This is a genomic window from Streptomyces sp. NPDC088252 (genome assembly GCF_044740965.1).
Lineage (GTDB): Bacteria > Actinomycetota > Actinomycetes > Streptomycetales > Streptomycetaceae > Streptomyces.
Genome location: NZ_JBIURS010000041.1, coordinates 1 through 41,685, shown reverse-complemented (window position 1 = coordinate 41,685; position 41,685 = coordinate 1). Strand labels below are relative to the sequence as shown.

Here is a 41,685-nt window from a genome sequence, read left to right as displayed (position 1 = left end):
TACTGCAGGGGGGACCCTGTGGGAGAGTAGGACGCCGCCGAACTCCTTTTACGGGAAGCCCCGTGTCCTTGTGGCACGGGGCTTTTCCGCGTTCACGAGATGCCTGCGTTACCCCCGTGTGTCTGCTGGCGGCGGCTGACGGTAGGGTCAGGGGGCATCATTGGCACGTTCTTCACACAGGAGGCCCCCGGGTGGAGGTCCAGGAGACTCGGGTTCAGACGGACCGGGTACTCACCATCCCCAACATCCTCAGCATGGCGCGCCTTGTCGGGGTTCCGCTCTTCCTGTGGTTGATTCTTCGCCCCGAGTTCGGCGGGCCGAAAAGCGATGGCTGGGCCCTGTTGGTGCTGATGCTGAGCGGTATCAGCGACTACCTCGACGGTAAGCTCGCCCGCCGGTGGAACCAGATCAGCAGCCTCGGCCGGCTTCTGGACCCTGCTGCGGACCGCCTCTACATCCTTTCCACCCTCGTCGGGCTGACCTGGCGGGAGATTCTGCCGCTGTGGCTCACCGCAGCCCTTCTGGCACGCGAACTCATGCTCCTCGTGATGGTGGGAATTCTCCGACGGCACGGCTATCCGCCCCCCCAGGTGAACTTCCTGGGGAAGGCTGCCACGTTCAACCTGATGTACGCGTTCCCCTTGTTGCTGCTCAGTGACGGAAGTGGTTGGCTGGCTTCGCTGGCCGCCATTTTCGGATGGGCGTTCGCAGGTTGGGGTACAACGCTCTATTGGTGGGCAGGGATCCTCTACGTGGTTCAGGTCCGCCGACTCGTCAAGGCGGATGCAGTAGCCGATTGAGCTCGTTGACGCGGTGTCGCGCAGTGTGGCCGACCCGCCGCTGATGACCCGGATGGCGCCCCGGCGGGCGAAGTCGGCTTGACCGTCGTCTCTTCAAGGAGGACGTTTCCGACATGAAGGCCGTCGTGATGGCTGGCGGCGAAGGCACTCGTCTTCGCCCCATGACCTCAAGCATGCCCAAGCCGCTTCTGCCCGTCGCCAATCGGCCGATCATGGAGCATGTGCTTCGGCTGCTCAAGCGGCACGGGCTCAACGAGACCGTCGTGACGGTCCAATTTCTCGCCTCGCTGGTCAAGAACTACTTCGGGGACGGCGAAGAGCTCGGGATGGAGCTCAGTTACGCCAACGAGGAGAAGCCGCTCGGCACCGCGGGGAGCGTGAAGAATGCCGAAGAAGCACTGAAGGACGACACCTTCCTCGTTATTTCGGGCGACGCGCTCACCGACTTCGATCTCACCGACCTCATCGCCTTCCACAAGGAAAAAGGCGGTCTGGTGACGGTGTGCCTGACCCGCGTGCCGAATCCTCTCGAATTCGGCATCACCATCGTGGACGAGGCGGGCCAGGTCGAGCGCTTCCTGGAGAAGCCCACCTGGGGTCAGGTCTTCTCGGACACGGTCAACACGGGCATCTATGTGATGGAACCCGAGGTGTTCGACTACGTCGAAGCCGATGTCTCGGTGGACTGGTCCGGTGATGTCTTCCCGCAGCTCATGAAGGAAGGCAAGCCGATCTACGGCTATGTCGCCGAGGGTTACTGGGAGGATGTCGGCACCCACGAGAGCTATGTGAAGGCCCAGGCCGACGTCCTTGAGCGGAAGGTCGACGTCGAGATCGACGGCTTCGAGATCTCGCCGGGTGTGTGGGTCGCAGAAGGGGCGGAGGTACATCCCGACGCGGTACTGCGGGGTCCCCTGTACATCGGGGACTACGCGAAAGTCGAAGCCGGGGTGGAGATTCGTGAGCACACGGTCATCGGGTCGAATGTGGTCGTCAAGAGCGGCGCCTTCCTGCACAAAGCCGTGGTGCACGACAACGTCTATATCGGCCAGCACAGCAATCTGCGCGGATGCGTGATCGGTAAGAACACCGACGTGATGCGGGCCGCCCGCATCGAGGACGGCGCGGTCATCGGGGACGAGTGTCTGATCGGTGAGGAATCGATCATTCAGGGAAATGTTCGCGTGTACCCGTTCAAGACCATCGAGGCCGGAGCTTTCGTCAACACCTCGGTGATCTGGGAATCGCGTGGACAGGCCCATCTCTTCGGAGCCCGCGGGGTGTCCGGGATTCTGAACGTCGAGATCACGCCGGAGCTGGCGGTCCGGCTTGCGGGAGCGTATGCCACGACCCTGAAGAAGGGTTCGACGGTCACCACCGCGCGTGACCACTCCCGTGGTGCGCGTGCGCTGAAGAGAGCGGTGATCTCTGCGCTTCAGGCCAGTGCCATCGACGTACGGGACCTGGAGAACGTACCGATGCCCGTCGCGCGCCAGCAGACGGCACGGGGCAGCGCCGGCGGCATCATGATCCGTACGTCTCCCGGTGTGCCCGATTCGGTCGACATCATGTTCTTCGACGAGCGGGGCGCCGATCTCTCCCAGGCACGGCAGCGGAAGCTGGACCGGGTATACGCACGTCAGGAGTACCGCAGGGCCTTCCCCGGAGAGATCGGGGATCTGCACTTCCCGTCCAGCGTCTTCGACTCGTACACGGGGTCGCTGCTGCGCAACGTGGACACCGCCGGGATCGCCGACGCGGGTCTCAAGGTGGTCGTCGACGCCTCCAACGGCAGTGCGGGCCTTGTTCTGCCCAGCCTGCTGGGACGGCTCGGTGTGGACTCGTTGACGATCAACCCAGGGCTCGACGAGTCGCGGCCCACCGAGTCCGCCGAAACCCGGCGGTCGGGGCTGGTGCGGCTGGGCGAGATCGTTTCCTCGGCGCGAGCCGCGTTCGGTGTGCGCTTCGATCCGGTCGGCGAGCGGCTCTCCCTGGTCGACGAACGGGGCAGGATCGTGGAGGACGACCGGGCGCTCCTGGTGATGCTGGACCTCGTGGCGGCCGAGCGACGCAGCGGGCGGGTGGCGCTGCCGGTGACCACGACCCGGGTCGCCGAGCAGGTCGCGGCGTACCACGGCACGCAGGTCGAGTGGACGACGACGTCGCCCGACGATCTGACGCGCGTGGGACGTGAGGAGGGCATCATCTTCGGTGGAGACGGCCGCGGCGGCTTCATCGTTCCGGAATTCAGCAGTGTCTTCGACGGATCCGCCGCCTTCGTGAGGCTTCTCGGGCTCGTCGCCAGGACCCAGCTCACTCTGAGCCAGATCGATGCCCGTATTCCCCGTGCCCACGTACTACGCCGTGATCTGGCCACACCCTGGGCGGTGAAGGGCATGGTCATGCGGCGGGTCGTCGAGGCTGCCGGGGACCGCAGCGTCGATACGACCGACGGTGTGCGGGTCGTCGAGGCCGACGGGCGATGGGTGATGGTGCTGCCGGACCCGGCCGAGGCTGTCACCCATTTGTGGGCCGAGGGCCCGGATGACGCCTCCGCGCAGGCATTGCTGGACGAATGGGCTGGAGTCGTGGACAGCGCAGGTCAGTGAAGGTTTCATCGGTGAGCCCGGTGGCGCTCCATGGCGTCTCCGGGCGCACCGGTGGGGCCATTCGGCGGTAGCGGTGGCGACGTGCGACGATGTGCGGCATGTCGCAGCAGACCCCCGATCGGAGTACCGCCCCGCCACGAGCGCGCCCCGACGCGTCCATGTCGCTGCTGACCAACGTGATGGACCACAGCCTGGACGACGGATACGCCGAGGCGTCGGCACGTCGCAAGGCCGACGGAAGCGCGGGTTTGCCCCGCACGCTCAAGTCGAAACTCGGTCTCGCGGCATGTCTGGTTCTCGCTGCCCTCGTCGTCACGCTCGGGGCTGCGCAGGCACGCGTCTCCGCGCCGGTCCTCGCCAAGGAACGCGAGGAACTGATCGACCGTATCGACGGAGAGACGTCGGCGGCCGACACCCTTGAGGCGCAGGTCGACAAGCTCCGCGACGATGTGGGCAGACGTCAGCGCAAGGCCCTGGAGAAGCACGGCGGGGACCAGGGAGAGCTGGTGGCGCTGCTCGCCGGGGCGACGCCGGTGGTAGGGCCCGGCGTGAAACTCGTGGTCGACGATGCCGAGGGCACCGATCAAGGTGGTGGCGGGCCCAGAGAGACCAGCGGATTCACCGACACCGGTCGGGTTCGCGACCGGGACCTGCAGCGGGTCGTCAACGGCCTGTGGCAGTCCGGCGCGGAAGCGATTTCGATCAATGGGCAGCGGCTGACGGCACTGTCGGCGATCCGCGCGGCCGGCGACGCCATACTGGTCGACAACAGACCGCTCGTGCCGCCGTACACGGTGCTGGCGGCGGGGGACGGAAAGCCGCTCAGCAGCGCATTCCAGGCCAGTGCCGACGGCCAGTACCTGCAGGCGCTCAAGGACACCTTCGACATCCGGACGAGCATGTCCGTGCAGCAGAAGGTGAGCCTCCCGGTCGCGCCGAGCCTGATCGTACGAACAGCAGAGCCTCATAAGGCCGCAGACACCGGCAGTGGTGCGGCAGACACAAGGAAGGGCACATCGTGATCGCCGTACTGGGCCTCGTCGTGGGAGTCGTGGTCGGACTGTTGGTCCGACCCGAGGTGCCGGCTGTGGTCGAGCCCTATCTCCCGATCGCCGTCGTGGCTGCCCTGGACGCAGTCTTCGGCGGTCTGCGGGCCATGCTCGACGGAATCTTTGTCGACAAGGTCTTCGTCGTGTCGTTCCTGTCGAACGTCGTGGTGGCCGCGCTGATCGTCTTCCTGGGCGACAAGCTGGGCGTCGGAGCGCAGCTCTCGACCGGTGTGGTGGTCGTGCTCGGGATCCGGATCTTCTCCAACGCCGCGGCCATCCGACGGCACGTCTTCCGGGCTTGAGGCCGATGAGCAACGAAGAACTTCCCAGCGCCAAGGAGCGCACCGGCGAGCAGTCGGCCGGTGCCGCCAAGGAGCTCACCGGGCGTCAGAGGCTGATCGCCGGGCTGTGGCCGCCACGGGTGACACGGGCCCAACTCATCGTCGCGCTACTGCTGTTCGTCCTCGGTCTCGGGCTGGCCATTCAGGTGCGCTCGAACAGCGACAACAGCGCTCTGCGTGGTGCCCGTCAGGAGGACCTGGTCCGCATCCTCGACGAGCTGGACGACCGTACGCAGCGTCTGGAGGACGAGAAGCAGCGCCTCGACGCCCAGCGCACGGAGTTGGAGAACAGCTCCGACCAGGCCGAGGAGGCGCGCAAGCAGACGGTCGAGAAGGAGCGGCAACTCGGTATCCTCGCGGGCACCGTCGCAGCGCACGGTCCCGGGATCACGCTCACGGTCAATGACCCCGGGGAGGGGGTCAAGGCGGACATGCTGCTCGATGCGCTCCAGGAGTTGCGCGCGGCGGGCGCCGAGGCGATCGAGGTCAACGGGGTGAGGGTGGTGGCCAATACCTACTTTTCTGGTGACGGCGGCCATGTCAAGGTTGACGATCGTAAGATCACCGCGCCGTATGTGTTCAAGGTGATCGGCAAGCCCCAGGATCTGGAGCCGGCTCTGAACATCCCCGGGGGTGTGGTGCAGACACTGGAGAAGGAGCAGGCCACCGTGCATGTGGAGCAGGCCGACGACATCGTCGTGGATGTCTTGCGACCGGCGAAGCGGCCTGACTACGCTCGGTCGTCGACACGGTGAGGCGGCGACGCGGAGGGGTCGAAGGACACGGGCGGGAGGTTGCGGGGGGTCGGCGCATCGTAAAGGTGGTGCGTGGTGGAAACTGTCGAGTGGATACGGACGTTGTGAAGATGTCCGGGTCGGCAGGTGTGTTCATTCAGGGTTCGTCCTGCCCCACGGGCGGGTCTATTTCGGTCAAGGGGAATCGCCCGTGAAGTTGTTTGGGAAGTTGTTCGGCAAGAGCGCTCGCGATGAGGCTGCCCGCCATCGCGCACCGCGCCATGGACAGGCGGATGAGCAGGGCTCGCAGCGCCCGCTCTACCGCGATCAGGTATCCGGTTCGAGCGGTGACAATTCGGGAGTTTCCGGCGCGTCGTCCGTTGACCCTGCCGGTGCCGGCCGCATAGGTTTCGGGGAACCGTCAACCTCAAGTACGGGTGGAGGGTTCAGCCCGGGGCAGGAGGGTTCGTCCATGCCGGTCTGTACGAGGTGCGGACATCGCAACGCCGAGGCCAGTCGTTTCTGCTCCAACTGCGGTGCGCCGCTGAGGGGCGGAATTCCCGAGCGTGCCTCGGAGACGACCTCGACCATCTCCATCTCCGGTCTGGAGGCGTACGAGGCGGAGGCCACCGGGCAGACGCCTGTACCTTCCCTCTCGCCCGAGGCGCAGGCAGCTGTCGACGCTCTTCCGCTCGGCTCGGCGCTCCTGGTGGTGCGACGTGGTCCGAACTCGGGCAGCCGTTTCCTGCTCGACGGGGAGCTGACCACGGCCGGCCGCCACCCGCAGAGCGACATCTTCCTCGACGACGTGACGGTGTCGCGGCGGCATGTGGAGTTCCACAGGATGCCTGACGGCAGCTTCACGGTCGGGGACGTCGGCAGCCTGAACGGCACCTATGTCAACCGCGAGCGCATCGACTCCGTCGCACTGTCGAACGGCGACGAAGTGCAGATCGGCAAGTACCGGCTGGTCTTCTACGCGAGCCAGCGGGGCATCTGACCCGTCAGGGAAGGTCCATGCTGAGAACACCGACGGGCGGTGCCGGTAACGGCACCGCCACCGCCGACGACCGCCCGATGAGCATCGGCACGGTGCTCCTGCAGCTGCGGGACGAGTTTCCCGAGGTGACGATCTCCAAGATCCGCTTTCTGGAGGCCGAAGGGCTCGTCGAGCCGCAGCGGACCCCCTCCGGCTACCGCAAGTTCCGTGGGGCCGACGTGGAGCGGCTGGCTCAGGTGCTGCGTATGCAGCGGGACCACTATCTGCCGCTGAAGGTCATCCGGGAACATCTGGAGGCCCTTGCCCGCGGTGAGAAGTCCGCCCTGCCGTCCGGAGGCGGTCCCCGGGATCTGACCGACGGCGGCTGGGAGGCGGAGCCCGGACGGGCTACCGCAGCCCGGATCGGCAGAACCGAACTGCTCGCAGCCGCCGAGGTCACCGAGAGTGACCTCGCCGAGTGGGAGTCGTACGGTCTGGTCGTTCCGACCTCCGAAGGTGGGTACGACGCCGAGATGGTCACGGTGGCCAAGCTTGTGGCGGATCTGGGCCGATTCGGTCTGGAACCGCGTCACCTGCGCGCCATGCGAGCGGCCGCGGACCGTGAGGCCGGACTCGTCGAGCAGGTGGTCGCGCCCCTGCGCCGACACCGGAATCCGCAGACCAGGGCACACGCGGAGGCCACCGCGCGGGAGCTCGGAGAGCTGTCAGTACGGCTTCATTCGGCCTTGGTGCAGGCGGCTCTGCGGGTCCGGTTCCACTGATCACGTCGGTGCCCGACTACCCAAACCTGCCGAGCACGTCCTAGGGTTGCTGTGTGAACGAGCTCGACGTTGTGGGTGTCCGGGTGGAAATGCCCTCCAATCAACCGATCGTGCTCCTGCGTGAAGTGGGAGGCGACCGGTACCTCCCCATTTGGATCGGTCCTGGTGAGGCGACCGCGATCGCCTTTGCCCAGCAGGGCATGGCACCGGCCAGGCCGCTGACCCATGACCTCTTCAAGGATGTGCTCGAGGCCGTCGGCCAGGAGCTCACCGAGGTCCGTATCACGGACCTGCGGGAAGGGGTCTTCTACGCGGAGCTGGTCTTCGCCAGCGGGGTCGAGGTGAGCGCGCGGCCGTCCGACGCCATAGCGCTCGCCCTGCGCACCGGAACGCCCATCTACGGCAGTGACGGGGTGCTGGACGACGCGGGTATCGCCATCCCGGACGAGCAGGAGGACGAAGTGGAGAAGTTCCGCGAGTTCCTCGACCAGATCTCACCGGAGGACTTCGGTACCAACAGTCAGTGACCGTTCTGCGGGGCTGCCGTCAGCGCATCCGACAAGCCTTTCCCGCTCGCACGTCACGTGAAACCACCCTCAGGGTGATTATCACTCGGCGTGCCGAGTGTGGCGATCGTTGACGCACCCCGAGTGACTGCCTACCTTCGAGATGGCAGGACAAGGACGGAGGTCGGCGTGAGAAGCAGCGGCGACGGTACGGCAGCGGGTGGGCCGTATCCGCAGCAGGGGAGTACAGCCGGCCACACCATCAGGCAACCGGTTCAACCGGCGGCGGTGGCGGGGGGCGGCGTGGCATCGGCCGACGACATCGGATATCGCGGGCCGACGGCTTGCGCAGCTGCGGGGATCACCTATCGGCAGCTCGACTACTGGGCCCGTACGGGGCTGGTCGAGCCGAGTGTGCGCCCGGCATACGGCTCGGGCACGCAGCGGCTCTACAGCTTCAGGGACGTCGTCCTGCTGAAGATCGTGAAGCGTTTCCTGGACACGGGCGTCGCCCTGCAGAACATCCGCACCACGGTTCAACACCTGCGGGCCCGCGGATTCCAGGATCTTGAGCGGATGACGCTGATGAGCGACGGCGCGACGGTCTACGAGTGCTCTTCGCCGGACGAGGTCGTCAGTCTGCTCCAGGGTGGCCAGGGGGTCTTCGGTATCGCTGTGGGCGTGGTGTGGCAGGACGTGGATGCGGCGCTGTCACAGCTGCACGGTGAGCGGGTGGACACCGGCGAGACACTGATCGGGAACAATCCCACCGATGAACTCGCGCGGCGACGCAACCGCGCCGGCTGACCCCGTACCGGAATCGGGCGCGGCGATTGTCAGTGCCGTAGGGCAGCATCGATTGATGTGAGAGCCGCGCCCACCATCCTGCATCTCGACATGGATGCCTTCTACGCCTCCGCCGAGCAGGCATCGAAGCCCAGCCTGCGCGGCAAACCGGTCGTGGTGGGTGGGCTGGGGCCCCGCGGAGTCGTCGCCACCGCCTCGTACGAGGCGCGGCGCTTCGGGGTGCACTCGGCGATGCCCATGGCGCAGGCGCGGAGGCTGGCCCCCAACGCGGCCTATCTGGTGCCGCGCTTCCTCCTGTACCGGACGGTCAGCGACCAGGTGATGGAGCTGCTGGGGCGGCTCTCCCCGCTGGTGGAGCCGCTCAGTCTCGACGAGGCCTTCGTGGACCTGGAGGCAGGCGGGGCGGCCGACGACTCGGCCTCCGCGCGGGAGGTCGGCGAGCAGCTGCGTACGGCCATCAAAGCGGTCACCGGGCTCACCGGTTCGGTCGGGCTCGCCGGTTCCAAGATGCTTGCCAAGATCGCTTCGGAGGAGGCGAAGCCGAACGGGCTGCTGCTCATCGAACCGGGCACGGAGCGGGAGCTGCTCGCACCCATGCCGGTACGGATCCTCCCCGGCGTCGGACCCGCGACGGCGGACCATCTGCGCCGCGCCGGGATGACGACGGTGGACGACCTCGTCGAGGCGGGTGAGGCGGAGCTCGTACGCCTGTTGGGGAGGGCGCACGGAGGCTCGCTCCATCGCATGGCGCTCGGGTACGACGACCGGCCCGTGGTCGCGGAGCGGGACGCCAAATCGGTGTCGGTGGAGGACACCTTCGACGCGGACCTGCACGACCGGGTGCGGGTCAGGACGGAGGTGGAGCGGTTGGCCGACCGATGTGTCCAGCGGCTGCGGGGGGCGGGGCGGTCCGGTCGGACGGTGGTGCTGAAGGTGCGCCGGTACGACTTCTCCACGCTCACACGGTCGGAGACGCTGCGTGGGCCCACGGACGACCCCACGGTGGTCCGGGAGGCCGCCGCACGGCTTCTGGAGGCTGTGGACACCACCGGAGGCGTGCGGCTCCTCGGTGTGGGCGTCACGGGGCTCGCCGACTACACCCAGGAGGATCTCTTCGCACAGGCCGCCGGTGAGCGGGCCGCGACCGGGGAAGCGGCCGAGAAGGAGACGGCAGCAGGAGGCCGTGGGCAGGAGCCGGGGAGCGGTGCGCCGGAGGAGCCCCCAGGGAGCGCAGAGCAGCCGGCCGCACGGCGCTGGACCGCCGGACACGACGTACGCCATGACACATACGGCCATGGCTGGGTGCAGGGCAGCGGCATCGGCCGGGTGACGGTGCGGTTCGAGGAACCGGAGTCGGCACCCGGCCGGGTGCGGACGTTCCGGATCGACGATCCGGCCCTGCAGCCGGCCGAGCCGTTGCCGTTGGTCCGGAACCCGGTGGACTACTCGTCCTGGCCGGCCAGTCTGCCGAAGTCCCTGTCCGGGCCGGTCTCCTCGAACGGGGAGTCCAGGCCGTAGTGCCGGTAGAGCTGGAGCTCCTGTTCGGGCGAGAGATGGCGGCCGACGCCGAAGTCCGGTGCGTCCTTGATCAGCGCACGGTCGAAGGGGACGCGGAGCGAGTCCTCCACGAATTCGCTGGGTTCCAGCGGGACGAACGCGTCCCGGCTGAAGAGTCCGGTGCGTACGGCCGCCCACTCGGGGACACCGGTCGCGTCGTCGAGGTACACCTCGTCCACGGTTCCGATCTTGGTGCCCTTGCGGTCGAACGCCTTGCGGCCGATCAGGCTGCGCGGATCGATGTCGGTCTGCACGGTCCCTCCCATTGGTCGCGGCTACTCCACAAGCACTACAAAAGTGCAGATCCGGGGGGTTGGCCACTCGAGAATGGCGCCACTGACCCCGCTGGTAGGCTGGCATTGGCCGCTGACCCCGTGCGGGAGAGTCCTCCGGAGCTGATCCGAAGGCGCCGAAGGAGCAAATCCTCCCCGGAATCTCTCAGGCCCCCGTACCGCACGGACGAGGTCACTCTGGAAAGCAGGGCGGGTTCCGTGCGGCCGAGTGCCGATGCGGCTCCTTCCCTCACCGACGGTGAAAGCCGGTGCGCCGCAGGGTGCGCCGGTGAAGCTCTCAGGTTGAGATGACAGAGGGGGAGGCCGTTCGGGCACCCGCGCCGTGGTGCCCCTCGCAGGTCGTGACAGACCAGGAGGCCTCCACCATGACCCCCCGCCGCACTCCGCTCTGCCAGCTGGAGCAGGGCATTCCGTTCGAGCAGCGCCACATCGGTCCCGATGCCGAGGCACAGTCGAAGATGCTCGCCCAGGTCGGCTACGGCTCGCTGGACGAGCTCACCGCGGCAGCCGTGCCCGATGTCATCAAGAGCGCGGAGGCACTCCGGCTGCCGACCGCTCGCACCGAGGCCGAGGTCCTCGCGGAGCTGCGCGCCCTCGCCGACCGCAACCAGGTGCTGGCCCCGATGATCGGGCTCGGCTACTACGGCACCTTCACCCCGCCGGTGATCCTCCGCAACGTCATGGAGAACCCCGCCTGGTACACGGCCTACACGCCGTACCAGCCGGAGATCTCGCAGGGCCGCCTGGAGGCGCTCCTCAACTTCCAGACGATGGTCGCCGAGCTGACCGGGCTGCCCACCTCCGGCGCCTCCCTGCTCGACGAGGGCACCGCGGCCGCCGAGGCCATGGCGCTCTCGCGGCGGGTCGGCAAGGTCAAGAACGGCGTCTTCCTGGTCGACGCCGACGCCCTGCCGCAGACGATCGCCGTCATCGAGACCCGCGCCGAGCCGACCGGCGTCGAGGTCCTCGTCGCCGACCTCGCCGAGGGCATTCCGGCGGAGATCGCCGAGCGCGGTGTCTTCGGTGTCCTGGTGCAGTACCCCGGTGCCTCCGGCGCGGTGCGCGACATCCAGCCCGTCATCGAGCAGGCCCACGACCTCGGTGCGATCGTCACGGTCGCCGCCGACCTGCTGGCCCTGACCCTGCTCACCTCACCGGGGGACCTGGGCGCGGACATCGCGGTCGGCACCACGCAGCGTTTCGGTGTGCCGATGGGCTTCGGCGGACCGCACGCCGGGTTCATGGCCGTACGCGAGCAGTTCGCACGCAGCCTGCCCGGCCGCCTCGTCGGTGTCTCCGTCGACGCTGACGGCACCAAGGCCTACCGGCTGGCCCTGCAGACCCGCGAGCAGCACATCCGCCGTGAGAAGGCCACCAGCAACATCTGTACGGCTCAGGTGCTGCTCGCCGTCATGGCCGGGATGTACGCCGTCTACCACGGCCCGGACGGGCTGCGGACGATCGCTCAGCGCACCCACCGCTACGCAACGATCCTGGCCGAGGGGCTGCGCGCCTCGGGTGTCGAGGTGGTGACGGGCGCCTACTTCGACACCCTCACCGTTCGTGTTCCGGGGAAGGCCGCGGACATCGTGGCCGCGGCTCGCGAACGAGGCGTCAACCTCCGGCTCGTCGACGCCGACCTGGTCTCCCTCGCGTGCGACGAGACGACCACCCGTACGCAGATCGCCGCAGTCTGGGCCGCCTTCGGCGCCGACGGGGACATCGAGGCGCTGGACGCGGCCGCCGCGGACGCGCTGCCCGCGGCCCTGCTGCGCACCGACGAGATCCTCACCCACCCGGTCTTCCACCAGCACCGTTCCGAGACGGCGATGCTGCGCTACCTGCGCAAGCTCGCCGACCGGGACTACGCCCTGGACCGGGGCATGATCCCGCTCGGCTCCTGCACCATGAAGCTGAACGCGACCACCGAGATGGAGTCGATCACCTGGCCCGAGTTCGGCGCGCTGCATCCCTTCGCGCCGGCCGAGCAGGCACAGGGCTTCCTCACCCTCATCCGTGAGCTGGAGGAGCGCCTCGCCGAGGTCACCGGGTACGACGCGGTCTCGATCCAGCCGAACGCCGGATCGCAGGGCGAGTTCGCAGGCCTCCTGGCGGTGCGCGCGTACCACCGGGCCAACGGCGACGACCAGCGGACCGTCTGCCTCATCCCGTCCTCCGCGCACGGCACCAACGCGGCCAGCGCCGTGATGGCCGGCATGAAGGTCGTGGTGGTGAAGACCGCCGACGACGGCGAGGTCGACATCGAGGACCTCCGCGCCAAGATCGAGAAGCACCGCGACGAGCTCGCGGTGCTCATGATCACGTACCCGTCGACGCACGGTGTGTTCGAGGAGCACGTCGCGGACATCTGCGCCGAGGTGCACGACGCCGGCGGACAGGTCTACGTCGACGGCGCCAACCTCAACGCCCTGGTCGGCCTCGCGAAGCCGGGCCGCTTCGGCGGCGACGTCTCGCACCTGAACCTGCACAAGACCTTCTGCATCCCGCACGGCGGCGGTGGCCCCGGCGTCGGCCCGGTCGGCGTGCGTGCGCACCTCGCGCCGTACCTTCCGAACCACCCGCTGCAGCCCGCGGCGGGTCCCGAGACCGGCGTCGGGCCGATCTCGGCGGCTCCGTGGGGCTCGGCCGGCATTCTTCCCATCTCCTGGGCGTACGTGCGCCTGATGGGCGGGGAGGGGCTGAAGCGCGCGACGCAGGTCGCCGTACTCGCCGCCAACTACATCGCCAAGCGTCTCGAACCGCACTACCCGATCCTGTACAACGGCCCGGCCGGGCTGGTCGCACACGAATGCATCGTGGACCTGCGGCCGATCTCCAAGTCCACCGGCGTCAGCGTCGACGACATCGCCAAGCGTCTGATCGACTACGGTTTCCACTCCCCGACCATGTCGTTCCCGGTCGCCGGAACGCTGATGATCGAGCCGACGGAGAGCGAGAACCTCGCGGAGCTCGACCGCTTCTGCGACACGATGATCGCCATACGCGGCGAGGTCGAGAAGGTGGCGTCGGGCGAATGGGGTGCGGACGACAACCCGCTGAGCAACGCTCCGCACACCGCGGCGATGCTGGGTGGGGAGTGGAAGCACGACTACAGCCGTGAGGTGGCGGTCTTCCCGGCCGGAGTCTCGGCCGCCGACAAGTACTGGCCGCCGGTGCGCCGGATCGACGGTGCTTTCGGTGACCGCAACCTCGTCTGCTCCTGCCCGCCGCTGGACGAGTACGACAACTGAGGCATGAGCGACACGATGTGACGCGGACATGCGTCGGGGCCGGTGCGGAGCATTCTCCGGGCCGGCCCCCGTTCGTACCGGCCGGGGTCAGGCGGCCTTCACGGCCCGGCCCGTTCCCAGGGGCCGGTGCGGGGCGATGATCTGCCCGTCCGGGAGCAGCTCACCGGTGTCCTCGAAGAGCAGGACGCCGTTGCACAGCAGGCTCCAGCCCTGTTCCGGATGGTGTGCCGTAAGGCGGGCGGCCTCCCGGTCGGCTGAGTCGGCGGTCGGGCATGGTGGCTGGTGCTGGCACATGGAAGGGTTCTTTCGCTGCGTTGTAGTGAGTGTCCTGCGGCTTGACGAGGTGTTCATGGCCGCCCCCCGTATCGATCGGTCCGGTCCCAGTGTTGCCCTACGGGCGTCAATCCGCAGGGATTTCGCAGCAGCACTTCTCCTTACTCCGATGACGCGTCACCCGGCCGGACGGTTCACCGCAACTGCACTGTCCCTTCGGGTGGTTCGGGGTGGTCGGACCGGGCTAGTCCGGATGGGCACCGAGTGTGCCCCGCGGCACTGTGCCCCGCCACCCGGAGCGGTGGCGGGGCACAGTGCGGTGATGTGCGGGATGCGTCCGTCGTCAGGCCGGTGACCCGAGAAGGGGGCCGGGGCCCGGGGTGATGCGCAGCGTCATCACGCGGAGCAGGTCGGCGACCCGGTGCGGGCGATGGGCCGCGATGCCGGGCGGCGCGGGCGCCAGTGGTACCAGCAGATCGGCGGGGGCGAGTGCCCCGCCGGACGCGTCGGCGTCGGGGTCGGCGTGAAGCCACAGTGCCAGCATGTACAGCTCCGGAATGGACAGCAGTCGTGGCTGGTAGCGCGGTGTCACCGTCTCGGCCTGGCGCAGGGCGAGTTCGGTCGAGGCGATGTAGGGGCCTTCGAAGAAGTGCGAGAAGGTCCAGCCGTCCGGAGTGAGCATGGTGTCCGCCGCGGCGACTGCCTGTTCCGAGGTGCGGATCAGGAAACGCCACGCGGCGAGCCGGGTGGCGGGTGCCAGCCCGCCCGGTCCGATCCGGTCCAGTACATGGACCGGGAGCGGGAGTTCGGGGCTCAGCGGTCCCTGTGCCGATCGCAGAGCAGGTGTGCGGGCCTCGCGGACTGCGGTGGGTGAACCGAGTGCCGCGAGAACGCTGCGCAGAGCAGGCGCGGGGGCCGGGGGAACATGCAGCGGCATAGTGGGTCGCCTCTCACTTCGGAGACACGGTGGTGCGTGGGCGGGTGCAGACGGCGCTGTCGGCATGCGGGGCCAGAGGAGGCCGGTGACTGGGCCGGTGCATCAACTCTCTGCCTCGTCCGCGAAGTTTATACGACACGTGTTCGCTCAGTGATTCCACTAGCCGTCGCAGGTGTCGCCGACAAGGCAGTATCAAGACTTTATTATGCGGAGATTCTGCTGATTTGACGTCAGCGGCGCAGCCGCCGCCAGGGATTTTTCCCCGGGCGCGGTCGGCCGAAACGCATCGGCATTTTCTCCGCCTGCCGGCCGAACGAAACTGCAAACTGCTCCATGCCGAGGGAATGTGCCACCGGCGGCCGCGTTCAGATTACTGGGTGTGCGGCGTTCGCGGGGCGTTATGGATCACCGGGCTGGGCATTATCGATCGTGACGCGAGCGGCCTGGGCCGCGGGCCGCCCACTTGAGGGAGGGACGCTTCGATGGGGGAGAAGGTCGTGTCGGGCGCCTTTGACCTGTCCGATCGGCAGAGGTATCGGAGGAAGCTTCATCAGTGCCTGGAGGGGCTGGAGAGGCTCCTGGCGGAGCGGAGGTTCGACCGACCGCGCAATCTCATGGGCATGGAGATCGAGTTGAATCTGGCCGGTGCCGACGGCATGCCGAAGATGATGAATGGCGAGGTGCTCCCGCGCATCGCGAGCCGTGATTTCCAGACCGAACTCGGGATGTTCAATTTGGAAGTGAACATAGTCCCGCACCGTCTGGAGGGACGCGTTTTCGATCAACTGGCTGAAGAGCTCAGGACCGGCCTCGGATATGCCCATCGGAAGGCGAGCGAGGTCGATGCCGGGATCGTGATGATCGGAATTCTTCCCACCCTGGGCCACGCGGATCTCGTTGCGGGGAACCTCTCGGAGGCGGACCGCTACACACTGCTGAACGATCAAATGGTGGCTGCGCGCGGCGAGGATTTCTTCCTTGATATCCAAGGGGTGGAGCGGATGGTATCCACCTCTTCGTCGATCACTCCCGAGGCCGCCTGCACCTCGGTCCAGTTGCATCTGCAGGTGACACCGGCGCGATTCGCGGCCGTATGGAACGCGGCCCAGGCCGTGGCCGGGGTTCAGATCGCCCTCGGCGCCAACTCGCCCTTCCTGTTCGGCAAGGAACTGTGGAGGGAATCGAGGCCGCCGCTCTTCCAGCAGGCCACGGACACCAGGCCGCCCGAACTGCAGAACCAGGGGGTGCGGCCCAGGACCTGGTTCGGCGAGCGATGGGTCGGATCGGCGTACGAACTCTTCGAGGAGAACCTGCGCTACTTCCCGCCGCTGCTGCCGATCTGTGAAGAGGAGGAACCGCTGCGGGTACTCGCCGAGGGAGGGGTGCCGGGGCTGCAGGAGCTCGTGCTCCACAACGGTACGGTCTACCGCTGGAACCGTCCCGTGTACGGGCTGGCCGCCGGCGTACCCCACCTACGGGTGGAGAACCGGGTCCTGCCCGCCGGTCCCACCGTCACCGATGTGATCGCCAATGCCGCGCTCTACTACGGGCTCGTACGGGCGCTCGCCGAGGAGTCCCGGCCGGTGTGGACCAGGCTCCCGTTCTCCGCCGCGGCGGAGAATTTCGACACCGCCTGCCGGCACGGCATCGACGCGGAGCTCATCTGGCCCCGGCCGGGCCGATCGGGCGGGCTGACCCGGGTGCCGGCCGTCAAGCTCGTACGGGACGAACTGCTGCCGCTGGCGGCAGCGGGGCTCGATGCCTGGAACATCGAGCCCGCGGACCGTGACCGCTACCTCGGGGTCATCGAGGAGCGTTGCAGGCGGCGGGTGAACGGAGCGTCCTGGCAGGTGGACACCTATCACCGAGCCCGGGAGGCCGGGCTCGGACGGCGGGCGGCACTGGCCGCGACGACCCGCCGGTACGCGGAACTGATGCACAGCGGTGAACCCGTGCACAGCTGGCCGACGGGTGCCCCCGCGCCATGACCCCGTCGTGGCGGGCGTCCGTCTTGATTCCGCGTGGTGGGACTTCTTCGTGGCGGGTACCGATGTCCGCTGCGTCCTGCGCCGCGACCTCGCTGTCGCGGGTGCCTACGCCCGGCGTCGTCCTCGTGCCACGACCGCGTCGTGGCCTGCGCCGGCGGGCGCTGTCGTCTCCCGTCGCCGGGCGGAGCGCTACTCCTGGGCGGTGTGGTTGCTCTGTCCGGCCGTCATGACGGCCTGCAGGATCACGGCCTGGATGTCGGCAGGGTCGGTGACCTGGTAGCCCCCGCCGCCGGTCACCTTCGCCACCTCGTCGACCTCCTCGCGGTCGGCCTCGGGACCGACCGCGATGGCGAGGAGCGGCACCGGACGCTCCGGGTCGGCGATCCGCTTCAGCTCCGCGATCAGGGCGCTGCGCGAGAGGGAGTGGTTGTCCTGGTTGGAGCCGTCCGTGAGGATCACCACAGCGTTGAACTTGCCCTTCACGTAGGTCGCCTGGGCGTCCTTGTACGCGGCCAGAGCGGTGTCGTACAGACCGGTCGCACCGCCCGGCACCGGCTGCAGCGCGGCGAAGGCCGCGGCGAGCCTCTCGCGATGCGTACCGCCGCCCTTGGCCGGGTCGCCGAGCCGACCCGTCGGCACCAGCCTGCGGTAGTCCTTGTCGCCGTCGAGCGTGGTGGCGAACTCCCAGAGCCCGATCTCGTCGTTCGGTGTGAACTGGTCGAGCGCCTGGATGAGGGACGCCTTGGTGACGTCCATCCGGGACTGGTTGCGCCCCGGCACGATCGTGGCCATCGAACCCGAGGCGTCGACGACCGTCGTCAGCCGCGCGCTCTGCACCGTGATGGTCCACATGCCGAGCGTCTGCTGGAGCTCCTCGGCGGACGGTGCGGCGGCGGCCGCGGTGGCGTACGGCTGAGGCTTCTTGCCGCCCGCCGACACGACCACGGAATCCTCGGCCGTCCCGTCGACGTTCCGGAAGCCGTACTTCCGCAGGGTGGACTGCGCACCGGGCTCGTTGAGCAGCGTCATGAACCGGAGTGCCGCCCGGCCCTCGGACGTACTCATCTTTGTCTCGTCGACCAGCGTGTAGGGGTAGTTGAGCAGCGGGGTGCCGTCCTTGGGATAGAAGAGATCGAGCCGCCCGCCGCCGGTCGACTCCGCATTGTGCGCGAAGGCGGCCTGCTCGGAGAGGAGCACCGCCTGATTGTGTGCCGGATTGCCCTGCTCCGCGCCCGAATCATTCTGCGCCAGCGTATCCAGCACCTGGGTGTCACCGTCGGACATGCGCTGCGCGAGCAGTTTGGCGGTGGCCGCGACGCGGGTGTCGCTGTCGCCGCCCTGCTTCTCGGAGGACGCGCCGATGCTGGAGAGTGCCAGCAGACCGGTGGCGCTGCGCGCGGGATCGGCCGAACCCAGGCGCACCTTGTCCGAGTCCATGGCCCCGGCCGTCAATTCGGCCCAGGTGTAATTCTTCTTCGGCCAGCCGAGCCTCTTGGCCGCCGACGGCACCATGGCCAGGGTGACGGGGGAGGAGGCGATGGAATCGCCCGGTGTGATCGGGATGCCGTCACCGGAGCCCTTGGCCCGGTCGAGCCAGAGATCGGAGTCGGGCAGCCAGATCTGGTAGTCAGGGGTACCCGTCCCGGAGGAGAGGGCACTGGCGACCTTGTAGGAATCGCGGGCGACCACCCGTACGTACAGGCAACGGCCGTCGGATCTGACGTCGTCCTTGCGTGCCTTGTCGGCGACCGCACGCATGGCGGGGGCGATATCCGGTGAGGTCACCATGGAGAGGCGTACGGCGGAGTCCTCGCAGGACTTCGAGAACGACAGCAGACCACCCTGCGCCGCGACCGCCGTGCCCGCCGCCACGGCGAGCACGAGCATGGTCGCGATCGCGACGGTGCGCCGACGTCGCGGCGGGGGACCGTCCCCGCTGCCATCGGTCGCGTACTCGTCGGGCAAGCTGTGACGTCCCATGTCGGTGGTGCCCCTCCTTGAGGATGAACAAGGAAAAGGGGGACCACACCATTGCCAATGGTGGTCGTCCCCCGGCCTGTCGCGCATGATCTTCGTACCTGCATTCGAGACCCTAGCGGGGCGGGGAGCGGTATGGGGCGTGAATGCACAACTCAAGGCAGGTGTACAGATGGAGGCGGGGTACGTGGCTGGTTCTTTCCCTCAAGAGGCTGTGTCGCGACGGATCCTGCGGTCCGAAACGATGTTGGTACTGGCTCTCTCGTTGGGGGCCAGCGGGGTGTCTGCCCTGATCAGTTTTGTCGGATCGCTGACGAAACCAGGGGGTTTGAAGGAACAGGCCGCGATACTCAACAGCTCGCACGCACCGGGGCGCCCATGGCTGGATCTCGCCTGGCAGCTTTTCGGTATCGCGACGGCTCTGGTGCCCGTCGCCCTTGTCGCGCATCTGCTGATCAGGGAGGGCTCCGGCCTGCGCGCCATCGGCTTCGACCGGACCAGGCCGTGGCCGGATCTGGCGCGCGGCGTGATGGTGGCGGCGGGGATCGGAAGCGCCGGGCTCGCCTTCTATCTGGTGGCGCGGGCTGCCGGATTCAACCTGACCGTGGTCCCGGAGTCGCTGCCCGACGTGTGGTGGAAGTACCCGGTCCTGATCCTGTCCGCGCTGCAGAACTCCGTGGTGGAGGAAGTGATCGTCGTCGGCTATCTGCTGCGCAGACTCGGGCAGTTGGGATGGACACCGATGGCCGCTCTGGTGGCGAGTTCGGTGCTGCGCGGCTCTTACCACTTGTATCAGGGGATCGGCGGCTTCATCGGCAACATGGTCATGGGCGTGGTCTTCGTGATTCTGTACCGGCGTTGGGGGCGGGTCGGTCCGCTGGTGGCGGCACATGCACTGCTCGACATCGGGGCGTTCGTCGGATACGCCCTGCTGGCTGGGAAGGTGGGTTGGCTGCCCACGCCGTGAGCGCCAATCGCGCGGCCGATGGCCGGTGGACGTCCCGTGGGGCGCGTGGAGGTGCGCCTGGTGGTCCGTGGTTTGGTCCGAGGCGTGTCTGGGTCGTGCCGGGGCGGGGCGATGAAGCCCGGATGATTCGGCCCTGAGGGCGTACGGAGTGCTCCCGTACGCCCTCGACGGCGTCGTCGAAAGGCTCAGAGTGCGGCGAGCAGCTCGCCGTCGATGACTGTGACGGCGTTGCCGGTCAGCAGGGTACGGTCGCCGCGCAGCGACGTGCGGACCAGACCGGAACGGGCGGAGGCCTGGAGTCCGGTCAGTTCGGCACGGTCGAAACGCGCCGACCAGAAGGGGGCCAATGCGGTGTGGGCGCTGCCGGTCACCGGGTCCTCGTCGATCCCGACGCGTGGGAAGAAGCCGCGGGAGACGAAGTCGTAGCCGCGGGCGGGATCCTCCGCGGCGGCCGTGGCGATGATGCCCCGCCGCGAGAGGCGGGCCACTGCGGTGAGGTCCGGGGTCAGCCCTCGCACCGTCGTCTCGTCGGCCAGTTCGACGATCAGGTCGCCGATGTGCGGACCGGTGTCGTGGACGGAGAGCGGCTCCGCGCCCAGAGCGGCGGCCAGGCCGGCCGGGGCGGTCTCGGGTGTCAACGGGGCTGTGGGGAAGTCGAGCGTGATCGTGCCGTCCTCGTGCGCGGTCGCGCTGAGGATGCCGCAGCGCGCCGCGAAGCGCACTGTGCCGCCAGCCGTTCGTGTCGTGTGCAGGATGTGCGCCGTGGCGAGTGTGGCGTGCCCGCACATGTCGACCTCGGTGGTCGGCGTGAACCAGCGCAGCGCCCAGCCCGCCTCGCCGCCAGGCGGCAGCGGGTGGGCGAAGGCGGTCTCGGAGAGGTTCAGTTCCATGGCGATCCGCTGGAGTTGCGCGGCGTCGGGAAAAGCGCCGGATTCCAGCAGCAGGACTCCTGCCGGGTTGCCGGTGAAGGGGCGGTCGGTGAACGTATCGACGATTCGGATCCTCATGACGCGACCGTACGTGCGGTGCGGAGCGGTAGACCAAGGCCAATTCCCTGTCGCTGGACCGAAAGGTCCGGCGTGCGGCAGCGTCTCGACCATGTGCCGGCCGCCCCGGTGCCGTTCCGAGCGCCGGACGTTGAGAGCCGCGCGTGAAACGGCGGACCGGAGGGTGTCAGTGGCACACGGTACGGTCCGTGGACCGGACCGAGGAGAACCTCATGGCGACCAAGTGGACTTTGACGATCGACTGCGCGCACCCGGCGGAACTGGCCGAGTTCTGGGCGCTGGCGCTGGACTACACGCCCAAGCCGCCGCCCGCGGGGTTCGAGAGCTGGGAGGAATGGTTCTCTCATCACGAGGTCCCGCCGGACGAGTGGGACCAGGGCGCATACCTCTTCGATCCGGACGGGGAGGGCCCCACGCTGTCCTTCCTGCAGGTGCCGGAGTCGAAGGTGGTGAAGAACCGCTTGCACCTGGACGTGCAGGTCGGCGGCGGTCGTGACACTCCCTGGGAGGTCAGGTGGCCCCGTGTGGTCCGGGCGGTCGAGCGGCTGACCGCCGCGGGGGCGACCGTGGTCCGTGAGTACGAGTTGCAGGGCAGGCCCGATCACGTGCTGATGGCCGACCCGGAAGGAAACGAGTTCTGTCTGGTCTGACAGCGCTCCTTGAATCCGTGGCGGATGCCGGTCGTGCTTCGATTCGTTGCGAAGGGCCGGCGACGCTGCGTCGTGGCGCCTGGTCGGAGCCCCGGAGGCCCTTGACGGGCTTCGAGCCATGCCTCGTGCCGGCCGTCCGGAGACGCGTCTGTGATCACGGCAGTGGGGACTTCCGGGCCAGCAGCGTGGCGACCCCGTTCGCTTCGCTACCATTGCCCGGCTCCTGGGTGAGTCGGGCGGTGACGGCGAGCCCGGCCCGGCTCCACAGCGCGACGATCCGCTCCATCGGCAGCAGGTGCGACTCGAAGGACACCGGATGACTGCCGTACGCCTGAGTCGACGTACGCGTTCGTCCCCCACGTGACCGGCCAGCATCAGATGGCCGCCGGGCGCGAGCCTGCGGTGGAACTCGGCGAACACGACCGACAGCCAGTTTGGTGGTGTGTGGTGGGTGGAGTAGTGGACCAGGACGCCACCGGGCTTGTCGTCCGGGATCGCCAGCGCGGTCATCGACCCCACCGCGAAGTCCAGGCTCGGATGGGCCTGCCGGGCGAGCTCGATCACCTTCGCGGACGGGTCGATGCCGAACGCGGACACGCCCAGGCCGGCCAAATGGGCCGTGACCAGGCCGCGGCCGCATCCCAGGTCCGCGACCGGCCCGCGGTCGGCCTCCCGCACGAGTTCGACGAACGTGGCCGGCATCGCGCGTGACAGCGGATCCAACTCCGCCGGGGACTTGACGAGTTCCGTGTAGGGGGCGGCGACCGTGTCGTACGACTCCCGGACCGCTGCAAGGTAGGAGGGCTCTGTCACGCGGGCGACTCCAGAGCAGCGCGCCGACAACCGGGCGGCGGGTCTCGCGCTCGGTCCGGGAGCAGCGGCGGCCGGAGCGGCGCCGCTCCGGCCGATGGGATGATCGCGCGCGATGGGCCGGTCCGAGGAGCGATGAAGTCTGTCGGTCTCCCTGGCCAACCGATAGACCCACGCTGGCTGTTCGTATGCGCGGCGCATCGCGGCGAACGCCGCCGCGGACCGCGCGTCGACGTGGTCCGCCGGGTGGCAGTCCACCACCCGCCCGGCCCCCTCGACCACCCGCGCGAAGAAGGCCGGCACACCTCGAAGGCCACCACCGCCGCGCACCCCAACGGCTTGCGTACCTCTTCACCGCGATCCGGCCGAGCCGGATCGAAGTACGGCACCTCTGTCGGAGCCCCGGGTCCAGCAGAGCCCGTACCGCACTCATGGCATGACCATCGCGGATGCCGTGGGACGGGCCATAGGGGGACATGAGTCACCTCGGAGAGTGACCCCGCCCTCGATCGCGGCCACCGGACGTGAGCTTGGAGGCCGCCCCGCCCGGAACGTGAGAGAGGACATCCGGGGCGTGACCGGGGTGTTTGTCAAGCGATCGGTTCCGATATATCGTTGACGCATCGCGACAGATCAAAGATGAAAGGAATGCAACGATGCGTTCACGTGGACACGAGCACGGGCATGGACACGGGCATTGCGGGCCCGGTCATCCGGGTCGGGGTGACTTCGAGGGGCGTCGGGCCGCTTTCGGGCCGTTCGGTCCGCCGTTCGGTGGTGGCCCCTTCGGTGGCGGGCGTGGCCGGGGTGGCGGCCGAGGGAGGGCGCGCCGCGGTGATGTGCGTGCGTCGATCCTGGCGCTGCTGAAGGACCGGCCGATGCACGGGTACGAGATGATCCAGGAGATCGGCGACCGCAGCGGCGGGGCCTGGCGGCCCAGTCCGGGTTCGGTCTACCCGACTCTTCAGCTGCTGGAGGACGAGGGCCTGATCGTCAGCGCGAGCGAGGGCGGCAAGAAGCTGTTCACGCTCACCGATGCCGGTCGCACCGAGGCCGAGTCCGGTCCCGACGCGCCCTGGGAGGAAGCCGGGCGTGGGGTCGACTGGGAGAGCGTCAACGAGATCCGGCAGGCCGGCTTCGGCCTGATGGAGGCGTTCGGTCAGGTCTGGAAGACCGGCTCGGCCGATCAGCGCCAGAAGGCGCTCACGGTCATCAACGACGCCCGGAAGAAGCTCTATCTGATCCTTGCCGACGAGCACTGACCCGTGGGCAGGACGCCGAGGGCCTCGCGGTCGGGCCGCGAGGCCCTTTCCGTCGTCCCGGTGGTCTCAGGCGGCGACGAGCCCGCCCAGCTTGCGCAGCGACTCGACCAGGGCGGCGGTCGCGGAGTCCTTGAGCTTGCCCGCCATCAAGGAGACCGCGGCGCCGGTGAACTCCCCGTCGATACGTACTGTGGTCGCATCCCCGTCGGGCGTCAGCGAATAGCGCATGGCGAGGTTGACGCCCATCGGTCCCTTGCCCCTGGTGGTCAGCAGGCGTGCGGTCTCCAGCTCCGCCACCGTCCAGGTCACCTCGGCGGGGAAGCCCATGAGCTTCATGTTCTCCTCGTAGGTGGCTGCGATTTCGAGTGGTGCCGGGCCGCCCTTGGGGAAGCTGGTGTGGGTGGCGTTCCACTGGTCGTACGCGGTGAAGTCCGTCAGCTGGGCCCAGACCTTCTCGGCCGGTGCTGCGATGCGAGCCTCTGCACTGACTTCGGCCATGCGACCACCCCTTCTCGGCGGGTTACGGTGTCGCGGAACGTAGTCGCACCGACGTGAACATTCAATACTGATGAACCGTCAGATCTATGGATTCCGCCCCTTTCCCTCCGCTCCCGCCCGCCAGATCAGAGCCGCGTCGAAACGGTCGCAGGCGCGCGGGTGCGGGCCGTCGTCATGGCAGTGGAACGCGGCCCAGAAGAGATCGGCGAGCAGGGCGTCCGCCGGTGCGCGGACCAGATATACGTATTCCTGTCCGTCCAGCGCCGGCAGGGCGACCAACCAGGACACGTCCGCGCACTCCCTTCCGGCTGCCGTATGGATGGTGTGGCCTGTGGGACGTACGGGGGCGGTCCCCGGTTGCCCCGGGCGCGCGACGCAAGGCGGCGCGCGCCGTTCTTCCGGATCGGGTCCCGGAATGGCGAGATCTCATCCGTAAGGAGGAGAGGGTGCTCTGATGTACCCAACTTGCGTGGGATGCCTAAATGGGCCCCTCCGGCGATGCTTCGGGGCCGTGGGGCTGATGGGGTAAGAGGTGTGCAAAACCGGACGCCGCGGATCCCTCAGCAGCCCGCACCGAACCGTGCTGAGTTCGACGCCAGACTCACTGTGGAGCTGGCCGTGGTGGTGACGGGCGCCCGCAGGCGCGCCCTGAGGGACGGCGACCGGCAGATCGATACGGCGCATTTGCTGCACTCCCTCATCGAATCGGACCCCGAGGTGAGGTCGGCCTTCGAGGGCGGACCTCAACTGGCGAAGGTGCTCGGCTATCTCGTCCAGCGCAGTATCGGATACGGGCTCCGATGGCAGGGCGCGGTGGAGGACTCCGGCGCTGTCCCGGTCGTGAGAGATCCGGATTCCGCCGCGCGGGACGCGGGAGTGGAGGGCTGGTCACCCTCGGCCGCTTCGGCCATGGCCGAAGCGCACGAGAGGGCGGCGCTGCGCGGCGATGTACGGGCCGGAGGGCTCGACCTGCTCGCGGCGCTGGCCATGGATCACGAGTGCAGGGCCGTCGAGGTGCTGGAGCGGGCCGGTGTCGACGCCGAGCAACTCGCCGCCCGGATCATGGGGGCCTCCGACCAGGGGTGGCGCGGGACCGGGGGCTGAGCGCCCGGCACAACGGTGCCGAATGGGCGCGGCAGTTCGTTCGGCGTCCCTTGGTCCGGGCTGTGCATCGCGCCGGTTGCCGGCGGGATGACGCCGACCACGTCGACGACGACGCGGGGCGGCGCGGCCGTCTCCGGTCGGACGGCCGGTTGCTGGGCGCATAGGAGTGCAGCCCGGCGGCTGCTGGAGGAGGCCGCGACGGAGCCGAGCGCCTGACGGGGGAAGCGCGTCAGTGGTCACCGGGGTGACGCTCCTGACCGCAGCTGTCATGATGTGCCGATGCACGCGTCTCAGGGGAGAAGCGCCGGCCTGGGACTCGCCCTGGCCTCGGCGTTCGTATTCGGTGGTTCAGGAGTGGCGGCCAAGCCGCTCATCGAGGCGGGGCTCGATCCGCTCCATGTGGTGTGGCTACGGGTGGCGGGTGCCGCCCTCGTCATGCTGCCTGTCGCCTGGCGTCACCGGGACCTCGTCCGCAGTCGGCCGGTCCTGCTGCTGGGGTTCGGGTTGCTCGCCGTCGCGGGTGTGCAGGCCTGCTACTTCGCTGCGATCTCCCGTGTACCCGTCGGTGTCGCGCTCCTCGTCGAGTATCTGGCGCCCGCGCTCGTCCTGGGCTGGGTCCGCTTCGTCCAGCGCCGTCCGGTCACTCGGGGCGCCGCGGTCGGTGTGGTGCTCGCCGTCGCGGGACTCGCCTGCGTGGTCGAGGTCTGGTCCGGGCTGAGCTTCGACGTGGTCGGGCTGCTGCTCGCGCTCGGTGCCGCCTGCTGTCAGGTCGGCTACTTCGTCCTGTCGGACCAGGGGAGCGCGGACCGGGCGGAAGGCGTCGAACCGCCCCATCCGGTCGGTGTCATCGCGTACGGACTGCTGATCGGTACGGTCGTCCTCACCCTGGTCGCAAGGCCCTGGAAGATGGACTGGACGGTCCTGGGCGGCAGTGCGTTCATGGACGGTACGGACGTGCCCGCCTGGCTGTTGATCGTCTGGATCGTGTTGATGGCGACGGTGGTCGCCTACGTCACCGGGGTGATCTCGGTGCGGCTGCTCTCTCCCGCGGTCGCGGGCGTCGTCGCCTGCCTGGAGGCGGTCATCGCGACCGTGCTCGCTTGGGTGCTGCTCGGCGAGCATCTGTCGGCGCCGCAACTCATCGGCGGTTCCATGGTGCTGATCGGTGCCTTCATCGCCCAGTCGGCGACGCCGAGGACGCCCTCCGGCCCCGTTGCCTCGGGGCCGGGCAAGGCGCGCGCCGAGAGGCCGGACGCAGGCCGGGTCGCGACCGAGGGGGAGTTGTCCGCCGGCCGCACTGCGACGTAGCCTGCTGATCATGAATTCGACCGTGCTTTCGCCGCCCGCCGCCTAGCGCGGGCCGCCACTCCTGACGAAGACCGGGCTCGGGGCAGCAGTTCCCGAGCGGATCGTCGCTGCCCGTGCGGAGCCGAGCGACCACCGTTCCGTCTTCATCCGGAGAAGTCATATGTCGAACCCTGCTTCCGGCCTGCCCGTCGGGCGGAGCCTCATCTATCTGATCGTCGCCGGTGTGGCCTGGGGCACTGCCGGGGCCGCCGCTTCGCTGATCTTCGAGGTCAGCGATCTGGGGCCGCTCGCCCTGTCCTTCTGGCGCTGTGCGGGCGGCCTTGTACTCCTGCTCGCCGCTCTGGCACTGCGGCCCCGACGCGCAGCAGCCCCGGCCGAACCACGCGGTCGTCGGGCGCTGCGCGTCCTGGGTACCGGCGCAGGCCTCACCGTCTTCCAGAGCGCGTACTTCGCGGCCGTCGAGGCGACCGGACTGGCGGTCGGGACCGTTGTCACGCTCGGGGCGGGACCGGTGCTCATCGCGGTCGGTGCGCGGCTGACCATGGGGGAACGGCTGGGGCGCGGCGGGTCGGCCGCTGTGACGGGTGCGCTGGCCGGGCTCGTCGTGCTGGTGCTCGGCGGTGACGGGGCGACGGTACGGCCCGCCGGAGTCGCCCTGGCCGTGCTCTCCGCGGCCGGCTACGCGACGATCACCCTGCTGACCCGATGGCTCGGCCGTGACGGCGGCGCCACCGACTCCCTCGCCACCAGCGCCTGGGCCTTCGGGATCGGAGCCGTCGGACTGCTGCCGATGGCCGCGGCCGAAGGCCTCGTACCCCACACCGCTCAGCCGGCGCAGGTGGTGACGCTCCTGGTGTATGTGGCGGCGGTGCCGACCGCGCTCGCCTATGCGCTCTACTTCGCGGGCGCCGCCGCAGTGCGTGCCGCGACGGTGTCCGTGATCATGCTGCTCGAACCGGTCAGCGCGGCGGTCATCGCCGTCGTGGTGCTCCGTGAGCGGCTCACCGCGGCGACTGTCGTCGGGACACTGCTGCTCCTCGTGGCCGTGGCGGGGCTGGCGTTCGCCGAGGCGCGCGGCGCCGCGCACGCCCGCCGCCGGGCGGCGGCACCGGCCTGACCGCCGGGGTGGACGTGACCCGTTTCCCCGGCGGCGGGCCCGTCCACCCCGAGGCGGCTCACAGCGCGGTGATGTAGTCCGGCAGCGCGATGGCGGGGTCGAGGTCGTCCGAAGGGAGCGGCGTCGCATAGCCGTGGGCGAGTGGGACGACGCCCGCCCAGTGGGGGAGTCCGAGGTCGCGGGGCTCGTCGTTGGGGCCGCCGGTGCGGATCTTGGCGGAGACCTCCTTGAGGTCCAGCCGGATCACCGCGGTCGCGGCGAGTTCCTTCTCGTCGGCGGGCCGGGAGTCGGCGGACCGGCCCGGCACCACGTGGTCGACGATCGCGTCGAGAGCGGTCCGCCGCTCCTGGGGGTCCGTCACCGTGCGCGCGATGCCGTGGACCACCACGGAGCGGTAGTTGATCGAGTGGTGGAAGGCGGAGCGCGCCAGCACCAGTCCGTCGACATGCGTCACCGTCAGACAGACGGGCAGTCCGGGGTCGGTCCGGCCGGACTCCCGCAGCGGACGGGAGCCGGTCGAGCCGTGTACGTAGAGGCGCTCGCCGATCCGTCCGAAGAGCGTCGGCAGGACGACCGGCGCGCCGTCACGGACGAAACCGAGATGGCAGACATACGCCTCGTCGAGTATCGAGTGGACCAGTTCCCGGTCGTACGCCGCGCGGTCGCGGGAACGGGTCGGGACGGTGCGCCCGGTCGGCTGGTATGCGGTCGCGGCGTCCGGGCCCGTGGCCTGTGGCGATGCGGTGTCCGACATTGCGTACTCCATTGCACTAGTGCATAATCTCGTTTGTGCTAGGAGAGTATCGGATCGTCGGGCGGCGTGCATCGGAGATTGCCGCCAGCGTGGAGCTCGGGGTCGGTTCGGGTGACCTCGCGCCCGGACAAGTGCTGCCGCCCATGCGGGAGTTGGCGGATCATCTGGGGGTGAACCCCAATACGGTGGCGGCCGCCTATCGCACGCTCCGGGAGCGCGGGGTGATCGAGACGGCCGGGCGTCGGGGCAGCAGAGTCCGGCCGCGCCCCGCGAGCACGGCGCGCGGCTCGCTCCGGGTCGAGGCCCCGCCCGGGGTGCGGAATCTGGGGGAGGGGAATCCCGATCCGGCCCTGCTGCCCCCATTGGGAGAGGCGTTCGCGGCGGTCACGGGCGAGTACGCGCAACAACCCGGGATGTACGGGCAGGCGCCGGTGGATCCGGAGTTCGCCGCACTCGCGCGTGCCGCGCTGGACGCCGACGGGTTGCCGGCCGGTGCGGTGGTGGCGACCTCCGGATCGCTGGACGCGATCGAGCGGGTACTGGTCGCACATCTCAAACCGGGTGACGCGGTGGCCGTCGAGGACCCGGGGTGGGGCAGCTTGCTGGATCTCGTACCGGCGCTGGGGCTGCGTCCCGTGCCCGTGGCGCTCGACGACGAGGGACCGCTTCCCGATGCCGTCGAGCGTGCGCTGAACGCCGGTGCCCGCGCCCTCGTGGTCACGGACCGGGCGCAGAATCCGACCGGCGCCGCGATCACCGGCGGGCGTGCCTTCGAGCTGCGGGGCGTCCTCGCCGGACACCGGGGCGTCCTGCTGATCGAGGACGACCACGGGCACGGCATCGTCGATCTGCCGCTGTACCCGCTGGCGGGTGCCACGGACCGGTGGGCGTTCGTGCGGTCCGTGGCCAAGGCGTACGGGCCGGATCTGCGGGTCGCCGTACTGACCGGAGACCCGGTCACGGTGGACCGGGTCTCCGGCCGGCAGCTGCTCGGCCCCGGCTGGGTCAGCAGGCTGCTGCAACGAGCCGTGGCGTATTTGTGGACGTCGGACGCGGTCGACCCGGCAGAAGTGGCGCAGGCGTACGCGCGGCGGCGCGACGCACTCGTGCGGGCTTTGGGGGAGCGGGGAGTGGAGGCGCACGGCCGCAGTGGCATGAACGTGTGGGTGCCGGTCAGCGACGAGACCTGGGCCGTGGCACGGCTGTTGCACGCGGGCTGGGCGGTGGCGCCCGGGGCGCGGTTCCGGATGGCCGCGCCCCAGGGGATCCGGCTCACCGTCTCACCGCTCACCGAGGCCGACATCGGGCCACTGGCCGACGCGGTCGCGGGGGCGGCGGGGCCGGCGAAGCCGCTGAACTACGGCTGAGCCTCGGATCCGGACCCGGCGCTGTGCCCCCTGCTCTGGGTGAGAGCGGCGCCGGCCAGGACCACGAGCGCGCCGACCGGAGTGTTCCAGCTCAGCTGCTCACCGAGCACGACGACGCCGGCCGTGGTGGCGATGACCGGGATGAAATAAGTGACCATCTGCGCGGTCGTCGGTCCGACCTCGGCCACCAGCCCGTACTGCACCAGCACCGCGAAGCCCGTGCCGAGCGCCCCCAGGGCGACCACGGCCAGGGTCGGGAGCAGCGGGAAGCCGCCGGGGACCGAGGTGAACACCGGGGTGACCAGAGCGATCTGCACCGTGCCGAGGAAGAGCTGGCCGCCTGTCAGGGAGAGTGTGGACGAACCGCTGCCTGCCAGCGTTCTGCGGACGTATATCCAGCCGATCGGATAGCTGAGGGAGGCGAGCAGGGCCATGGCCGTACCGCTGAAGTCCAGCCCTGAGAAGCCCTGCCAGGCTCCCAGGACGGTGAGTACGCCGAGAAAGCCCAGCCCGAGCCCGGCTACCCGGCGACGGGTCGGCCGGTCCTCGGAGAGCGCGACGAGCGACAGTGCCATGCCCCAGAGGGGTGAGGTCGCATTGCAGATGCCGGCCAGCGTGGACGGGATGCTCAGCTCGGCGTAGGCGAAGAGCGAGAACGGCAGCGCGTTCAGGAGGAACGCGGCGACGGCCAGATGCCCCCAGGTCCGGGCGCCGCGCGGCAGCCGTTCCCGCCGTACCGCCATCGCGACGGCCAGCACCGCCGTGCCCGACAGGAGGCGGCCGAGCGTGACCTGGAACGGTGCGTATCCCTCGGTGCCGACCTTGATCAGAAGAAAGCTGAAGCCCCAGATGAGCGAGAGGGCCCCGAATCGGATCCGCCAGTCCAGCCTCGGGCGCGCGGCGGACACCGGGTCGGGGGGCGCATGCGGAGTGGTCGCCCCGCCCGGCCGGGCGGTAGCCGGGGGCTCGGCGGGAGGAGTGGTTGTCGATGGGGTGTTTCTCGATGTCGCGGGCGCGCTCATGGAGTCCACGATGACCAAGAGAATCAAGTAGGACAAGTGAGATTTTGTATGGCGATCCGCGTAGCATTGCTTACATGTTGAATCTGGAGCGCCTGCGCACCCTGGACGCCCTCGCCCGGCACGGTTCGGTCAGCGGAGCCGCCGAGGGGCTGCATGTCACCACTTCGGCGGTCTCCCAGCAGATGTCGAAGCTGGAGCGGGAGGTGGGTCAGCAGCTTCTCGCCAAGAACGGTCGCGGGGTCCGGCTCACTGACGCCGGCCGCCTGCTCGCCGACCATGCCGCCCGGATCCTGTCCCAGGTCGAGCTCGCCCAGGCCGACATCGAGGCGCAGCGCGGCGAGGTGGTGGGCGAGATCCGGCTCTCCGCCTTTCCGACCGCGGCGCGCGGGCTCTTCCCCGCGGCGCTCGCCGCACTGCACGCCGACCACCCGGAACTGCGCGTGTTCACACGGGAACTGGAACCCGAGGACGGAATCCGTGCAGTCGTCAGGGGCGACATCGACCTGGCGGTGGTGCTGGACTGGAGCAACAAGCGGCTGCCCGTCCCCGGCGGCCTGGCCGTGGCCGAACTCCTGGACGACGCACCGGACATCGCGATGCCGGCCGGCCACCGGCTCGCGGACCGGGCGGAGGTGGACCTGGAGGAATTCGCCGAAGACGACTGGGTGTCCTGGCCCGAAGGGGAGTTCTGCTACGACTGGCTGATGTTCACCCTGCGTTCCAAGGGCATCGAACCGCGCATCGCGCATCTGGCGGGCGAGCACCACACCCAACTCGCCCTGATCGCCGCCGGGCTGGGCGTTTGCGTGGCGCCCCGGCTGGGGCGCGGACCGGTGCCCGACGGGGTGCGGCTCGTCCCTGTGCGGCAGAAGATGCGACGGCATGTCCACGCCGTGTGGCGTACCGGCGCGGATCGACGCCCGTCCATCAGGGCGGCGGTGGCGGCGCTGCGGGCGGTCGGTCGGGAGATGGACGCGCCCTTGGCGTAGGCCGGGAGGGGGCTGCTCAGGCCGCGGACGGTCCTGGCAGCTTGCGGAAGTCCCAGGACGTGATGGCCTCCGGAGTGAGTCGGAGCCAGGCGTGCCGGCCGTCGTGCGGCATGGTGTCCATCCCGAAGTACTTCGCCGCGAACAGCCTTTCCGGCAAGTCGAGTTCGGAGCACGAACCGCCGATGCGGGGAGCTTCGCCGACGCTGACGGCCCGGCCGGAGAGTTCGACGCCGCGCAGATCCGTGTACTCCACCCCGTCGTCCACGACCACCGCGACCCTCGGGTCCTCTCGTAGCTGGGACCAGCGCAGGCTGCGGGTGATCGAGTACAGCCAGAGCGAGGAGCCGTCCCAGGTGAACCACAGGGCACCGACGTGCGGACGGCCGTCGGTGGACACGGTGGCGACGCGGCAGGTGCGTTGCTCGGCGAGATAGGTGTCGCGTTCGGTGTCCGTCATCATGATCCGACGGCCCCGTCGCTGAATGGCGGCCATGGGGCGCCCCTCCCGATAGCTGACTATGTGTCAGAAATCATGGGGCCTCTTCCGCCGCCACGCAATGGCGATTAGCCTCGCGCGCCCGATCCGCCGTCGAAAGGGGCCGCCGTGCCGTCGAAGGAACAACTCGCCGAGCAGCTCGATCCGGCCACCACCGTGCTGTTGACGGTCGAATGCCAGGAAGGTGTGGTGGGAGCCGAGAGCGCGCTGCCGGAACTTGCCGCCGAGGCCAGGTCCTCCGGGGCGCTCCACCGTGTCGCCCGGCTGGTCGCGGCCGCCCACGAGGCCGGGGTCCAGGTACTGCACGCGGTGGCCGAACGCCGCCCCGACGGGCGCGGCGCCAACCACAACGCCCGACTCTTCCGGGCTGCCGGACGGTTGCCCGTACAGCAGCACTCGGGTACCGCGGCCGTACGGATCGCCGAGCCCATCGAGGTGGCGGACGAGGACCTCGTCGTACGCAGGCTGCACGGCCTCTCGCCCATCGCCGGAACGGACGTGGACGCGCTGCTGCGCAACCTCGGCTGCCGGACGCTCGTCGTCACCGGAGTCTCGGCCAATGTCGCCGTCCCCAACGCCGTGTTCGACGCGGTGAACCTCGGATACACGGCGGTGGTGCCGTCCGATGCCATCGCGGGAGTGCCGGCCGACTACACGCCCGCGATGATCCGCAACACCCTGTCCCTCGTCGCCACCGTCACGACCACCGATGAGGTGCTCGGCTGCTGGCGGAGCCGGGGGAGGACTAGGGGGCGAGCGTGATCGAGCCGTCCTTCACCGTGATCGATTTGGCGGGCAGGGGCCGACTCGCCGGACCCGCTGCCACGTCGCCCGTCGAAATGTCGAACTTGCTGTCGTGACAAGGGCAGTTGATGGTGCCGTCCGACACGCTGGACACCGCACAGCCCTGATGGGTGCACTTCGACGAGAACGCCTTGAACTCGCCGGTCTCGGGCTGCGTCACCACGACGCCCCGGTCGGCGAAGATCTTCCCGCCGCCTTCCGGGATGTCGGCGGTCCTCGCCAGTGCGCCGGCGCCGTCCGTTCCGTCGTCGGCCTTCTTGGCCGTACCCGCACCGCCGGAATCCTTCTGGCTGCCGCACGCGGTGAGTACGGCAGCCACCGAGGCGGCCCCGGCTGCTGCGACCACGGCCCTACGCCCGGGACGGATCTCCTGGTCCTGCGAAGCGCTCATGCCGGCTTTCCTTCCGTGATGTTCATGACGTCGATCTGCACGATGCCGGAGTTCCCGACTTCGGCACTCATGACTTATTTGTTCATGATTGCGGTTTTCGCGCCTTCTGTACCCGACCGGGGTGCGCGCGTCGGCTTCACCGAATTCCAGTCCGAGGGACTTCTTGAGGAAGTCCCTCTCCAGCGGCAACAGATTGTTCGCCGTCTCCTCCCGGGTGACCGGATGGCCTGCCCCGGAGCTCGTGGTTCTCCGGAATTGCCTCCGGGTGGCCGAGGAACCGTTCCTCCCAATGGGTGTCGTGGAGCCGTCGGCCGGTCGGTGCGCCGCCGGCCGTTGCTGCTTGGAGCACTCCCGATGAGGTGCCACGGCGGCAGCCGCGAGATACCCGGTGAACGACCGGCCGCGTATCGCGACCTGTCCGGTCCAGCGCGGAAGACCGGACGACGACTGCCCGCAGCGCGTCGATCCGGTCCTCCGGCACGGCCGTCAGCCGCTCCCCGTGCACCGACTTCTCCCGGGCCTCCCTCCTCACGTCACGGAATGCCGCGACCATGGGGCGGTCACCGACCCCGGGCAACGACGGCCCGGCTCGGCGGACACGATGCGTCGAGGGTGACTGTCAGAAGCGTCTGCGAGGCTGAGCGGCATGACACCGAGCAACCTGAACAATCTCGAGCAGGCCATTCGCGATGCCTGGGGCGCGGACACCACGACGCCGGAGCACCGACCGCACTGGACAGTGGACAACCCGGCGCGCGACCAGTGCGGTGTCACTGCCCTGGTGGTGCACGATCTGTTGGGCGGGGTGCTGATCCGTGGCGAGGTCCATGTCAACGGTGAGCGAGTGGACTACCACTGGTGGAACCGTCTGGGCATGGGGATAGAAGTCGACCTCACGCGCGAGCAGTTCGGCCCCGACGAGGTGATCGTCGGCGGCGACGCGATCGAACGGCCGGCGCAGATCGTGCGGCTCCGTGAGGAGTACGAGCTGCTCCGCGGCCGGGTCCTGGCAGTGCTGCGTTCCTGACTTGACTCCGAAGCTCCTCATGGATTGTCAAGTCGCTGGGGACGTCGGTGGTGCGTTGCTGAATCCATGTCCGACACATGCCGCCGTTCGCCCGCAGGGCGGGGCGTGTGCCGGGTGTCGCGTGCGGGGCGGGATTCCTCGGACGCGGTGTTGGGTGCTTCGTCGCCGGGCCGTCCCGCGTGGTGACGACGTGGGTCAGCCGGCTGTCGTGTCGCTCCCGCGAAGGACCGGAGCTCCCTCACGCAGCCGGGCGAAGAGACGCGTCCGGTCCAGCTGTTCCTCGTCCTCATCCTCCTCGTTGCCGGACACCTCGTCCACCAGCAGTTCGCGCAGTTGCTCCTGCACGCTGGCTTCGTTGATTTCCAGGAACAGCGTTTGTCGACGGTCCTCGGAGGCGGTTGGTGATCACGAGGCTCCGAAATGTCGAGCAGATATGACGGCAGCGCGGTGGTGGGGGCTGAGGAACATCCACGTCAGGGGCGCGTGCCCCCGGGCGGACGCCGGCGGTCACCCCGTTCGATGCGGTGGCTTGTAGAGGTCGTCAAGGCGGAGTGGCGCGGGCTGGGGCAGGGGTGTGCCGTCCGTCGGCAGGCAGGACTGGAGGAAGTAGGCGAGCAGGCGGCGGGATGCGGCCATGGAGGCCGCCGGGGACTCTCGCACGACGCCGTTGTTGGCCAGGAGCAGGAGGGTGATGTCGCTGGGGTCGAAGTCCTTGCGCAGCTGTCCGGTGTCCTTCGCACGCTGTACCAGCTGGGCGAGGCATGCCTCGGCGCGGGCACGCTCACGATGGACGTCGGGCGCGTCGGGAAATTGGGAGAGGAACGCGGCACTGAACCCGCGGTCCTGGGCCTGCATCGTGCACACCTTGGTGAGGACGTTGCGAAGTCCGTGCCAGGGATCGTCGTCCTGAAGGGCCTCGTCGAGGGCCGCGACGCACTGGCTGAGTTGTTCGGAGAACGCAGCGGCGATCAGCGAGCCGCGTGTCGGGAAGTGCCGGTAGAGGGTGGCGGCACCCACGCCCGCTCTGCGGGCGATTGCGCTGGAAGATACGTCGGTGCCGTTGAGGGCGTACGCCTCGCGGGCGGCCTGGAGGAGCCGGGCGCGGTTGTGCCGGGCGTCGGCTCTCTGCCCCGGGGGGCCGGAGGCGGAGGGGGACGGGTTCCGAGACAGTTGGGCAGGCATGTCTCCCACTCAATCACAAACGGAAGGGGTCGACCGTTTAGCGGGTTAGCGTGACCTGGTGCCGCGGTGCCCCGCGGTCAGCTCTCTGCCGCAGAGGTGAGCGGCTGCGAGTTCTCGTGCTGAACGACGTGCCATGTGTACGGAGGTTGTCCGTGTTTGCTGTGCAGTACCACCGCTATGGCGGGTCCGAGGTCCTTTGCGTCGAGGAGGTCGAAGAGCCGCACGCCGGGCCAGGTCAGGTCCGCATCGCGGTGCGTGCCACCGGCGTCACCCCTGCTGACTGGTACCTGCGCTCAGGGATGCTGCGGGACATCGCCACCGTGGACTTCCCCCATGTACCCGGCATGGATGCCGCGGGAATCGTCGACGAGGTGGGAGAAGGGGTGACCGGCACCACCGTGGGAGACACGGTCTTCGGCCTCGTCCCCTTCGTGGATCAGGGAGGCGCCGCGGCCCAGTACGCCGTGCTGGAGGCGTGGGCGTCCAAGCCTCAGTCATGGTCTTTCGAGGAAGCGGGTGGCGCCGCGGGCAATATCGACACAGCCGCACGTGTACTGGACGCACTCGAAGCCGCCGAAGGCATGACCTTGTTGATCGATGGTGCCGCCGGAGGCGTCGGCACCATCGCCGCGCAACTCGCCCAGGCCCGCGGCCTCACCGTGATCGGCACCGCGAGCGAAGGCAACCACGGCTTCCTCGACCGGCTCGGCGTCGTACCGGCATCGAGTCGCTCATGGCAGGACCCTATGAGCCTCCGCTGACAAGCCGCCCCGCCGGAGGGATGCCGCACCGGACGGAAACCCCTTGTCGTCCGGGTCGGAGGGTCGGGCGCGGATGTCGCGTTCGAGGGCTTGGACGGATCGGTGGACACCTTGCGTCGCAGCGACGGCTACGGCCCACGGCGGGCCGCGGACCGTACCGGCTCAGTCCCCGGGAGCGGCATCGACGTCGGCCGGGTCGGTCCCGGACAGCTGACCTCCCTTGGTCCCGAGCGCGCCCGTGTGGTCCAGGAGCGTGCCGCTCTCCAGGCCGAGTTCGCGTTCGGCCGTGGTCACGGCCATCCTCGTCACCGCGTCGGGCCGGTCGCCGGTGTGAATATTGGCGTGCGCGCCGAGACCGTCGATGACCACAAGGATCTGAATGGTCGTCACATGCGGGTCGTCGGTGCGGAACTCTCCGCGGTCGACGCCCTCACGGATGAGACTCTCCAGGCGGCCACGCCACATGGCCTCCTGGTGGCCGACCCTGTCGCGCAGGACGGGGCGGTAGCGACTGAGGTGCCGGGCGTTGATCCAGAGCCGGCTGATGTCGTCGTATGCGGTGCCCGTCGCGAGTGAGAAGAAGCGTGCGAGGTGTTCGGTGGGCGTTCCCGCCGCCCGGTCCATCGGTAGGAGAGTGTCCAGTTCGGTCCCCGCCGCGGTGCCGAACGCCTCGGCCACGAGATCCTCCACCGCGGGGAAGTAGTGGCTGATGAGGCCTGGACGAACGCCGAGTTGCTCGCCGATCCGGCGCAGCGTGATGCCCTCCAGGCCTTCGGCCAGAGCAATGGCGGCAGCCGCGTCGACGATCTCCATGCGTCGGTCCGCCGGCGACTTTCGAACACGCTTCCGCTGGATGTTTGACGACATGGCGCCCATGCTATTGAGTGTGCGACCAATAATCAAGCGAGGGGGTGCGCCGGCGCCCAGAAGGCTTCATGGCCTCCGCGGTTTCCGCTCCGCACCGCTGCGTCCGCCATCGGGTCGGTCGTCGAAGGAGCCGGACGTGTCGAGACGCATGGCATCGACACCCTCCCCGTACGACAGCGTCGGCCCTCAAGACCACCACCGGGTCTAGAGAGCCGATGCCACGTCAGAGACCGTATTGACCAACTGCGTCCGTCGGTGACGGACGCGACTCCCTCAGTCGGCAGGCGGTCAGATGCGGTCGGCTGCGATCAGGAGGTACTGGAAGGACTCGTCCTTGTAGGAGTTGATGAACGCTTCTTCAATGCCTGTCACCAGCGAGGACGTGGCCCGCAGCTCCCAGTAGGGCAGGGTTGCGGGCGTGAGGTCGATGACGGCCTGCGGTACGAGGCGATTGTCCGCCATGGCACGCAGGTACTCCCGGCGGGAGTGGATGTTGCACTCGAAGTGGGCGTTGATCTGCGAGACCCACTTCGAGGGCTGACCGTAACGCGGATTCCAGCAGCCGGTGATGGTCACGTAGCGGCCGCCGACCGCGAGGATGCGGGAGTGCTCGGCAAAGAGGTCGTGCAGGTCGACGTACATGCTCGACTCGTTGTTCCACGAGGCCGCGGCCTGCCCGGTCTCGAAGGGCATGCCGAGCATGTTGCAGACGCGGGCGTGGACGTGGTCCTCGATACCGAGTTCGCGGGCGCGCCGGTTGGCGAAGTCGGCCTGCTTGGCCGACAGTGTGACGCCCTCGGCCCTGCACCCGAAGCGCTGGTGGGCCATGACCATCGAGCCGCCGCGGCCGCAGCCGGCGTCCACGACCAGGTCGTCGCGCTCAATCGGGCCGAGGTGGTCGAGGAGGAGCTCGGCCTGCGCGGACTCCAGGCGGTGGAGCTCGGTGATCAGCTTCTTCTCGTGTTCGCTGTCGTCGGCGTCGCCGAGGGCGGCGTGATCGACGTCGCCGATGCCGTAGTGGTGGTGATAGAGGCCGTCGACGTCGCCGAGACGGAGGTTCACGGGCCTGGCCTCGCCGTCCCAGTAGCGCGCGATGTCCCCCTGGTACGGCGTCGCCGGGGAGGGGATGAACACGGGGGTGGTGGGGGTGGCGGCGGTGGCGAGCTCGTTGCTGGTCACAGATAAGTCCATTCTTCTTACCAGAAATCGGGCAGGCTGTAGCGATAGGTATTGGTCTGGTGCCAGTAGTGGTTGCCGTCGACCCAGACGGCCACGCCCCGGAGGAAGCGCTGCACGCTCGGGACGGGGCAGGCGGCGGCCAGGACTGCTGCCTCGGCCTCGAAGTCGTGCATGAGGTCGTTGTGGACCTCGACCGCCTTCAGGTAGGCCTCACGGTCGGAGACGCCCTCACGTTCGGCGATCACCACGGGCAGGTTCAGGTGCCGGCCGGGGGAGGCGAGCTCCTTGGTGTACGAGTAGAGGTCGTTCACGATGGTGGTGGCGTTGCCCGCGAGCGCGATGACCCGCTGCATGGCGGGTTGAGCGTGCAGGTCGGCCGGCAGTTCGTAGCCGCCGACGGTGTCGGTGATGGTCGGGCAGGGGCGGAAGTTGTTGAACTGGCGCATCGCCAGGTACTCCCACGCCTCGGGGACGTGGTCCGCCTGGGCCCATGCGGCCTCGGCGAGGTACCCCATGTGCAGACGGGCCATGTCGTGCCGGAACCGGTCGGCCTGGGAGGGACTGGCCTGCTGGAGGAAGTACTCCATGGCGGAGCGGTAGGCGCGTCGAGGCGCGTCCGAATGGAGCGACTCTGCCCACTGTGGCTGGTACTCCTTCGTCGTGTGCAGGGGGTCGAGGGCGGTGTGAGCCAGCAGGAGGCGTTCGCCGAGGCCGACGGGGGAGCCTCCGTGGTCCTCGCAGTAGCAGTCGTCCACCGCGTTCTCGGCGACCATCAGGCGCGTGGCGAGCATCAGATGGTCGACGGTGGGAGCGTCCGGATGGCAGGCGGCCATGTACCGCCCCACGGAGAAACCGTCGAACTGGCCCTCCCAGTCCTCGGGGTACAGGTCGACCTCGTCCAGCGCCCAGGCCTTGATCCTGCGGCTGACCTCCTCCACTCGTCCGGGGTGGGGCTCCGGCACCAGGTGGTGATAGAGGCCCGGGATCGGGTTGCCCTCCACCGGAGCCGTCGGTGGCTCCGGCGACGGCTCCGCGCGACGGGCCAGGTGCAGACTCGCCGTACCCAGGCCGCTGGGACCACGAAGGATCCGTTCCAGGTCGGGGCTCGGTGTCCGTACCTCGGCGGCAGGGACATCCGCAGCGGGCGGAGTCGACAGGGAAGGCAGAACGGGTCGGCCGCCGGTAGCGGCCCCGATGTCGCAGGCACGGGCGGCGTTGGCGAGAACGTACGTCCCGAAGCGGGAAGCGGACGCAGGAAGACTCGACTGCGCGGGGGAAGGCTCAGGGGCGTGCATCCATGGCTCCTTGGTGGGATGGGCAGCTGCCCCGGATCCAGGCATGCTCGGCCGGTCCGGACGGTCCGGACGGTCGTAGCCGCCGGGCAGGGCGGATCGTCTAGTCGTGCCTGCGGGCGATCTGCACGTTCTCCAACACGCCGAGCGCGTCCGGCACGAGGACGGCGGCGGAGTAGTAGGTGGTGACGAGGTAGGAGATGATCGACCGTTCGTCGATGCCCATGAAGCGCACCGACAGGCCCGGTTCGTACTCCTCGGGCAGACCGGTCTGGTGCAGACCGATGACGCCCTGGTTGTCCTCGCCGGTACGCATGACAAGGATCGAGCTGGTGTTCTCCTTGGTGATGGGGATCTTGTTGCAGGGCAGGATCGGCACCCCGCGCCAGGCCGGGACCTGCTGCCCGCCGAGGTCGACGTGGTCCGGGTAGAGCCCGCGGGAGTTGAACTCACGCCCGATCGCCGCGATCGTCCTGGGATGGGCGAGGAAGAGCTTGGAACCGCGACGGCGGCAGAGCAGCTCGTCGAGGTCGTCCGGCGTGGGCGGGCCGGAGTGGGTCTGGATGCGCTGTTTGAAGTCGGCGTTGTGGAGCAGACCGAACTCCCGGTTGTTGATCAGCTCGTGCTCCTGGCGCTCGCGCAACGCCTCGATGGTGAGCCGGAGTTGTTCCTCGGTCTGGTTCATCGGCCCGTTGTAGAGGTCGGCGACCCTCGTATGGACCCGCAGAATGGTCTGCGCGACGGAGAGTTCGTACTCGCGCGGCTTCAGTTCGTAGTCGACGAACGCGCTGGGCAGTTCGGGCTCGCCGGTGTGGTCGGCCGACATGGCGATCTCGGCCTCGCCATGACGGTTCTGCCGCTGGAGGGGCAGTGAGCTGAACTGCTGGATGTGGGCCTGGAGGCTCGCCGCTGTGGACAGCACGGCGGCGAAGTCGCCGCGGGACAGGGTGAGCAGGGTGCCGGCGGTATCGGCGGTGGCCGTGTAGTCCCACCGGGCGTCCGCGTCCAGCAGGGCGTTCTCACCGAACCGGTCGCCGTCGGCGAGTACGGCGACGGCGACCTCGTCACCGTACTTGCCGACGGAGGTCTGGCTGATGCGGCCGTGGGCGATCAGGTGGATCTGTTCGGCGGGCGTACCGCGCTCGACCAGCGTTTCGCCGGCACGGAAGTCGCGCTGGACGCACCGGCCGGCGATCGCCGTCAGCACCTCCACGTCCTCGAAGCCGCGCAGCAGGGCCAGTTCGCCGAGCTCGCGGGGGATCACCCGGACGTCGGCACCGTCCTGAACGAACTCCACGCGGCCGTCGCCGACGGTGTAGCTCAGCCGTCGGTTCACCCGGTAGGCGCCACCCTTGGCCTCCACCCAGGGGAGCGTCCGCAGCAGCCAGCGAGAGGTGATCTCCTGCATCTGCGGGGCGGACTTGGTCGTGGTGGCGAGGTTGCGGGCAGCCGTCGTGCTCAGGCTGGACCGCTGCGGCGGCTCCAGCGGTGCTTCCGGGCTGGTGTCAACAGACATCGGGCGGGCTCTCCTTCGTCAGGGCTGTGGTCGGCATGCGTGCGCGTCACCGGGAAAGAGGAAAAGTAGGGGCAAACATCTGGGAATCCGTCCAGATCCCGGGAAACAGTAAAGGCCGGTGCACCCAATCGGCCCTGAGAAGCCGTTGACATTAGCTCGATGCGATGATCTTGCCCGCCGCGAGGTTTGCCTGGCTGCTCGACGGTGCTCCGGCACGGTCGAGCAGCGCGTGCGATGTGCGCCGCTGTCGCCCATGGCAGCTCACCCGTCCGCCGGCCCAGCACGGCACCGGGCCGCCACGGCGCGAGGTGCATCAGCGAGCGGGCGGGCCACGGGGTGAGGTGACCCCTGTGGTGTGGACACGCCTGACAATGGATCTTGCTGATCCTGGAAGGTGTAGATCTACGTGGCACGGCCCTCGAAGTACAGTGC

General features: G+C 68.9%; 39 protein-coding genes, 2 pseudogenes and 1 riboswitch. Of the genes and pseudogenes, 23 read left to right on the top strand and 18 right to left on the bottom strand.

Annotated features, from left to right (window positions below; translation table 11 throughout):
- Positions 1 to 191: 191 nt before the first annotated feature.
- The 10 genes from ACIOHC_RS41100 (at position 192) to ACIOHC_RS41055 (ending at position 10,125) form a co-directional block, all read left to right on the top strand.
- Positions 192 to 800 (top strand): CDP-alcohol phosphatidyltransferase family protein, encoded by a 609-nt coding sequence (locus tag ACIOHC_RS41100; protein ID WP_351083380.1) that lies wholly within the window; start codon positions 192 to 194, stop codon positions 798 to 800.
- Between the two features lie 113 nt (positions 801 to 913).
- Entirely contained in the window at positions 914 to 3,409 is a 2,496-nt protein-coding gene (locus tag ACIOHC_RS41095; RefSeq protein ID WP_351083382.1) for a mannose-1-phosphate guanyltransferase, read from the top strand.
- Positions 3,410 to 3,507: 98 nt separating this feature from the next.
- The gene (locus tag ACIOHC_RS41090) at positions 3,508 to 4,431 is read left to right on the top strand and encodes a DUF881 domain-containing protein (protein ID WP_365693158.1); all 924 of its coding nucleotides are present in this window, start codon (positions 3,508 to 3,510) and stop codon (positions 4,429 to 4,431) included.
- Entirely contained in the window at positions 4,428 to 4,760 is a 333-nt protein-coding gene (locus tag ACIOHC_RS41085) for a small basic family protein (RefSeq protein ID WP_003970459.1), read from the top strand. The genes ACIOHC_RS41090 and ACIOHC_RS41085 overlap by 4 nt, the downstream gene beginning before the upstream one ends.
- Before the next feature lie 5 nt (positions 4,761 to 4,765).
- A complete protein-coding gene (locus ACIOHC_RS41080; protein ID WP_351083387.1) occupies positions 4,766 to 5,554 on the top strand; it encodes a DUF881 domain-containing protein in 789 nt (262 codons plus the stop codon).
- A 190-nt stretch (positions 5,555 to 5,744) separates the two neighbouring features.
- Positions 5,745 to 6,533 carry an FHA domain-containing protein gene (locus ACIOHC_RS41075; RefSeq protein ID WP_351083388.1) on the top strand — a complete coding sequence of 263 codons (789 nt, stop codon included), beginning with the start codon at positions 5,745 to 5,747 and terminating at the stop codon, positions 6,531 to 6,533.
- A 17-nt stretch (positions 6,534 to 6,550) separates the two neighbouring features.
- Entirely contained in the window at positions 6,551 to 7,294 is a 744-nt protein-coding gene (locus tag ACIOHC_RS41070; protein WP_351083390.1) for a MerR family transcriptional regulator, read from the top strand.
- A 53-nt stretch (positions 7,295 to 7,347) separates the two neighbouring features.
- Positions 7,348 to 7,821 carry a bifunctional nuclease family protein gene (locus tag ACIOHC_RS41065; RefSeq protein WP_006123076.1) on the top strand — a complete coding sequence of 158 codons (474 nt, stop codon included), beginning with the start codon at positions 7,348 to 7,350 and terminating at the stop codon, positions 7,819 to 7,821.
- Between the two features lie 240 nt (positions 7,822 to 8,061).
- A complete protein-coding gene (locus tag ACIOHC_RS41060; protein WP_376325267.1) occupies positions 8,062 to 8,607 on the top strand; it encodes a MerR family transcriptional regulator in 546 nt (181 codons plus the stop codon).
- A gap of 57 nt (positions 8,608 to 8,664) precedes the next feature.
- Positions 8,665 to 10,125 carry a DNA polymerase IV gene (locus tag ACIOHC_RS41055; RefSeq protein ID WP_365693160.1) on the top strand — a complete coding sequence of 487 codons (1,461 nt, stop codon included), beginning with the start codon at positions 8,665 to 8,667 and terminating at the stop codon, positions 10,123 to 10,125.
- Here ACIOHC_RS41055 and ACIOHC_RS41050 read toward each other — a convergent pair.
- Positions 10,050 to 10,430 (bottom strand): PRC-barrel domain-containing protein, encoded by a 381-nt coding sequence (locus ACIOHC_RS41050; protein WP_351083394.1) that lies wholly within the window; start codon positions 10,428 to 10,430, stop codon positions 10,050 to 10,052. The genes ACIOHC_RS41055 and ACIOHC_RS41050 overlap by 76 nt on opposite strands.
- 101 nt (positions 10,431 to 10,531) lie before the next feature.
- Positions 10,532 to 10,628: riboswitch (glycine riboswitch) on the top strand.
- Positions 10,629 to 10,822: 194 nt separating this feature from the next.
- Here ACIOHC_RS41050 and gcvP point away from each other — a divergent pair.
- Entirely contained in the window at positions 10,823 to 13,708 is a 2,886-nt protein-coding gene (gene gcvP, locus ACIOHC_RS41045) for an aminomethyl-transferring glycine dehydrogenase (RefSeq protein WP_365693162.1), read from the top strand.
- A gap of 87 nt (positions 13,709 to 13,795) precedes the next feature.
- Here the strand turns inward: gcvP and ACIOHC_RS41040 are convergent, their stop codons facing one another.
- Positions 13,796 to 14,002 carry a DUF5999 family protein gene (locus ACIOHC_RS41040; protein ID WP_351083398.1) on the bottom strand — a complete coding sequence of 69 codons (207 nt, stop codon included), beginning with the start codon at positions 14,000 to 14,002 and terminating at the stop codon, positions 13,796 to 13,798.
- Between the two features lie 322 nt (positions 14,003 to 14,324).
- Complete coding sequence (locus tag ACIOHC_RS41035) at positions 14,325 to 14,918, bottom strand: hypothetical protein (protein WP_351083400.1); 594 nt, start codon at positions 14,916 to 14,918, stop codon at positions 14,325 to 14,327.
- Positions 14,919 to 15,400: 482 nt separating this feature from the next.
- On the opposite strand from ACIOHC_RS41035, the gene ACIOHC_RS41030 reads away from it, so the two are divergent.
- Positions 15,401 to 16,906 carry a glutamate-cysteine ligase family protein gene (locus ACIOHC_RS41030; RefSeq protein ID WP_351083402.1) on the top strand — a complete coding sequence of 502 codons (1,506 nt, stop codon included), beginning with the start codon at positions 15,401 to 15,403 and terminating at the stop codon, positions 16,904 to 16,906.
- A gap of 189 nt (positions 16,907 to 17,095) precedes the next feature.
- On the opposite strand, the gene ACIOHC_RS41025 is transcribed toward ACIOHC_RS41030, so the two are convergent.
- Complete coding sequence (locus tag ACIOHC_RS41025) at positions 17,096 to 18,886, bottom strand: substrate-binding and VWA domain-containing protein (RefSeq protein WP_351083404.1); 1,791 nt, start codon at positions 18,884 to 18,886, stop codon at positions 17,096 to 17,098.
- Positions 18,887 to 19,055: 169 nt separating this feature from the next.
- On the opposite strand from ACIOHC_RS41025, the gene ACIOHC_RS41020 reads away from it, so the two are divergent.
- Complete coding sequence (locus tag ACIOHC_RS41020) at positions 19,056 to 19,850, top strand: type II CAAX endopeptidase family protein (RefSeq protein WP_351083455.1); 795 nt, start codon at positions 19,056 to 19,058, stop codon at positions 19,848 to 19,850.
- A gap of 185 nt (positions 19,851 to 20,035) precedes the next feature.
- Here the strand turns inward: ACIOHC_RS41020 and ACIOHC_RS41015 are convergent, their stop codons facing one another.
- Positions 20,036 to 20,857: a PhzF family phenazine biosynthesis isomerase gene (locus ACIOHC_RS41015; RefSeq protein WP_351083407.1), complete on the bottom strand. Its 822-nt coding sequence runs from the start codon at positions 20,855 to 20,857 to the stop codon at positions 20,036 to 20,038.
- A 212-nt stretch (positions 20,858 to 21,069) separates the two neighbouring features.
- Between ACIOHC_RS41015 and ACIOHC_RS41010 the strand changes: the two genes are divergently transcribed.
- Positions 21,070 to 21,507, top strand: coding sequence for a VOC family protein (locus ACIOHC_RS41010; protein WP_351083457.1), 438 nt, complete (start codon positions 21,070 to 21,072; stop codon positions 21,505 to 21,507).
- 154 nt (positions 21,508 to 21,661) lie between these two features.
- Here ACIOHC_RS41010 and ACIOHC_RS41005 read toward each other — a convergent pair.
- A pseudogene (locus tag ACIOHC_RS41005) lies at positions 21,662 to 22,320 on the bottom strand (class I SAM-dependent methyltransferase).
- A gap of 653 nt (positions 22,321 to 22,973) precedes the next feature.
- Here ACIOHC_RS41005 and ACIOHC_RS41000 point away from each other — a divergent pair.
- On the top strand, positions 22,974 to 23,579 hold the full coding sequence (locus ACIOHC_RS41000; RefSeq protein ID WP_365693165.1) for a PadR family transcriptional regulator: 606 nt from the start codon (positions 22,974 to 22,976) through the stop codon (positions 23,577 to 23,579).
- Positions 23,580 to 23,645: 66 nt separating this feature from the next.
- Here ACIOHC_RS41000 and ACIOHC_RS40995 read toward each other — a convergent pair whose 3' ends face one another.
- Together ACIOHC_RS40995 and ACIOHC_RS40990 are read right to left on the bottom strand one after the other, a co-directional pair.
- Positions 23,646 to 24,077: an SRPBCC family protein gene (locus ACIOHC_RS40995; RefSeq protein WP_351083411.1), complete on the bottom strand. Its 432-nt coding sequence runs from the start codon at positions 24,075 to 24,077 to the stop codon at positions 23,646 to 23,648.
- A gap of 84 nt (positions 24,078 to 24,161) precedes the next feature.
- Complete coding sequence (locus tag ACIOHC_RS40990) at positions 24,162 to 24,365, bottom strand: hypothetical protein (RefSeq protein WP_351083413.1); 204 nt, start codon at positions 24,363 to 24,365, stop codon at positions 24,162 to 24,164.
- 246 nt (positions 24,366 to 24,611) lie between these two features.
- Between ACIOHC_RS40990 and ACIOHC_RS40985 the strand changes: the two genes are divergently transcribed.
- The 3 genes from ACIOHC_RS40985 to ACIOHC_RS40975 all read left to right on the top strand — a co-directional run bounded on the left by ACIOHC_RS40985 (position 24,612) and on the right by ACIOHC_RS40975 (position 27,606).
- The gene (locus tag ACIOHC_RS40985; RefSeq protein WP_351083415.1) at positions 24,612 to 25,181 is read left to right on the top strand and encodes a Clp protease N-terminal domain-containing protein; all 570 of its coding nucleotides are present in this window, start codon (positions 24,612 to 24,614) and stop codon (positions 25,179 to 25,181) included.
- A gap of 279 nt (positions 25,182 to 25,460) precedes the next feature.
- On the top strand, positions 25,461 to 26,489 hold the full coding sequence (locus ACIOHC_RS40980) for an EamA family transporter (RefSeq protein ID WP_351083417.1): 1,029 nt from the start codon (positions 25,461 to 25,463) through the stop codon (positions 26,487 to 26,489).
- Between the two features lie 160 nt (positions 26,490 to 26,649).
- Positions 26,650 to 27,606, top strand: a complete 957-nt coding sequence (locus ACIOHC_RS40975) for a DMT family transporter (protein ID WP_351083418.1) — start codon at positions 26,650 to 26,652, stop codon at positions 27,604 to 27,606.
- 58 nt (positions 27,607 to 27,664) lie between these two features.
- On the opposite strand, the gene ACIOHC_RS40970 is transcribed toward ACIOHC_RS40975, so the two are convergent.
- Positions 27,665 to 28,360, bottom strand: a complete 696-nt coding sequence (locus ACIOHC_RS40970; RefSeq protein ID WP_351083420.1) for a pyridoxamine 5'-phosphate oxidase family protein — start codon at positions 28,358 to 28,360, stop codon at positions 27,665 to 27,667.
- Between the two features lie 35 nt (positions 28,361 to 28,395).
- Between ACIOHC_RS40970 and ACIOHC_RS40965 the strand changes: the two genes are divergently transcribed.
- On the top strand, positions 28,396 to 29,727 hold the full coding sequence (locus ACIOHC_RS40965; RefSeq protein WP_351083422.1) for an aminotransferase class I/II-fold pyridoxal phosphate-dependent enzyme: 1,332 nt from the start codon (positions 28,396 to 28,398) through the stop codon (positions 29,725 to 29,727).
- Here ACIOHC_RS40965 and ACIOHC_RS40960 read toward each other — a convergent pair.
- Positions 29,718 to 30,749, bottom strand: coding sequence for a DMT family transporter (locus ACIOHC_RS40960; protein ID WP_365693167.1), 1,032 nt, complete (start codon positions 30,747 to 30,749; stop codon positions 29,718 to 29,720). The genes ACIOHC_RS40965 and ACIOHC_RS40960 overlap by 10 nt on opposite strands.
- 74 nt (positions 30,750 to 30,823) lie before the next feature.
- Here ACIOHC_RS40960 and ACIOHC_RS40955 point away from each other — a divergent pair, with 74 nt between their 5' ends.
- Positions 30,824 to 31,738, top strand: coding sequence for a LysR family transcriptional regulator (locus ACIOHC_RS40955; protein ID WP_351083426.1), 915 nt, complete (start codon positions 30,824 to 30,826; stop codon positions 31,736 to 31,738).
- 16 nt (positions 31,739 to 31,754) lie between these two features.
- On the opposite strand, the gene ACIOHC_RS40950 is transcribed toward ACIOHC_RS40955, so the two are convergent.
- Positions 31,755 to 32,231, bottom strand: a complete 477-nt coding sequence (locus ACIOHC_RS40950; RefSeq protein WP_351083428.1) for a pyridoxamine 5'-phosphate oxidase family protein — start codon at positions 32,229 to 32,231, stop codon at positions 31,755 to 31,757.
- Positions 32,232 to 32,342: 111 nt separating this feature from the next.
- Here ACIOHC_RS40950 and ACIOHC_RS40945 point away from each other — a divergent pair, with 111 nt between their 5' ends.
- The gene (locus ACIOHC_RS40945) at positions 32,343 to 32,996 is read left to right on the top strand and encodes a cysteine hydrolase (protein WP_351083430.1); all 654 of its coding nucleotides are present in this window, start codon (positions 32,343 to 32,345) and stop codon (positions 32,994 to 32,996) included.
- Here the strand turns inward: ACIOHC_RS40945 and ACIOHC_RS40940 are convergent.
- Entirely contained in the window at positions 32,980 to 33,429 is a 450-nt protein-coding gene (locus tag ACIOHC_RS40940) for a Rieske (2Fe-2S) protein (RefSeq protein ID WP_351083432.1), read from the bottom strand. The two genes, ACIOHC_RS40945 and ACIOHC_RS40940, sit on opposite strands and share 17 nt — an antisense overlap.
- Before the next feature lie 646 nt (positions 33,430 to 34,075).
- Between ACIOHC_RS40940 and ACIOHC_RS40935 the strand changes: the two genes are divergently transcribed.
- Positions 34,076 to 34,456, top strand: coding sequence for a hypothetical protein (locus ACIOHC_RS40935; RefSeq protein WP_351083434.1), 381 nt, complete (start codon positions 34,076 to 34,078; stop codon positions 34,454 to 34,456).
- Positions 34,457 to 34,651: 195 nt separating this feature from the next.
- Here the strand turns inward: ACIOHC_RS40935 and ACIOHC_RS40930 are convergent, their stop codons facing one another.
- Together ACIOHC_RS40930 and ACIOHC_RS40925 are read right to left on the bottom strand one after the other, a co-directional pair.
- The gene (locus ACIOHC_RS40930; protein ID WP_351083436.1) at positions 34,652 to 34,801 is read right to left on the bottom strand and encodes a hypothetical protein; all 150 of its coding nucleotides are present in this window, start codon (positions 34,799 to 34,801) and stop codon (positions 34,652 to 34,654) included.
- 162 nt (positions 34,802 to 34,963) lie between these two features.
- Positions 34,964 to 35,638: a TetR/AcrR family transcriptional regulator gene (locus tag ACIOHC_RS40925; protein ID WP_351083438.1), complete on the bottom strand. Its 675-nt coding sequence runs from the start codon at positions 35,636 to 35,638 to the stop codon at positions 34,964 to 34,966.
- Between the two features lie 152 nt (positions 35,639 to 35,790).
- On the opposite strand from ACIOHC_RS40925, the pseudogene ACIOHC_RS40920 reads away from it, so the two are divergent.
- A pseudogene (locus ACIOHC_RS40920) lies at positions 35,791 to 36,363 on the top strand (NADP-dependent oxidoreductase); the annotation flags it as partial.
- A gap of 198 nt (positions 36,364 to 36,561) precedes the next feature.
- Here ACIOHC_RS40920 and ACIOHC_RS40915 read toward each other — a convergent pair.
- The 4 genes from ACIOHC_RS40915 to ACIOHC_RS40900 form a co-directional block, all read right to left on the bottom strand.
- On the bottom strand, positions 36,562 to 37,266 hold the full coding sequence (locus ACIOHC_RS40915; protein WP_351083441.1) for a TetR/AcrR family transcriptional regulator: 705 nt from the start codon (positions 37,264 to 37,266) through the stop codon (positions 36,562 to 36,564).
- 288 nt (positions 37,267 to 37,554) lie between these two features.
- Entirely contained in the window at positions 37,555 to 38,457 is a 903-nt protein-coding gene (locus tag ACIOHC_RS40910) for a geranyl diphosphate 2-C-methyltransferase (RefSeq protein ID WP_365693168.1), read from the bottom strand.
- A gap of 5 nt (positions 38,458 to 38,462) precedes the next feature.
- Positions 38,463 to 39,785, bottom strand: a complete 1,323-nt coding sequence (locus ACIOHC_RS40905) for a family 2 encapsulin nanocompartment cargo protein terpene cyclase (protein WP_389638275.1) — start codon at positions 39,783 to 39,785, stop codon at positions 38,463 to 38,465.
- A gap of 55 nt (positions 39,786 to 39,840) precedes the next feature.
- Positions 39,841 to 41,253 carry a family 2B encapsulin nanocompartment shell protein gene (locus ACIOHC_RS40900; RefSeq protein WP_365693169.1) on the bottom strand — a complete coding sequence of 471 codons (1,413 nt, stop codon included), beginning with the start codon at positions 41,251 to 41,253 and terminating at the stop codon, positions 39,841 to 39,843.
- Between the last annotated feature and the right edge of the window lie 432 nt (positions 41,254 to 41,685).

Excerpts from the sequence above, each read along its gene's own strand:
- ACIOHC_RS40970 (WP_351083420.1), bottom strand. The coding sequence starts at position 28,360 with ATGTCGGACACCGCATCGCCACAGGCCACGGGCCCGGACGCCGCGACC.
- gcvP (WP_365693162.1), top strand. The coding sequence starts at position 10,823 with ATGACCCCCCGCCGCACTCCGCTCTGCCAGCTGGAGCAGGGCATTCCG.
- ACIOHC_RS40940 (WP_351083432.1), bottom strand. The coding sequence starts at position 33,429 with ATGAGCGCTTCGCAGGACCAGGAGATCCGTCCCGGGCGTAGGGCCGTG.
- ACIOHC_RS41095 (WP_351083382.1), top strand. The coding sequence starts at position 914 with ATGAAGGCCGTCGTGATGGCTGGCGGCGAAGGCACTCGTCTTCGCCCC.
- ACIOHC_RS41050 (WP_351083394.1), bottom strand. The coding sequence starts at position 10,430 with ATGGGAGGGACCGTGCAGACCGACATCGATCCGCGCAGCCTGATCGGC.
- ACIOHC_RS41015 (WP_351083407.1), bottom strand. The coding sequence starts at position 20,857 with ATGAGGATCCGAATCGTCGATACGTTCACCGACCGCCCCTTCACCGGC.
- ACIOHC_RS40935 (WP_351083434.1), top strand. The coding sequence starts at position 34,076 with ATGACACCGAGCAACCTGAACAATCTCGAGCAGGCCATTCGCGATGCC.
- ACIOHC_RS40995 (WP_351083411.1), bottom strand. The coding sequence starts at position 24,077 with ATGGCCGAAGTCAGTGCAGAGGCTCGCATCGCAGCACCGGCCGAGAAG.
- ACIOHC_RS40915 (WP_351083441.1), bottom strand. The coding sequence starts at position 37,266 with ATGTCGTCAAACATCCAGCGGAAGCGTGTTCGAAAGTCGCCGGCGGAC.
- ACIOHC_RS40905 (WP_389638275.1), bottom strand. The coding sequence starts at position 39,785 with ATGCCTGGATCCGGGGCAGCTGCCCATCCCACCAAGGAGCCATGGATG.
- ACIOHC_RS41090 (WP_365693158.1), top strand. The coding sequence starts at position 3,508 with ATGTCGCAGCAGACCCCCGATCGGAGTACCGCCCCGCCACGAGCGCGC.
- ACIOHC_RS40910 (WP_365693168.1), bottom strand. The coding sequence starts at position 38,457 with ATGGACTTATCTGTGACCAGCAACGAGCTCGCCACCGCCGCCACCCCC.
- ACIOHC_RS41080 (WP_351083387.1), top strand. The coding sequence starts at position 4,766 with ATGAGCAACGAAGAACTTCCCAGCGCCAAGGAGCGCACCGGCGAGCAG.
- ACIOHC_RS40955 (WP_351083426.1), top strand. The coding sequence starts at position 30,824 with ATGTTGAATCTGGAGCGCCTGCGCACCCTGGACGCCCTCGCCCGGCAC.
- ACIOHC_RS41020 (WP_351083455.1), top strand. The coding sequence starts at position 19,056 with ATGGAGGCGGGGTACGTGGCTGGTTCTTTCCCTCAAGAGGCTGTGTCG.
- ACIOHC_RS40975 (WP_351083418.1), top strand. The coding sequence starts at position 26,650 with ATGTCGAACCCTGCTTCCGGCCTGCCCGTCGGGCGGAGCCTCATCTAT.
- ACIOHC_RS40900 (WP_365693169.1), bottom strand. The coding sequence starts at position 41,253 with ATGTCTGTTGACACCAGCCCGGAAGCACCGCTGGAGCCGCCGCAGCGG.
- ACIOHC_RS41035 (WP_351083400.1), bottom strand. The coding sequence starts at position 14,918 with ATGCCGCTGCATGTTCCCCCGGCCCCCGCGCCTGCTCTGCGCAGCGTT.
- ACIOHC_RS40980 (WP_351083417.1), top strand. The coding sequence starts at position 25,461 with ATGCACGCGTCTCAGGGGAGAAGCGCCGGCCTGGGACTCGCCCTGGCC.
- ACIOHC_RS41000 (WP_365693165.1), top strand. The coding sequence starts at position 22,974 with ATGCGTTCACGTGGACACGAGCACGGGCATGGACACGGGCATTGCGGG.
- ACIOHC_RS41070 (WP_351083390.1), top strand. The coding sequence starts at position 6,551 with ATGCTGAGAACACCGACGGGCGGTGCCGGTAACGGCACCGCCACCGCC.
- ACIOHC_RS41040 (WP_351083398.1), bottom strand. The coding sequence starts at position 14,002 with ATGTGCCAGCACCAGCCACCATGCCCGACCGCCGACTCAGCCGACCGG.
- ACIOHC_RS40925 (WP_351083438.1), bottom strand. The coding sequence starts at position 35,638 with ATGCCTGCCCAACTGTCTCGGAACCCGTCCCCCTCCGCCTCCGGCCCC.
- ACIOHC_RS40960 (WP_365693167.1), bottom strand. The coding sequence starts at position 30,749 with ATGAGCGCGCCCGCGACATCGAGAAACACCCCATCGACAACCACTCCT.
- ACIOHC_RS40950 (WP_351083428.1), bottom strand. The coding sequence starts at position 32,231 with ATGGCCGCCATTCAGCGACGGGGCCGTCGGATCATGATGACGGACACC.
- ACIOHC_RS41030 (WP_351083402.1), top strand. The coding sequence starts at position 15,401 with ATGGGGGAGAAGGTCGTGTCGGGCGCCTTTGACCTGTCCGATCGGCAG.
- ACIOHC_RS41010 (WP_351083457.1), top strand. The coding sequence starts at position 21,070 with ATGGCGACCAAGTGGACTTTGACGATCGACTGCGCGCACCCGGCGGAA.
- ACIOHC_RS41025 (WP_351083404.1), bottom strand. The coding sequence starts at position 18,886 with ATGGGACGTCACAGCTTGCCCGACGAGTACGCGACCGATGGCAGCGGG.